This window comes from Amycolatopsis sp. A1MSW2902 (assembly GCF_017312175.1).
GTDB lineage: Bacteria > Actinomycetota > Actinomycetes > Mycobacteriales > Pseudonocardiaceae > Amycolatopsis > Amycolatopsis nivea.
The window spans coordinates 8305698-8360254 of sequence record NZ_QJPO01000001.1 but is presented as its reverse complement, the minus strand read 5'-3'; the positions used below and the strand labels follow the sequence as shown (position 1 = coordinate 8360254).

Genomic DNA, 54557 nt, shown 5'->3' with positions numbered 1-54557 from the left:
GTTCGGCCTGCTCGCGCGGTTCGTCCTGCCGCGCCAGCTCCACCAGGTCGCCGATGAGCTGGGTCAGCTCGTCGAGCTGGCCGCGAATGTCGGCCTCGATGTCGGCGCGGTCCTCGTCCGGCAGCGACGGCGCGCCCGGGCGACTGGCCGACAGCAGCAGTTCCAGGTTGGTGCGCATGGAAGTCAGCGGGGTCCGCAGCTCGTGCCCGGCATCGGCGACCAGCTGCCGCTGCCGTTCCTGCGAGTCCGCGACCGTGCCGAGCATGATGTTGAAGCTGTGCGTGAGCCGGGCGAGTTCGTCATCGCCGCTCACCGGGATCGGACGCAGGTCGCCGGTCGCGGCTACCCGTTCGGCAGCTGAGGTCAGCCGGTCGACGGGGCGCAACCCGGCGCGCGCGACGGCTGTGCCCGCACCCGCGGCCACCACGATCCCGGCACCGCCGACGAGGAACAGCACCACGGACAGCTGGTTCAGCGCGCGCATCGTCGGAGCCATCGACTGGGCCAGCACGATCGCCTGGCCGTGCCCGAGCGGCACCGCGACCACGCGCATGCCGGTGGCCGCGTCGGTGCGCAGCGACTGCGGAAGCACGCCGGTCGCGACGCGCATCTCGGACGGGCCGACCGGCGGCCGCGTGCCCGGCTGCGGATAGATCAGGTCGCCGGTGAGGCCGTTGAGCTGGCCGATCTGCAGGTCAGCGCTCGCCAGCAAGGCTCCCGGGACCTCGCGCAACTGGTCGGTCGGCACCTGCGGCGAGTTCGCCGCGGCTTGTGCGCGGGCCAGCAGGTTGTCGTCGAGCTGAGTGAGGAGGTTGTTGCGCACCACGAGGTACGCGCACAGGGACACGAGCGCCACCGCACCCGCGACGCACGCCGCGGCCAGCAGCGTGACGCGGCCGCGCAGCGAGAACCGCCGGGTGGTCCACCGGGTGCCCCGCGGATCCGGGACCTCCCCCTCCGGCGCGGCGTGCGCACCCGCCGGGTAGTCGGTCACGGCGGGGTCTCGCGCAGGACGTACCCCACTCCACGCACCGTGTGGATCAGCCTCGGTTCGTTGTCCGCTTCCGTCTTGCGGCGCAAATAGCCGACGTAGACCTCCAGCGCGTTGCCCGACGTCGGGAAGTCGTAACCCCATACTTCCTCCAGGATCCTTCCGCGGGTCAGCACGTGCTTGGGGTACGAGAGGAACAGCTCGAGCAGCGCGAACTCGGTGCGGGTGAGACTGATCTCGCGACCGCCGCGGCGGACCTCGCGAGTGCCGGGGTCCAGCGTGAGGTCGGCGAACGACAGCACCTCCGACGTCTCGCCTTGCTGAGCGTCCGGCGCGGCGCGGCGCAGCAGGGCGCGCAACCGGGCGAGCAGCTCCTCAAGGGCGAACGGCTTGGGCAGGTAGTCGTCGGCGCCGGCGTCGAGGCCGGAGACCCGGTCGGAGACGGTGTCGCGGGCGGTCAGCACGAGAATCGGCAGGTCGTCGCCGGTGCTGCGGAGCCGGCGGGCCACTTCGAGCCCGTCGAGGCGCGGCATCATCACGTCGAGAACCATCGCGTCCGGACGGTTGGCGAGGATCGTCTCCAACGCCTGCGCACCATCGCTCGCGAGCTCCACGGTGTAGCCGTTGAACTCCAAAGACCGCCTGAGCGATTCACGGACGGCACGGTCGTCGTCCACTACGAGGATGCGCATGCCGTCAGTCTTACGCAGAGTGCTGAGACCCGCCTAAGAACACACGCAGAACACACAAAGAGCATTTCCGGACGACCGCGGACAGGGCGGCACATTCGCGCTGGCCGCACCGGGGGTCGCGGACGCGGAAATCACAATGAGCGCTCTTCCGGCGGCCGGGCGACCGGGGCGTTCCAGTGTCGCCAGAGAGCGAGCACGCGGATCGCGACCACGACCACCGCCGAGACGGTCGTGACCGCGCCGGCCGGGAGGTTCAGCGCGTGCCCCGCCCAGACGCACACCGCACCGGTCAGCGCGGCCATCGCGTAGATCTCCTTGCGCAGCACGAGCGGGATCTCCCGCAGCAGCAGGTCGCGGACCGCGCCGCCGCCGATGCCGCTGGTCATGCCGATCAGACACGCGGCGTACCCGGTCGCGCCCGCGTTCAGCGCCAGCGTCGTGCCGGCCGTGGCGAAGACTCCGAGCCCGACCGCGTCCGCGAGCAGCACGGCGTGGCGCAGCCGGGCGACCTGCGGGTGGAAGGCGAACACCACCAGCGCCGTCACCGCGCAGACGGCCAGGTACGGCCAGTTGCGCAGGGACGTCGGCGGGTGGATGCCGAGAAGCACGTCGCGGATGATGCCGCCGCCGAGTGCCGTGGTCAGGCCGACCACGACGACCCCGAACACGTCCAGCCGCGCCCGGACCGCGGCCAGCGCCCCGGACGCCGCGAACGCCACCAGCCCGAGGAACTCGAGCGCGGTCAGCAGCATGTGCTGGTTCTACTGGTCGAGAAGCCCGCCGCGGTAGGCCAGGAGCGCGGCCTGCACCCGGTTGGCCGCGCCGATCTTCGACAGCACCGCCGAGACGTACCCCTTCACGGTCGCCTCGGACAGGTGCAGCCGCCCGCCGATCTCGGCGTTCGACAGGCCCTGCCCGATCAGCGCGACGACCTCGCGTTCGCGTTCGGACAGCGAGGCCAGGAGTTTGCGCGCCGGCTGCGCGGCCCGCTGCTCGTCGCGGTGGCTCTGCACCATGCGCACGGCCACCCCCGGATCGAGGACGGCGCCGCCCTTGGCCAGGTCGCGCACGGCCCGCAGCAACGCCGCCGGGTCGATGTCCTTCAGCAGGAAGCCGTTGGCGCCGAGCCGGAGCGCGAGGCTGACGTACTCGTCGATGTCGAAGGTGGTGAGCATGGCGACGGTCGGCGGATCGGGCAGCGCGAGAATGGCCCGGAGCGCGCGAATGCCGTCGTCAGGGGCGCGCATCTTGATGTCGAGCAGCGCGACGTCAGGGTGATAGCGACGGGCGACCTCGACCGCCGATCTGCCGTCGCTCGCCTCGCCCACGATCTCGATGTCCGACGCCCCGGACATCATGGCGCGCAGCCCCGACCGAACTAGTTCCTCGTCGTCGGCGAACATGAGCTTGATCAACGAAGCCCTCCGGCAAACCGTGGGTTGGAGGCGGCTCCCCGCACCCGTTACGGAAGATTACCTACTGTTGTTCACGGTTTCGAAACCAGACACGACCAGGTGACGCGGATGGTCCACCGGAGCGGCCGAGAACAGCAGTCGACCCGGTTGCTGGTCACCCACTTGAGTGACTTCTTCGGATGGGCGCCGCCGAGTTGCGTAACCGATCCAGAAGGAGCGGATGTTCATCGGCTGGTTCGGAAGGCTTGCTGGCTGGAGTCCGCGCGAAAAAGGTGACCGCCGGACGCGCCGCCGCTGCTACGGTCGCGGCGATGTTCCAGTTCATCGTTCTCTTCAGCTGACGGTCCTGCGACCCGCCCCTCGCAGATCCAGCACCGGCCCGGGCGGGTCTCAACGCGCCGTTTTCGGCGCGGGACCCCGTCAGCCGCGCGCCTCGACTCGCGCTGTGCCCTGGAGAACGACGTGTCACCTGAACCCCCTTCCTACTGGACCGCGCTGCGCCAGCCCCACGTGGTGCGCTCCTTCCTGCCGAGCATCCTTGGCCGATCGTCGCTGGCGATGTCCGGTCTCGCGCTCGTGTTCCTCCTCGAATCCGGCAGCGGGTCGTTCGCCGCCGCCGGAGCCGTCACGGCCACGCTGGGAATCGCCAACGTCGTCGCGACACCCTGGCGAGCGCGCGCCGTCGACCGATTCGGCCAGGCAACCGTCTTGTCCACACTGGGCGCGGTCCACACGACGGCGCTCGTGGTGTTCGCCGTGGATCCGGGCGCGCCGTTGCCTTTCTTGCTGGGTCTCGGCGCCGTCGCGGGGTTGTCGCTCCCGCCGTTCGGATCGACGATGCGCGTGGTGTGGTCGGCGGCGCTCGTCAGCGGACCGCTGCGCACTCGAGGACTGAGCCTGGACGCGGTCGCCGAAGAGCTGATTTTCGCGGTCGGGCCGCTGACTTCCGCGATCCTCACCGCGCTCGCGGATCCGGCGCTGGCGCTTTACGTCTCGGCCGGCCTCGTCGCCACGGGCAGCGGCCTTTTCGTGCTCAGCCCGCTGTCCCGGCAACAGCGCGGACACCGCACCAAACGAACCGCGGAAGCGCCGAAACCGTTGCGGTCGCCCGGATTTCTGCCGGTGGTGGTCGCCATCATGGCTCCGGGAATCATCCTCGGCGCGGTCGAGATCGTGGCACCGGCTATGGGCGCGGCCGAGGGTTCCGCGGTTCTGCCCGGCGTCGTCCTGGCCCTGTTCGCTGGGGCCAGCGCGCTCGGCGGCTTGCTGTACGGCCGCCTCAATCCGCGGATGTCGGTCGAACGACAGCTGCTCGTTCTCGGCGCAGCGCTGATCGGCGTCAGCGCGACCGCTGGGCTCATCGGGTCCACGCCAGTGCTGGTCGTCGGCATCGGCATAGCGGGCGGCTTCATCGCACCGCTGCTCATCGTCGGTTATCTGGCGGCCGACGCGCGCACTGATCCCACCGTGCGGACCGAAGCGAGCAGCTGGATCAACACCGCGGTCAACCTCGGTGCCGCTGCCGGCTCGGGTCTCCTCGGCGCGACGACGGAAACCACGGCACCCGGCACCGCCCTCGCGATCTGCACCGCGGCCGCAGCGGTCGTCTTGCTCGTCAGCGCGCCACGACGCCGTCGCGCAGTGCCGTGAACAGCTGATCGAGACGGGCGCGGTGGTTCTTCGCCACCGCGCGGTCCGGCTCGCCCTCGATACGGCGGCGGACGGTTTCCACGAGCACCGCGCTGTAGCCAGCGATAAAGAAGGCCGCGAGCAAAAACCCGTCGCCGTCGAAGGCGGGGTCTTGGGCTAGCTCCTCGGCTAGGACGGACTGGAGTTCGGAACCGATGGCTCGCGCGCGGGCGATCAGCGCGGGGGAACCGGCGACCGTCCGGAAAAACGGTACGGAATTGGCGCTGATCCCGGACAGCGGCGCACGGTCCTCGCACAGGCGGAAGCACAGGCCCTGCAAGGAGGTCAGAATATCGGCGTCCGGCGCGCGGTCTCGGACTGCCGCGCGCAGCAGGTCCACGGCGTCGGCCGCTCGGTCCAGGAAAAGGTCTTCCTTTCGCGCGAAGTGGTTGAAGACCGTCACGCTGGAAACCCCGGCCTCCCGCGCGATCTCGGCAACGGTCACGGCTTCGTACCCGCGCTCCACGAACAGCCGGTTCGCGACCGCCAGGATCCGGGCGCGCGTCTGCGGGCCGCCGCGTTCGCTGGTCCTGGGCATCCGGAACCACTTCCTTGTGTCACTAAATTTAGTTAGTTAAGATGTTACCAGGCAGAGGGGAGCCCAGTCATGAGCGAGCGCGTGTTTCCCGCTCCGTCGACGATCAGCGAGCAAGCACGGTCTTGGCTCGCCCTCGACGCCGGCGAGTTGACCTATCCGGCTGCCGAGGACACGGATGGCTGGCTCGCGATGGCGGCTCGGGCGAATCAGTCGACAGCCCAGCGGTTTCCGGTCACTGGACTGCCGGTGCACGTCGAGGACTTCGAGGTCGACGGAGCCGCCGGGTACGCCGCGCGGCCGCATGGGGTCGATGCCGACGCCGTCTTCCTGTGGATGCATCCCGGCGGCCTCCTGGTCGGCGGCGGGGACGCGTGCCGGGCGACAACGGCCAGGACCGCCTTGTCGACCGGCATGCTCGTGTGGGGTGTGGACTATCGACTGCCGCCGCTCTGTCCGTATCCGGCGGCGCTGAATGATGCGATGTCCGTGTACCAGCACGCCTTGCGGGAGCGTGATCCGTCGCAGGTGTTCGTCGGCGGCGATTCCGCGGGAGGGAACATCGCGGCCGCGCTTTTGTTGTGCGCCAAGGACGCCGGGTTGCCGATGCCGGCCGCGCTGGTGCTCAACACCCCGCAAGTCGACCTGACCGAATCCGGCGACACCTTCCAGACGCTGGACGGCGTCGACAACATCCTCCGCAGTCTGGCTCCCACGAACGCCCTCTACGCAGCGGGTGCCGACCTACGGGATCCGTACCTGTCCCCGATCTTCGGTGACGTTTCCGGCTTCCCGCGCACCTTCCTCCGGAGCGGTACCCGCGATCTGTTCCTGTCGAACACGGTCCGGATGCATCGGAAATTGCGCGCCGCCGGCGTGGCAGCCGAACTGCACGTGTTCGAGGCGATGCCGCACGGCGGGTTCGGCGGCGACAGCCCGGAGGACTTGGACGCGGCGGCTGAGCAGCGGCGGTTTCTCGCTCGGAGTTGAGAGAACTTGTTTGCCGCAAGACTTTCGAGATCCGATGCCGTCAGGTTATCGCCGGATAGCGAACCAGTCTTGGACGCCGGGTCCGCACGCAGGCAAAACTCGAGGCATGACCACCGCTATCCATCGCCCTCTTCCCGGCTCCGATACCCGTCGAGCAGCAGCTTCGTAGTCAGCTCGATGTGGTCCCGCAGGGCCTCGACCGTGCCCGCGACGTCTCGGTCGATCGCGCGTTCGCAGATCAGCCGGTGTTCCGCCGCGACGTCGCGGTGGTTGTCCTCGCTCGAGGCGCGGGCCCAGCACCGGTAGACCTCGGCCGATTCGCGCAGCTGGGTCGCCACCGTGCGCAGGTGCTGGTTCGGGCAGCCCTCCAGCAGGACCTGATGGAACCGGGCGTGCGCGGCCAGCCAGCGCTCGTTGATCGCGTCTGACTCGTCGGCGAACGTGGTGCGGGCGAGATTGTGGTGCGCCGCGAGCAGGTCGGACTCCCATTCGATGCTGCCGTGCGCGAGGGATTCGCGGACCACGTGCGTTTCGACGACCACGCGCGCTTCGGTGAGGTCTTGCAGGGTGTCCGGGGAGACGTCGATGACCCGGAACCCTTGCTGTGGCGCGAAAGTCGCGAGTCCTTGGCCGACCAGCCGGGGCAGCGCTTCGCGCAGGACGCCGCTGCTGGCGTCGTAGTCCCCTTTGAGCGCTTCGACGCGCAGCCGAGTTCCGGGCGCGTGCCGGCCGTTGAGGATGTCGGCGCGAAGACGCAGGTAAACGTCCTCGACGCGGGTCGTGCTGCGAGCGCCAGTCATGTCGCAGATCGTACCTGGTTCCGCATACTCGCCATAATCTCGAGATTTAGTTGACTTATCGAGATTCAGCGGTGTTCACTGGCCGGGAAGCAGCGGAAGGACGCGGAGAATGCAAACGACGACACGGGCCGGCCGGATGTGCCTGGTGCTCAATGACAGGGCGATCGACGTCGAAGGGGCGAGCGGCGGGCGGTTCCCGGCCGATCCGCTCGCGGTTTTCGAGCGCTGGAGCGAGTTCGCGGAGTGGGGGCGGACGACGACCGACGGACCGGCCGCGCCCGAGGGTCTCGCGGGGAGCCCTTCGCCGAAGCCTCGGCAGATCTTCGCCATCGGGCTGAATTACCGCGAGCACGCGCAGGAAGCCGGGCTCGAGCTTCCGGAGTCGCCGGCCACTTTCACGAAGTTCGCCACGTCCCTCACCGGGCCGGACACGGAGCTGAAGCTGCCGAGCGAGTTCGTCGACTGGGAAGCGGAACTCGTGGTCGTGATCGGCCGCCGGGCGGAGAAAACCGCGGCCGAGGACGCCTGGCTGCACGTGGCGGGATTGACGGTGGGGCAGGACTTTTCCGAGCGAGTCGTCCAGGCGGCGGGCCCGGTTCCGCAGTTCTCGCTCGGCAAGTCGTTCCCGGGGTTCGCTCCCACCGGGCCGGTGCTGGTGACCGCGGACGAGTTCGCCGACCCCGACGACCTCGCGATCGAGTGCCTGGTCAACGGCGAGAGCGTGCAGAAGGCGCGCACGTCGTCAATGGTCTTCTCGGTCGCCGAACTGATCGCGCGGCTCTCGGCGGTGTGCCCGCTCCTTCCCGGCGACCTGATCTTCACCGGCACGCCCTCGGGGGTCGGGCATTCGCGGTCCCCGCGGCGCTACCTGCGGCCGGGCGACGAGGTCGTCACCCAGATCGAGGGCATCGGACAGCTCCGGCAGACCTGCGTCGCCGGGTGAAGGGAGCGATTCCATGGCACTGCACAGATTGAAGTCGCTGACCGTCGGAGTGCCCGACGTCGCGGGCACCTCCGGCTACTACGCCGACTTCGGGCTCACGCAGCTCGCGCCCGGCAGGTTCGCCACGGTCGAGGGCGGCGAGCAGTTCGTGCTCGCGCACTCGCGGGTCCGCCGCCTGCTGGGTTTGACCGTCGCGGTCGACGACGCCGACGACCTCGGCCGGATCGCCGCGAACCTCGACCGGCTGGGCGTTCCGGTGCGGCGCGAGGCCGACACGCTGCACGCCCGGGAGCCGATCGCGGACATCGCCGTCGAAGCGGTCGTCGCGCCGCGGCTGGTCCGCACACCGGTGCCGGCGACTCCGTACAACGGGCCTGGCCGGTTGGACCGCGCCAATACTCGCGCACCCGTGTTGTCGCGGACCGGGCCGGTGCGGCCGCTCGCGCTGGGGCACGTCGTGATCGGGACGGTCGAGCAGGAATCGACCCAGCGGTTCTTCACCGACGGCATCGGATTCAAGGTCAGCGACGTGGTTCCGGGCCGGGCGGCGTTCCTGCGGTGTTCCACCGATCACCACAATCTCCTGGTGCAGCAGGCTCCGCTCAATTTCCTGCACCACACGTCCTGGCAGGTGTCCGATGTGGACGAAGTCGGCCGCGGAGCGATGGGCATGCTCGCCGAGCATCCGGAACGGCACGTCTGGGGACTGGGACGCCACCACATCGGGTCGAATTTCTTCTGGTATCTCAAGGATCCCGCCGGGAACTTCGCCGAGTACTACTCCGACATGGACGCCATCGTCGACGACCAGCTCTGGACGCCGCGGTCGTTCGAGGGCATGCGGTCGCTCTACGAATGGGGCCCGCCGCCCCCGCCGTCGTTCATCAATCCGGAGGACCTGGCGGCGCACATGACCGGCGCGCACGCCGAAGGCAGCTGAGCGGAAAGGCCATCATCTTGCGTTACATCGCCATGGAAGAAGCGTTCGCGCTTCCCGAACTGCAGGCCGGATACCCAGTGCCCAAGACGGAAACCGCCGCGCGGTGGGTCGAGGACTGGGGGAAACGGTTGTGCGACTACACGACATACCGGCTGCCGGAAATGGACGCGCACGGCATCGACGTCCAGGTGCTTTCCCTGACCGCACCCGGTATTCAAGGGCTGACCGACGCCGACCAGGCGGTCAAGGATGCCCGGATCGCCAATGACCATTTAGCCGAAGTGATCGCCGCGCATCCGGATCGGTTCCGTGGCCTGGCCGCGTTGCCGATCCAGAATCCGGAGGCGGCGGTGACGGAACTTCACCGCGCCGTCGGCGAACTCGGGCTCAGCGGGGCTCTCGTCAACGACCACACCAACGGCACCTACCTCGACGACCCGCGCTACGAACCGGTGTGGTCCGCCCTCGAAGAACTGGACGTGCCGCTTTACCTTCACCCGGGCGCTCCCCCAGCCGAACCCTGGAACGTACTCGACGGACGTCCCGAACTGGGCGGTCCATTGTGGAGCTGGGCGGCCGAGACGAGCGGACACGCGCTACGACTGGTTTTCGGCGGCGTCTTCGACCGGCATCCGGGGGCCACTCTCATCCTCGGTCACCTGGGCGAGTTCCTGCCGTTTCAGCTCGCGCGGCTCGATTCGCGCTACGACCGGCAGGAACTCCGGACTCTCGCGCGAAAACCGTCGGAATACTTCGGCGACAACATCCTGATCACCACCAGCGGGGTTTGTTCCCCGGCCGCGCTCGCCGGTGCGGTGATGGCCGTCGGAGCGGACGCGATCATGTTCGCCGTCGACTATCCCTTCGAAGACACCGCCGAGGCCGTCCAGTTCCTCGAGCAGGCACCGATCAGCAACCGCGACCGGGAGAAGATCAGCCACGGCAACGCCGAACGGGTGCTACGGCTTTCCACGGACAAGGCGAGCACATGAAGATGCCGTGGCGAGCCATCGCGATCGGGCTGGCCGTCATGACGCTGGAAGGATACGACCTCGTCGCTTTCGGCGCGACGACGCCGCTGTTGCTCCGCCACCAGCCGTGGCAGCTTTCCCTTCCCGAACTAGGCACATTGGGCAGCCTCACGCCGGTGGGCATGCTTTTCGGCGCACTGCTGGTCGGGCCGCTCACCGATCGACACGGGCGTCGCCGGACGACCCTGCTCAGCATCGCGATCGTCTCGCTGGGCATGTTCGCTTGTGCGTTCGCGCCCAATCCGGAATTGTTCGGCGCCAGCAGGCTTCTCGTCGGACTGGGAGTCGGCGCGGTCTACCCCGCGATGGGCCCGCTGATCTTCGAACTCGCGCCGCCGAAACGGAAGAACCTCAGTTCGGCAATCGTCCAATGTGGAGTTACCATCGGCGGTTCGCTGGCCGCTGTTGTAGCCGCGGCGTTCCTGAGCGGAGACAACTTCCGGCCCGAGTACCTCGTCGGCGGCGCGGTCGGGTTGCTGCTGGTGCCGATGACTTACCGCTGGCTTCCCGAATCACCGGTCTACCGGCGAGAGCCGACCGGAGCACGCGGTCTGCGCGTCGTGTTGCGCCCGCCGTATACCGGAACGACTACGTTGTTCTGCGCCATGGTGATCTGTTCGTTCTTGCTCATTTTCGGGATCAACACCTGGTTGCCGCAATTGATGCAGGCCGCGCGGTATCCGCTGGATTCCTCGCTGATGTTCCTGACCCTGGTCAATGTAGGCGCGACGGTCGGCGGTCTCGCGATCGCGGCGCTCGCCGACCGGGCGGGATCGCGAATCCCGATCATCGCCTGTTTTGTCGTTGCCGCAGGAGCTATGGCTGCCTTGAGCGTTCGGTCGCCATTGCCGGTGCTGTCGGTGATCGTGTTGATCGGCGGCGCGGGCGCGTTCGGCGTGCAGGGGCTGATCAACGTGTACGTCGCCCGCACTTATCCAGCGCACGCCCGGGCCAGCGCGATCGGCGTCGCGCTGGGAATCGGCCGGATCGGCGCGATCGCCGGGCCGGTGCTCGGCGGATGGGTCCTTGCCGCCGGGTTCGCTCCACAGTGGAATTTCCTGCTTTTCGCGGTACCGGCGATCCTCGGGGCGATCCTCACTGTCGTCCTCGGAAGTTTCCGCCGCACCGCCGAAACCCCCGCGTCGCAACCGGTCGAAGAACCGGCTTGAACGAAGGAACAGTCATGGACACGTACGACATCGCCGTCGTGGGCTGCGGTCCGGTCGGCCTGACCCTCGCGCAGCTGCTCAGCGCTAAAGGACTACGGGTCGCCGCGATCGATCCGAACCGGATCGTCTGCCACCATCCGCGGGCGACTCATCTCGACGACGAATCGATGCGCACGCTGCAAACGCTGGGCGCGGCCGATCTGGAGGAGCGGTTCCTGCGGCAGGCCGGATGGACGCTGCAACTGCCGGACGGCACGCCATTCCTCGAATTCGCCCACGCCCGGGAAGAATCCGGACAGGGCTGGCGCACGGATTACCAGTTCCACCAACCGGATTTCGAATCCCGGCTGCGCGGTCTGCTCGCGAACGACCCGAACGTCAACCTGTGGTTCGGCTGGTCCGTCACCGAAATCACCCAGGACGCCGACGCCGTCCGCCTCACCGTGAGCGGCCGGGACCAGGTCAGGACACTGACCGCGGCCTACGCCGTCGGCTCGGACGGGGCGAATTCGTTCGTCCGGCGACTGATGGACGCCGAGGTCGAAGATCTTGAGGGAACGCAACGTTCGCTCATCGTCGACATCCATCCGTTCCAGCACCCGTCGGCGCTGCCCCAGGAATCCGGATTCATTCTGTGCCAGGGACAACGGCCGATCACCTACGTGCCGATCTTTCCCCCGATGCTGCGGTTCGAATTCATGCTCCTCGACGGAGACGACGCCGCCGCGCTCGAACGTCCGCAGGCGGTGTACGACGCGCTCAGCCGCTGGATCGAACCGGGCAGCTACCGCATCATGCGCGCCGACACTTACGAATGGCACGCGCGGCTCGTGCACGGCTGGCGTTCCGGCAGGCTGCTCCTCGCCGGTGACGCCGCGCACGAAATGCCGCCGATGCTCGGGCAGGGCATGTGTTCCGGGCTCCGCGACGCGGCGAACCTCGCCTGGAAACTTGCCGCCGTCGTCCAGGGCGGCAGTCCCGACAGCCTGCTCGACACCTACGAGAGCGAGCGCGCCCCGCACGTTCGCCCTTACATCGCCGAGTCCGCCCGGCAGGCCAACCTCATCGAGTCCTTCGGCATCGGCGACACCCATCCGGAACTGACGGAGCCGCAGACCCTCGAACCGCTCCGGCCGCCGCTCGGCCCCGGCCTGAGCACCTCGATCAGCCGGCTCAGCCCGCAGCCCCGGGCCGCGGACGGCGCGCGGCTCGACGAGGTCACCGGATACAACTTCGTCGTCGTCGGCAAACAGGCCGTATCGGCGGAGATCGCGGAACTGTGGCGGCACCTCGACGTCGCGGTGGTCGCTGATGGCGGCCCGGCGATCGAGGAATGGTTGGCCGCGAATTCGGCCGCCGCGGCCATTATCCGCCCGGACCGGTACGTGTTCGCCTTCGCGGCCGACACTGCGGAACTGGAGACGGCGACGAAGGAACTCGCGCGACGCTTGGAGGTGCGCGCGTGAAGCCTTACGGCACCGGGATGATCTGGGGCGAAGGACCCCGCTGGCATCAGGGCGCGCTGTGGCTGTCGGACACCCAAGGCAGTCGATTGTGGACGGATCACGGCGGGACCTGGAGCGCCACCAAGCTGGACTCACCGGCGAACGGACTGTGGTTCATGCCCGACGGCAGGCTGGTCGCGGCCATGATGCACGAGAAGCGCATCGGCGTCTGGGCGGACGGACAGTTCACCACTTACGCGGATCTCAGCGCCGTGGCTGGTCCGCTCGGCGATCTCGTCGGTGACGAGCAGGGCAATCTGTACGTCGACGACGTCGGGTTCGTCCCTGGCGAACCGCCGCGACCAGGCCGTTTGGTGCGGGTCGGCGTCGATGGCTCAGCCACTGTCGCTGCCGAGAACCTCGACTTCCCGAACGGTCTCGCCTTCATCGACGGCGGGCGCACCCTGGTCGTCGCCGAGACCGCGGCGCAACGGCTGACGGCCTTCACTGTCGACCAGGACGGCACGCTGACCGACCGGCGGCTTTACGCGGACGTCGCCCGCTTGGTCGGCCCCGACGCTCGTCCCGACGGAATCTGGCCTGTGCCGGACGGGATCTGGGTGGCGACCACGACTGGGCACGCCGTCGTGCTGGTCCGGGACAACACGGTGCGCGAGACGATCAAGACCGGTGCCGCGTTCCCCATCGCGTGCTGCACCGATGGCGGAAACCGGCTGTTCGTCACCCTCGCCGACACCGGCGGTCGGCCGCTGTTCGAGGCCCTCGCCGCCAAGGACGTGCGGACCACGGTCGCGGAATGGAAGCTCGAATGACCGCGCGGATCACCGATTTCGCCCGGTACGCGTCGGCCCGCACCGGACGCGACCTGACCGGCGGATACCGGACGTTGTGGGAGTGGTCGGTGCAGGATCTCGACGGGTTCTGGTCCGCGGTGTGGGACTACTTCGGGCTGCCAGCGCGCCCGGAGGGACAACCGGCGCTGGCGACCGAGGCGATGCCGGGCAGCGTCTGGTTCCCGGGGAGCACGTTGAACTACGCGGCCGAGATCTTCCGGGATCGCGACGAGGACGCCACTGCGGTGATCGCGGTGGCCGAGGACGCGGTGCCGGTCGAACTGAGCTGGGGTGAGCTGCGCCGGCAAGTCGGCTCGGTCGCGGCGGCGCTGGCTGAATGGGGAGTATCGCCGGGCGACCGGGTGGTGGGTTATCTGCCCAATTCGGCCGAGGCGATCGTGGCGTTCCTGGCGACCGCGAGCCTCGGGGCGATCTGGGCCGGATGCGGGTTGGACTACGTCGGATCGGCCGCGCTCGCGCGGTTCGCGCAGCTCTCGCCGACCGTGTTGATCACCGCGACCCAATCCCGGCACGGTGGCCGCGTCGTCGAACGCAGCGCCGACGTGGCGGCTTTGCGTGCCGGACTGTCCACATTGGTCGCGACGGTGGTGATCGACGACGCGGTGCCCGGCGCGATCCCCTGGTCGTCAATCGTCAATGGCGACGCTGTCTTTGCACCCGTGCCCGTTCCGTTCGAGCACCCGCTGTGGGTTCTCTTTTCCTCCGGGACCACCGGCCGTCCTAAAGGGATAGTGCACGGACACGGCGGCGTAGTCCTCGAGCAGCTGAAACATTCCGCGTTCCACCAGAACCTGCGCCCTGGCGACCGGATCCTCTGGTACACGACGCCGAGCTGGATGCTGTGGAACTCACTCGTCGGCGCTCTCCTCACCGGAGCGACCGCGGTCTGCTACGACGGCAGCCCGACGTTCGGCCGCCCGGACGCGTTGTGGCAGCTGGCCGCTCGCCTGCAGGTCACCACGCTCGGCACCAGTCCCGGTTACCTCGCGTCGTGCCGCAAGGCCGGGGTCCGGCTCGGTGACCATGACCTGCACGCGCTGGTACGACTCGGCGTCACTGGCTCGACGTTCCCGGCTGACCTGCACCGCTGGGTCGAGGGCGAGCTCGGGCCGTGGGTGCAGGTGGTTTCCAGCAGCGGCGGGACGGACGTCGTCACCGCCTTCGCGAGCGCGGCGCCCACCACGCCGGTGTGGGCGGGCGAGTTGTCCGCCCCCTGCCTCGGCGTCGCGCTCGATTCGCTGGGGCACAACGGGGAATCCGTGCGCAACACGGTCGGCGAGCTGGTCGTGCGGCGGCCGATGCCGTCCATGCCGGTGGGGTTCTGGGACGACCCCGATGGCAGCCGGTACCGAGCCGCGTATTTCGACACGTTTCCGGGTCTGTGGCGGCACGGCGATTGGACGACCATCACCGATCGCGGCTCGGTGATCATTCACGGCCGTTCGGACGCGACGCTGAATCGGCACGGCGTGCGCATGGGCAGCAGCGATATTTACGGGCCGGTCGAGGAACTTCCGGAGGTCGCGGAGGCGCTGGTCGTCGGCGTTGAGCTGGACGATGGCGGGTACTGGATGCCGTTGTTCGTCACGCTGACCGACGGGGTCCGTCTCGATGAGGCGCTGCGGCACCGGATCCTCGCGGCTATCCGCCGAGGTGCTTCCGCGCGGCATGTTCCTGACGAGATCCTTGCTGCGCCGGGGATTCCGCATACCCGCACGGGGAAGAAGCTCGAGGTTCCGGTGAAGCGGCTGTTGCGCGGAGAAGAGCCGGACAGCGTGGTTGATCCTGGGAGCGTTGATCAGCCGGAGCTCCTTGACTGGTATCGGCAGGTCGGCATGACTAAGCGGGAAGGCTAAACGGGACCGGGGTGTGCTGCTCCCAAATCTTCCGTGAAGCTTCTTCCGGATAGGGAACGGTCTTCGACTCGGCGTCCAGCACGCGGGTCAGCCGTTGACCGGGACGATAAGCGGCCCACCCCGGATCGCCGGTGGCTGCGAAGCTGACCCAAGCACTCCGAAGCTCCTCGGACACCTGAAGCGTGGTGGCACCAGGCATCTCGCCGAAGACCTGGCGGCCGACCGGACTGTCCAGAGTTCCGAAGACGAGACACACGTCGAGGCTGTGACACGCACCCAGACCGGGCGCGGACAGACACAGCTCGAACAGGTACGACCGGCCGCCAGCCAAAGCGTTGACTTCGGCCAACTGCTGGCTCGGCATCCGGAAAAGCGCGTCCGAGTAGACGGTCTCCATCAACTCCTCCGGGCTGGCTTCCGGATAGCCGACGCGGTAGCCGTCTGGCGACGGGGCGAAGAGATCGAGCGCCCGTTGCGCGTCGTCGGCAGTGAACGTGCCGACTCGACCGGCCATGACGGAGAACAGCCGGAACTCGTCGCGGGTGTGGCCGACGAGGAGGTCGACGCCGTCCGAGAGAGCTGACCACGGCGTCTGCGGCAGGGAATTCTCGTCCAGCACAGGACAAACTCCGGCCCCGATTTGCGCCATCGGCCCCCAGCGGTCGCGTTGGCCGGACAGGCTGGCGTTGAACGCGGTGAGCCTCTCGGCCAGCTGCCACGGGTCGACGTTTCGGAGGTCTTCCCCGTTCGCCAGCGCCGCGGTGACCTGCTTGGCGAGCGACGGGAGGACGAAGGCACCGGGTACGGAATGGGCGATGGCGCGTTGGAACAAGCCTTGCGCCGTCACGAGCAAGGACGCGACCGATCCCGCTCCCGCGGACTGACCGGCGACGCACACTCGCGCGGGGTCGCCGCCGAAGCGGGAGATGTTGCGCTGCACCCATTCCAGAGCTGCGATCTGGTCGAGGAAGCCGCGGTTGGCCGGAGCGCCGTCGATGAGCGCGAACCCTTCGACGCCGACCCGGTAGTTCACGCTCACCACGACCAACCCGGCCGCGCACAGCAGCGTCGGGTCGTAGCTCGGGTCGCTGCTTACCGAGATGACGTATCCGCCGCCTGGCAACCAGACCAGCACGGGCAGAGCCGCCCCTGGGTCGGGCGTTGCGACGTTGAGGGTGAGCCAGTCCGTTTCGTGCGCCGACTCCACCTGGACCGGTCCGGATTGCGGAGGCAGCGGACCAAACTCGGTCGCCTGTCGCGTGCCCTCCCAGGGCGAGACCGGGACCGGCGCAGCGAACCGAAGATCGCCCACCGGCGGCTGGGCGTACGGAATCCCGCGGAACTCCGCCATCCCCGCTCGCCAGCGGCCCGCCACGGCCCCCTCGACCGTCCGGACCACTGGCTGCGTCTTGTCGTCCATTCTCGTTCCCCTCCGGTTTCAAGTCAAGTGTATTATGTCACTTGTATTGGAACGAGGGAAAGGGCTGCCGTGCCGAAGAAGGTCGACCACCGCGAGCGCCGGGAAGCGATCGCGCGCGCGTTGTGGCGGGTCGTGGCGCAGCAAGGCTGGAACCGCGCGACCATGCGCGAGGTCGCCCGGGAGGCGGACGCGTCGCTCGGGCAGGTTCAGCACTACTTCTCGACGCGGACGGCGATGCTCACGTTCGCGATGGAGTTCGCCGCGGAGCAGACGTCGCACCGGGTCGCCGAGGGGCTCGTCGACGTCACGCACCCCCGAGAGGTGCTGCGGGTGACGCTCACCGAGATGCTGCCGCTGCACGCCGACGCCCGCGCGACCAGCCGGATGAGCGCCGCGTACGTCCTCGAAGCCCTACACGACCCCGAGTTGCACGCGAAGCTGCGCGACGACCTGCGCGAGAAACGAGCGCTCGTCGAACAGATGATCCGGCAAGCCATCGCAGACGGACACATCGCCGAGGATCGGGACCCGGCCGTCGAGACGAACCTTGTCCTTGCACTGACTGGATTGACGCCGCTGCTTGAGCTGGACGTGATCGATCCTCGCGCCGCGCGCGTGGCGATCGATCGGTATCTGGATCAGCTATTCGTTTAGCCCGCGCCGGTCAAGCAGTGCTGCACGAGCGGGCTACTCGAACGCGGCCGGCTACGGCCGAATCGTTTGCAGCGCTTCCCCGTTCTCGGCGATGAACCAGAACGACCATCCGTTGCGGTTGTTGTGCACATTGGGGTTGAGTGCTTGGACAACCCCCATCGCGGCACCGCTCGGGCTCTTGTACGAGCACCCGGCGAGCACGCCGCTCGTAATGTCGACTCGCTTAGTAGCTTTGTGGTAGAGCGCCTCGATGCGCTCGCCTCCGTAGTCGGCGTAGATGGACACGCCGTCATCAGCAGGTTCCTGCCCAGCGGCGGCGGGCGTTCCGACCTCACGGACGAAATGATCGAGCAGACGTCGCACCGCCTCACCGCCTGAGACCTGCCACGCACGTGCGAGCAGCATGACTCGGTCGTAGTCGCTGTCCACAAGATCCAGTTTTTTCAATTCTCAGTCCTCTCTGGTTGCTGAGAAGATAGTAATCTGCTCTACTGGGTTGCGCAAGCGGTGACAGTCCGAAGCCGCTGTCCGATGAGTGAAGGGCTCCTACCCCATGACCAAGCCTCGTGCGACGTCGTCCCGCCAGCGGACTCTGCTTGTCCTGGTCGCAGTGCTCACTGGAGTGATCGCCTGCCTGGTGGCCGGAATCGTGGCGGCCGCAGTGGGCACCCGAACGGAAGTCGTGCTGACCGCTGGGGCAGGCGCTTTTGTGGTGACCGTCAAGCTCGTGCTCCACATCCTGAAGGAGCTCCGGCAGCTGTGAGCAATCATTGATGCGCACCGCGAAGAGAATGGACCTCACAGCAGAGAAGCGGCCGCTCTTGTCCAACTGAAAGGAAGGGCTTGTCGCGAGCCAGAGGGCATGCCGATCACCATGTTTTGCGGCCCCGGGAGGATTCGAACCTGCGACACCGGCTGTCGCAGAATCACGCCCATGTTAGCTCCATTTGTGTTTTGTCGTAACGGAATCTGTCCCGCAGAGTCTCAGTCGGACATCGTTGTATCGAGTTGAATTCTGATGGTTTACTGACACTAATGGCCCCTCGACTCGCCGATCTTCGGCTCGGCGTCGAGCAACGTCTCCAGCAGAGCCGCGGCCCGCTCGTTCGTCACCTGCATGCGCCAGTAGCGCTTCTCGGCCATCTCCTTGGTGTTGCCCAGCTGGCTGGCCGCCTCCTCGACCCGGCCGCCCTGATCGGCCATGTGCGTACCGACGGTGGATGCGCCCGGCGAACTCGGCCAGCAAACCCGAGTGGGTCGCCTGCGCGCAGGCGCGCGCGGGCCAGTCGTGGCAGGTCGACGGCCTCGACTTCCAGCCCGCGTGGTCGATGAGCGGCAACGCCGCCGGTGACGCAGACGCGCTCAACGCGGAGTCACCGCGCTGCCCGGCTTGGAATACGGCTGGCTCAAGAGGGCCGATGGCGCGCGTCTACAGCAAGAAAGCCGACGGCCGGGTTTGAACTGCGGACGCGCACGCCGCGTTGTTCCGCCGTCTCGGCATCCCGTTCGGCGGCTACGTCTACGCCCAGCCCAGCGACGGTGCCGCCGAAGCCCGCGTGCTGTGGGCGGAGTGCAAGCGGCTCGGCGGGACCGGGGTCGCGCCCGGCTGCGACATCGAGAGCGTCCCGAAGATTCACATCTGGTCGAACGCTGAGGCCAAGGACCACGGCCGCGCGTACTGCTCGCAGATGCGCCAGCTCGGCGTCCGGCCGGCGGTCTACATGAACGCGTCGCTGGAGCAGGCGACCCGGCCGGATCTCTGGCCGGAAGACCCGGTCGTCTGGGTCGCCCGATACGGGCTCAAACCGGAGACCCCAAGGAACGGCGTGCAATACACCGGCCACTAAGACATCCATCAGTACCGCGACGGCGGCGCACTCCCCGGCTCGGCCGGAGCCGTCGGCTGGAACCAGTCCTACGCCAACGCTCAACTCATCAGCACGGAGGCTCCCGACATGGACGCTACCCGAGCCCGGCAGCTGGCCGAGCTGCATTCCTGGCTTAGCCCGCTTTCGCTTGAGATCGGGCCGAACAACGCGGACGGCATCGCCCCGCGCTCAAACGCCAAGCCGCTCAACGACATGCTCGCCAACGTGTACGGATGCTCTTCTTCGCGTCGAACTACATCGCGGCGCCGGACGGCAACCCGATGCCGTCGATCCTGTCCATGGTCGCCAAAGGCCGTCGGCGCGGGCCTCGACGATTTCCGCGCGCAGCTGCGCGCCGACGTCGTGGCAGTGCTCGGCGAGGACAACGCCGAGCAGGCCGACGAGATCGTGGACAAGCCCGCCGCTCGGCTCGGCACGAAACCGGCGGTCGCGCAGTGACCGCCCCGGATCAGCCGAGCCGCGCCGGCACCGAGCCCGCGAGCATCGCCGAGGCCGTGCGCCTGGTCCTCGTCGCCGTCGTCGCCATCGGGTGGTGGGTGATCCCGGACCAGACCATCAACGTGATCGTGTCCGCGGTCGGCACGATCCTGTCCGTCGTGAGCAACGTGCTCGTCCGCCGCCCTGTCGTGCCGGTCGCCAAGCTCGACCAGGACTAACCGGGCATGGAACCGCCTCGCCGCGCAACCGAGGGGGAAGCGCGGCGGGGCGGAACTGAGCAGATGGCGGGTCGGTGCGCCCGGCTAGGGCGTGGCCGACGGGGTGCCACGTTGCTTGGCCGCAGAGAAGAGGCGACAGCCAAGGTCGAGGCCAAGGCTGGTGTTGAGCGCGGTGCCGAAGGAGATCGCTCCTTCATCGGTCCGGTTATGGAAGACGGCGTCGTGTGATCCGGGCGCGTCGTGCAGACGCTGGGGACGCGGGTCGAATCCGTAGCGCTGGGCGATGGTCCCGATGATGGTGAGGGCTTTCTCCTAGTCCGCGTCCGGCAGGTTCCCGGTCACCCCGTGGTCGCCCAGGCTTGCCTGTTCGCCGTCGTTGCCGACGCCGGGGAATCGTGCGCCGCACGCTGCTCGCGAGCCGTGCCGAGCGGCGTCCAGGGCGTCAATTTGGGGATGGCGGCGGTGAGGGCTTGGCGGAGTTCGGTGTCGAGTTGCTGGTATTGCTGGCGGGCTTGGTCGGTGTCGGGCAGGCGCATCAGTGCGGCCCAGACTTCTGCGGGGTCTCGGTCCACGTTGTCTCCTGGGAAGGGCGATTTCTCGACACTGCACGCAGTCAGGACTGCAGCGAACAGCCCAGCAATGAGCAGGACTGCTGACCTTGGCTGATCCAGTCGACGGCTCATCCGGGCCTCAGGACTTGGGCTCGGGCGTCCCGTTGGGCCAGACGCACGGCGAACTAGCTCCGATGCTCAGGCGCCCCAGGACCGTTCCCGTCACCGTGCCAGTCAGGCTCATGACGTAGCCGTCACCGTTATGGGCGTTGGCGAATTGGTCGCCCTGCCAGGTGTCGGTTTCGATTGTCCAGCCGTTGTCCGTCCACCACTTTTTTAGCTTTTCGTAGTAGGAACTATTTTGCGCGCGGTCCGGGCCGTCTACCCAGTAGGTGACGCCGACCCTGACTTGACCGGTTTCTTTGTCCGACGAGTCAGTGCAGGACTCTGCGGGAAATACGATTTCGGTCAGCTTGTACCCGGCAGGGAAGGAGATCGACGCGGCAGCGTGAACGGCGTCCGCCGCCGCCTGCTTGGCCTGTTCGGACGTGAGGGTTGGCTGCATGGGGGCACCTCCGCAGGCGGTCATTGCGATCAAGACGGCGGCAAGCGTTGCGAGCCTCATCGGCTGCACAGGTTTTTTTTGATAGTTACGAGTCATGGTTTGCTTCCGGCAATTACCTTGCCTATCGACTTGAGTGAGGAAGAGTCTTTGTTCCAGTAGTCGCTGTGGGAGGTGGCGGGGTTTCCGGTGTCAGAATCGAAGGTCTGCCCGCCGAACCAGGGGGTGGTGGGGGCGGGTCCGAGGGGGTCGATTCCGTCGAGCGGGGAGAAGTCGAGGTTGGTGAGTGCGGGGATGGGGTCGGTAGTGGAGGCGGTGGAGTAGATGTGCTGGCCGACTTGGTTTTGAGGAGTTCCGTCGAGGTGGAGCTGGTTGGCGTGGTCGACGCCGACTCCGGGGCTGGCGACCATGACGAGGTTGTTGGCGGGCAGGCCGAGGTCTCGGGCGGTTTGGCCGACGACGGTGGTGCCGTAGCTGTGTCCGATGACGGTGGTGTTCACCGGCCCGTGGTGCGCGGCCCCGAGCCCGTCCTGAAAACCGCGCAGCGCGGGTTCGGCTTTGTCGGCGAAGCTCGTGCTGGCCGCGTCCGGGAGGACGCTTTGCGGCGCGTCGTACCCCACCCACGTGATCACCGACGTGGACGGGGAACCCAACTGCGTGGCTTTGGCTGCCATGGCGTCGGAGCGTTCGATGTCGGTGTGCATGCCATCGTTGAGCCCGGCAGTGGTGCCGGGGACGTAGGTGGCGACGTTGGCGGCGTGGTCGGGATCGCCGATGGCGACGATCGCCTGCCCGGAGTTCGCGGGGTTGATGCCAAGCAGGTAGGCGGGCGGCTGACCGGGCAGGGCCTGGTCGAGCCGGTGTTTGATCTGGTCCATTCCGGCGATCTTGCCGTTGAGCTCGTCGAGTTGCTTTTCCAGCGCGTAGTACTCCTTCTGTTGCTGCGGATCGCTGCGTTTCACCCCGTCGAGCCGGTGGCGGATGTCGTCGCGCTGCCGTTGCAGATCGGCGTAGTCGCGGTCGAGCACGGCCCGGTTCGCGCGGTCGCGGTCGACGGCGGGCAGTCCGTCTATCGCGCCGATCTGGCCGGGGCGGTCGCGGATCAGGATGTCCCGCTCGGCCGGGGAGAGGGTGGCCCACCACGCCGAGGCTTGCGATGGCGTCGCGTTGGGCGGAGGTTCGGGCGCGGTGAGGCCAGGAGCGTTTAATCCGTCGGCGGCCGCGGCGGCGACGGTGGACTCGTTCCCGGTGCCGAACTGGCCGGCGGCTGCTTTGTCCAGGACGGCGGCGAGGTCGCTGTCGATGTCTTCGGCGGTGCGCAGGATCTGCGCGACGTCGTCGGCCAGTTGCTGTTGTGCTCGTGCCCGGTCCTGCGGGTGCAGTTCCGGTGGCGGGTCACCTGCGTAGACGCAGACGATCGCGCCGTCGGCGGTGATCGCGAACCCGTATTTGCGGGCCAGCTCGTCGGCGTTCTTGATCGCGGCCTGCAGCGCGAGGATCGCGTCGGCGGCCTGCCCGACGGCTTTGCCGATCGCGGCGACTCCGGCGGCGTAGGTGTCCAGGCCCTGCATGTGGGTCTTGTGCTGGGCGGCCGCGCCCTCGGCGGCGGGGCCGCTCCAGCCGTCCACCGGGAGCAGTTTGCCGTAGTCGTCGCCCTCGCTGACCAGAACCTGCACCTTCGCCCGCACGGCCGCGCAGACCTCGTCCAGCACGTTCGGGTTCCAGGCGCGCACATCGGCCAGTGACACCATCAGCGCGGCCCCCGCATCGTCGGAGCGACGGGGAACACCCCGGCCGCGCTGTGGTCGCCCTTCTCGTACCGGTCGGCTGCTGCACTAAGATTCTCGCCGAACCGCTGCGCCTGTGCACACCACTGCGCGAAGGTCGACGACCACGCTTCTTCGCAGCCCCCGGCCGCCGCCGCGGCCTTCCCGCCCCGCACCGCAGCCGAGACCCGCCCGACCAGACCGGCGCAATCCGCGCCGCGCAGACCGGCCGTTTTCTCCCCTGCGGACCGCCCCGCCGCTCTCAACGCAGCGGGCACACTCGTGAACCCCATCGGCCTCCCCTTCCCGTAACCGAGAGTCACGTTACGGGCACCGGGGCTCGGAGATCAACGGTGTCTCCCCCTCAAACGGGGGGCTCGCCAGCGAACACGCGAAGGCCTACCTAGGCGCAGCTAGATAGAACTACTCAGGAGGAGGAGCGACGCGTGGCACGACCTGATGTGCAGCGCCCAAGGACTCGTGAACGCTAGATCGCCGCCATGCGCGTCGCTCGACCGGCACATTTCACCGGACAACGGAACCGCCCCGCCACGCGCCTGCGAGAGGGAAGCATGCGGACGTGCGGCATGGGGTCGTGGTTATGTGCGGGATCGAAGGGTTAGCAGGGGCGAGAGCTCGATGGCGTTCTGGCCGCCGTGCGGGCGAATCGTCTCCTTGTGTTTCTTCAGGAGCCGACGGATCGTGGCATAGCACGTACTGTGTGCGTCGGTGACTGCCTGTATGGATGCGCCGCCTTCGTAGTCGAGAATGTTCTGTTCGATGTCGAGGTCGGTGCGCTTCACACCCTGTCGGATGGGCGGCAGCACGGCCCCTTCCTGCCGCAGCAATCGCCCGGTCCAGCTCAGCGACAGCCCGTGCTCCCGAGCGATCTCGGTGACCGACTCACCGGCTCGCCAGGATTCGATCATCCGGCGGTTTCGCTTGATCCGTTTCGCGCGCGCCTCGTCCGGCGTTTCCATCCGGTGTTCCTGTCATCGCAGTCTGTTGGATGGGGGCGGTGGTCTTCGGGACAGACCACCGTCCCCCGCACCCCGTCCGGTGGGGGCGCACCCGGTGCCGCAGCGTGTCGAGGGATCACCGCCGCGGTGCCGGGCTGTCTAGATGTCCAAACGGAAGCTTTCGCCGCACTCGCCGCATCGGTGGTCCGTGTGCTTGGCGGTCGCGCCGCAGGCTTTGCAGGCGAGTCGTATCCGGATTGGACGGCGCGGCGGACCAATGCGAGCGAAGCCCGGCGCTCGGCGCAGCCAGTCGGAGAAGAGGAACAGGGGATTGATCCCACATTCGTCGTCGGCGTGGTGGTCGCCGCGATCCACGACGAGTCGAACGGCACCTACGGAACGCCCCGGCTGCACGCCGAACTGCGCCACCGCGGGCGGCGGCACTCCCGCAAGCGCATCGCCCGGCTCCTGCGCGCCGCCGGCCGCGCCGGACGAGCTCCGAAACCGTGGCGCACCACCACCGTCCCCGACCCGGGCGCGCACACTCCGGCCGATCTGATCAAGCGGGACTTCTCCTGCAGCACAAGCGATATCAACACTCGCTGGTGCGGCGATATCACCTACATCCGCACCTGGGAAGGCTGGCTGTATCTGGCCACGGTGATCGACCTCGGTTCCCGCCGCGTTGTCGGCTGGGCCACCGCCGATCACCTGCGCACCGACCTGATCGCCGACGCGCTCAACAACGCCGTTGCCCAGCGCCGACCGGAACCCGGGGTGATCTTCCACTTCGATCGCGGCTGTCAATACACGCCTGCCCAGTTCGGTGCCCTCGCCGACGAGCACGGCGCGCGTTTGTCGGTGGGGCGCAAGGGACAGTGCTGGCCCAACGCCGTCGCCGAATCGTTTTTCGCTACCATCAAAGCGGAATTGCTCGACCGGCGCGGCTGGCCTACCCGGGTTGCCGCGCACAAAGCGATCTTCGGCTACATCGAAGGCTGGTACAACACCCGCCGACTGCACTCCAGCCTCGGCTACCTCAGCCCCAACACCTACGAACCCACCCACCGGATAGCCTGACCACCTCAACGACCCTGTCCGTCAAAACGGGTCAGCCCCAGTCGGTCAGTGGCAATCCAACTGGACCTGCGCTCAGCGATCCTCGCCGCTCGTGCCGGCGACCCGGTCGAGGCCGACGACTATCTGGGCGAGGTACGCGCGTTCGCGGACGAGTTCCAGCCGCCCGCGGTCCCGTACTACGGCGTCGACGCCAGCACGACGAACATCGTCGTTCACTGGTGCGCGAAGCCGGTCGAGAACTACAACGGCACCGAAGCCGTCCGGCGTGCCTCCGCCGTCGAAGTTACGGACCCGCGTCGACCGGAACGGGTCGGGCACCACCACATCGACATGGCGCGCGCATGGATGCTCCATGGTGACCGAGAGCGCACTCTCGCAGAGTTGAACGCGGCCAGGGAAGTCGCACCGAACGCGACCCGTCACCACCCATCGGTCACCGAGACGGTGCGGGCGCTCGCCGCTTCCGAGCGGCGCACCACCGCGACTCTGGCTGGGTTCGCGCGATGGGCAGGCGTTCGGCTCTGACCAGAGCTAACCCGGTCGGTTGGCGGCGAGCAGTGACCGCGCGGACGCCACCTCGTACTCGGTGCAGCCAGTCCCCCCGCTGGTCGAGGTACGGCGTGTACGCCGAGCCGAGCAGTCGCGAGCCGCAGTCGGCGACCGGTTCCAGCACGTCGCCGTAGGCTTGCATGGTGCGGTCGCCGTACTTGGCGTATTGCCGCGTATGAACCCACTCGTGGTTGATCACGTCGATCATGTGCGAGCACGGAACCCGCGGGGAAATGCGCACCTGCATCGTGCCGTGCAGGTCGACCACGCCCCACAGATTGTCGGGCGGCTCGGCGATCGTCCAGGTGAAGCCGCCGCGACCGAGCTCGTCGAGCCGCCGGTTCATCACCGTGGCCTGGTCGCACGTCGGCGCTTTGCGATCGGTCGGCCTCAACCCGGCCGACCGTGCGACCGGGTCGACCGGTGGCGCGAAGCTGGTCAGACCGAATGCAACGACCAGGGTTGCCAGCAGCGCCCCGATCGATCGCGAGGTGAAGCATCTCGGTCTGTCGGAGTCGTCCCCCACGGTGTCCCCCTCGTCATGGTCCGGCAAAGGGGATCGCAGAGCGAAGCGGACCTGTTACGCGGGAAGCCGCGGGAGGTGCGGACCGTGTGCGGAGAGGTACAGTCGGGGGCCGAACCGTCACGCACTGAATTCAGACAGTTTTCTGACTCTTGAGGCTTCCCGGTTCGAACCTTCTTGATCGAAATAGGATCTGACCTGCGGATGTGTGCCCCCGGCAGGATTCGAACCTGCGACACCGGCTTTAGGAGAGCCGTGCTCTATCCCCTGAGCTACGAGGGCCGTCGCGTGCTGCTGGCTACATCCTAGCGGGGCCCGTGGGCGGTGAAGTCAGGTACGCCAGTGCCATCTCCGCCGCTTCCTCTGCCCACGTCTCCCACGGGCGGTCGTCTGGCCAGAATCTGCTGGTCGCGGCGCGGTGGACGCATGCGCCGATGATCGTTCTGGCGGCCATTTTCAGGTTCTCGACCTCGGCCGAGGAGAGCGGCAGGGCTTCCAGCAGGGCGTCTTGGATCGCGGACAGGGCGGCCAGGCCGCGGTCTCGGCCGTCGGAGCGCTGGGCGTCCAGTAGTTCCGGGAAGATCCCGTCGTGTTCCTCGAAGGTCTGCGCCAGGGCTGCCACGAAGGCGGTGAAGATCGAGCGCAGGTCCGGGGGCGCTGAGCGGAGGGCGTCTCGGACGCTGGTTTCCAGCTGGGTCAACAAGCGGTCCTTCACGGCGTGCAGCAGCTGTTCCTTGCCGTCGAAGCGGCGGTAGATCGTGCCGACCGACATGCCTGCCTGCGAGGCCACCGCGGCGACAGTAAACGACTCCAGGCCCTGCTCGGCCAGGACTTGTTCGGCTGCGGTCAGGAGTTTCTGCAGCGCGGCGCGGCTGCGGGCTTGTTGCGGCGGGCGGAAGCCCTCGCTCGTCTCGCTCACTCGCGGCACGTTACTGGTAGCGTCGCGGATATGCGAATGATAATTCCCGTTCGCATCTAGGAGGGGAGCCATGGTCAGCATCGAGGTGCGCAACGCCTACGTCGACTTTCCGATCTTCGACGCCAAGACCCGGTCTTTGAAGAAGCGGGTGCTCGGGAAGGTCGGCGGGACCATCGCCGGCGGGGCCAGGGTGCCGGTGATCGAGGCGTTGCGGGACGTGTCGTTCCGGCTTGGCGAGGGTGATCGGGTCGGGCTGGTGGGGCACAACGGGGCCGGCAAATCCACGTTGTTGCGGTTGCTGTCCGGGATTTACGAGCCGACGCGCGGCTCCCTGAAGGTCGTGGGGCGGGTCGCGCCGGTGTTCGATCTGGGGGTCGGGCTGGATCCGGAGGTGTCCGGGCGCGAGAACATCCTGATACAGGGGCTCTTTCTGGGAATGAGCCGGCGGCAGATGGCGAAGCGGGTCGAGGACATCGCCGAGTTCACTGAGCTGGGCGACTATCTCGAGCTGCCGTTGCGCACCTACTCGGCCGGGATGCGGGTGCGGCTCGCGCTCGGGGTGGTGACCACGATCGATCCGGAGATCCTGCTCCTCGACGAAGGGCTCGGAGCGGTCGACGCAGCGTTCCTCGCCAAGGCGCGCGATCGGCTCAAGGACCTGGTGCGGCGGTCCGGGATCCTGGTGTTCGCGAATCATTCCGACGAGCTGCTCGCGGAGTTTTGCGATACCGCACTGTGGATGGACGAGGGGCACGTGAAACAGCACGGTTCGTTGTCCGAGGTGCTGAACGCTTACAGCGGGAAGGCTGCCGTTTAGAGCGGCAGCAACGATCCACTGCGCTTCACCGTGCGGACCACGGGGGCGGTTTCCATTTGCTGGATCCCGTCGAGCGATCCGACGCGTTCGGTGAGGTATTCGTACAAGTGCGTCGCGTTGCGGCAGGCGATCGCGGCGACCAGGTTCGCCGGGCCGGTGGTGACTGCGGCGAATTGCACCTCTTCGTGTTCCGCCAAGGCACTTGCCACCGAGGCGACGGCTGACGGGCGGACGATCATCCACAGTCGCGCTTCTGCCTGAAAACCCAAGGCGCGCAGGGAAATATCCAGCTGATACGACAGCACCCCTGCTCGGCGGAGGGTTTCGATCCGGCGCTTCACGGTCGACTCGGACAGGCCCGACGCGGCGGCCAGTTCGCCGTAGCTGGCGCGGCCGTCGTCGGCCAGGACTTGCACTAACTGCCGGTCGGCGTCGTCGAAGGTGACCTCCTCGGCGGGGTCGACCGGGACTTGCAGCGCGGCGATCTGCTCGTCGGACAAGGCAGACCACCGGCCAAGGCGCGTGAACCCGTGCAGCATCTGATGCGCGGACACGGACGTGATCCGGCTGCTCCGCGGGAGTTTGTCCAGCAGCAGCACGTCGGGTTCCTCCACAATGGACGACTGCGTCGTGCACGCGATTTCCGTGCCGCCGGACAGCAAATGGACCCAAAACGTATCCGGGCGCTTGGCGAGCTCCGTCGCGATCGGGACGCCGGACGCGGGCGCGCAGGCGAATCGGACCGTCCACAGTGCGTACCCGAGTCTCGCGCTCGCGACCGCGCCTACTACCCGGAGCACCCCGGCCTGTCGCAACCGCCGGTAGCGCCTGCCGATGGTGTTCTCCGAAACGCCGAGCACGTCGGCGATCCGCGTAAAAGGGGCGCGGCCGTCGAGATCCAGCGCGTGGATCAGCTGGCGGTCCACGGGATCCAGCGTGACGGGTTTCATCACTCCACGGTAGTTGATGACGGGATCCGCCACCAAAGGCCAGTTTGCTTGAGGCGCGCCGACAGCCTGATCACTCTTCGGGGAGAGAGAAAGGGAGCTGTGATGCGCAAATGGGGGCCGTTGGCGGCGATCTGCCTCGGGTCGTTCATGTTGATCCTCGACACCACCGTGGTGACGGTTGCGTTGCCGGAGATGGCGCGCGGGCTGGGAGCGTCGCTGGCCAGCCTGCAATGGGTGGTCAACAGCTACACCTTGGTGCTCGCCGTTCTCGCGTTGAGCGCGGGCGCGATCGGCGACATCGTAGGGCAGCGCCGGGTGTTCGTCGGTTCGGTTGCGTTGTTCGCGGTGGCGTCGCTGGGATGTGCGCTCTCGCCGAATGTCGGCGTGCTGATTGGCGCGCGGGCGGTGCAAGGGATCGGCGGCGCGGCGATGATGGTGGCTGCGATGTCGTTGCTGGGAGCCAATTACGCGGGCAAAGAGCGAGGTGCCGCGTTCGGGATGTGGACGGCGGTGCTCGGTGGCGCTGGTGCGGCGGGGCCGTTTCTCGGTGGCGTTTTGACGCAGTGGGCGGGGTGGCAGGCGATCTTCTTCCTCAATTTGCCGTTGAGCGTGCTGACTCTGCTGCTGACCCGGAAGTATCTGGCCGAGGCACCGAAACGACCGGCTGGCACCCGGATCGACTTCGGTGGCATGCTGGCTTTCGGAGTCGGTTCGGGTGCGGTGATCTACGCGTTGATCCAGCATGCGTGGCCGGTGTTCGCCCTCGCGGCCGTGGCGTTGACCGGCTTCGTTGTGGTCGAGCGACGAGTGAAGCACCCGATGCTCGATCTCGCGCTGTTCCGCCGGGCATCATTCGGGACGGTGTTGGTCGTGGTTGTCGCGAGTTCTTTCGTATTCGCCTGCCTGGTTTACGTGTCGATCTGGCTGCAAACCGCAATACGCCTCAGCCCGACCGCGGCTGGGCTTGCGCTGATTCCGTTGGCGGCAACGTCTTTTCTCGCCTCGATACTGATCGGCAAGCGGCTGCACGCGGTTTCGCCGGGCATCGTGCTCGGGCTCGGGGCCCTGCTGGCGGCTGCGGGCTGCGGGCTGGAGTGGGTGCTGCTCGACCGCGATTCGACGTGGCTCAGTCTGCTGCCCGGGCTGATCGTGACCGGCGCTGGGATGGGGATCGCCGGGCCTGCGGGCAGCACCGCGATTCTCAGCGCGGTTCCCGGGGACCGCGCGGGGATGGCGTCGGGTGCCATGGCTACGTTCCGGCAGCTCGGCCAAACGCTCGGCGTCGCCGTGCTCGGGCTGGTTTACGCCGGGGACCTCGGCGACGTCTTCCTGGTCACCGCCGGGCTCAGTCTCGTGGCCGCCGTGCTCAGCTGCCTTGTGCTGCCTCGAAACAATGCCGGTGCGCCGTCGCGAACTCGCGGAAGTTCCGCGGTCGCTGGCCGGTGACGTCCTCGACTGTGGACGTCACGGTTTCCGCGCCGCCGTCCAGGTACGTATTGCACACCTCGACCAGCGCCTTCGCATGGAACGACGACATTCCGGCTTCAGCCAGCGCGGAAAATGCTTGCTCGTTCGACATTCCGCGATACGCGATCGGACGGCCGAGCACTTCCGACAGCACTGCCGCGGCCTCGTCGTACGTCAGTGCTTCGGGACCGCTGAGCGCGTACGCCTTGCCTGCGTGGCCGTCCTCGGTCAGTGCCCGAAACGCCACGCGGGCAATGTCTTCGGCGTCCACGAAGGCGATCGGACCGCGGATCAGCGGGCTGGCGAAGAAATTTCCGGACCGGATGGTTCCGGCCCAGTTTCCCGAGAACGCTTGAAGATAGAAGTTCGCCCGGAGAAAGGTCCAGGACAGCGGCGAGGTTTCCAGCATCCGCTCGACCGGACGATGCAGCCGGGCGATGGGGGTGAGTTCCTCGTCCGCCCGCCACAGCGACTGTTTCACCACGTGCGAGACCCCGGCGGACACGGCGGCTTCGACCACATTGGACTCGTTGCCGGTCTGTCCGGGGCTCATCGCGCCGAGCAAGAAAACCTTCGACACCCCGGTCAGCGCCGGTTGCACGCTGGCCGGATCGGACATTTCGACGGTGACCGCGTCGATGCCGTCCGCGGCGGCTTTCTGTGCTTTCTCCGCGGAATGGTACGCGGCCCGGAACGGCACCTCGGCCACGCGCAACTGCTTGACCAGCGCCGATCCCACGTTGCAACTGCTTGACCAGCGCCGATCCCACGTTGCCGCTCGCACCCGTCACCAGGATCATGCGCTCCGCCTTCGCGCGTCGGGGGCGTGTAGGCGATTCAGTGTAGTGGATCAGCGGACGGCTATCCGGCGTTCGCTTCCGCTCGCCGCTGCACCAGTTCCTCGACCGCGGACGGCAGCGTGGTGTCGAAGTCGATGAGCTTCGCCCAAGTCGGCGTGACGACGATGCGGACCATGCCGTCCGCGTACAGGGAGCGGACTTCGGCTTCCCATTCGACGCGCTGTTCCGCCGTCATCTCGTAGGTGCCGTTGATCTGGAGGAACTCGTCGGGGATGTGGTCGACGTAGTCGAGTTCGGCGCGGCCGCGGACGAGCAGGATCTTCGGCGGGTGCGACTCGGTGTCGATGGTCAGCGCGACCATCGGGTTCGCCCGCAGCGCAGGCAGTTTCGGCGCGTTCTTGGTGGTGCACAGGACGACCTCGGTGCCGTTCCAGGTGAACGAGATCGGGACGCTGCGCGGGGTGCCGTCCTTCGCCACGTAGGCGAGCCGGGTGATGTCGCGGGCGAGCAGTTCACGGCTGAGCGGGCGGTTCAGGACTTCGGCGACTTCTTGCGGTTCCATCGTGGTCTCCTTCTCGGCTTCGGTCAGGTGCTGCGGGGACGGAGCCCGGACGGCGTTCTCGACATTACTTCGACTGTGACCTGGATCACTTTGATAACTACAACACTTGTACAACTGCTTGACAGTTATCCGGCGGAGGGCGTTGAGTGCTCCGCGAGCCTGGAAACGCGATCGGCCCGTGAAGCGGGGCCGGAGGGAGTGCTTGCCATGACCACCGCCGCCCCTGAGTTAACTCTGCGTGAGCTTCGTTCTCAGCATGTACACAGCGTGTGTGCAGAACAGTGGTTAACCATGACGCCCCGGCACCGGAAGGCCTGATGACCGACCCTCACGACAGACGTGCCGCCGCGTCCCGAAGCACTGCGGCGCGTGGTGTCGCCGCCCGTGCCGCGGCCCGGCGGCGGCGGGTCACCGGCCGGGTCGCGCTGGCGCTCGCAGCCGCGTTGACGCTCTCGCTGACGGGCTACGGCTGGGCTGCCTACCGCGGCGTCGTGTCGGGGCTGCAGGTTTCCGACGTGCTCGACGGGCAGTCGACCTCCAGCGGCGGCGACACCAACATTCTCATCATGGGCCTCGATTCGCGGCTCGACGAGAACGGCAACCCGCTGCCGAAGGACATCTACAACTCGCTGCACGCCGGGGATCAGCAGGACGGCGGCTACAACGCGAATGTGCTGATGCTGCTGCACGTTCCCGGCGACGGCGGCAGGGCGACGTCGATCTCGATCCCGCGCGACGATTACGTGCCGCTGGCGGGCTGTCCGGACAACGTGTGCCAGGGCAAGATCAAACAGGCCTACGGGCTGGCGTTCGACGAAAAGGCCAAACAGCTCGTCTCGCAGAATGTCACCGACAAATCCCAGCGCGAGCAGCAAGCACGGGACGCGGGCCGCCGGGCGGAAATCGACACCGTGCGGAAATTCCTCGGCGGTGTCCCGATCGACCATTTCGTCGAGGTCACCCTCGTGGCGTTCTTCGAGATCGCCCAGGTAGTCCAGCCGATCACGGTGTGCCTCAACGAGGACACCCAGGACAGCTATTCGGGCGCGAATTTCCACGCCGGCCAGCAGGAGATCAGCGCCGAACAAGCCGTCGAATTCGTCCGGCAGCGTCGCGACAACGTGCATCCGGCGCTCAATTTCACCGATCTCGACCGCGAACGCAGACAACAGGCTTTCATCTCTTCGCTGGCCTATCAGCTCAAACAGGGCGGTACCTTCACGAATCCGGCGAAACTCCAGGGGATCCTGGATGTCGCGAAGCAGAACACCGCGGTCGACAGCGGGCTGGACCTGCTCGCGCTCGCGAAACAAGCGTCCAGCCTGACCGGCGGGAATGTCAGTTTCGTAACCCTTCCGGTCGACCATTTCGGCAAGAGCCCGTCCGGCGAAGACGTCAACTTCGTGAATACCGGGCAAATCCAGTCCCTGGTCGCGCAACTGCTCAGCGGCGCTCCGGTGCCGACACCGGCCGCGTATGTGCTCCCGATGACGCACAGCAGCAGCGTTCCCGCTCCCCCGCCGGCGTTGAGCGGGGGCGGAATCCCTTGCGTGAAATAGCTTCAGCGCCGAATGCCCGCGCGCCGCACTATCCGATGCGGACGGTTAGGGCATAATCGGCCCGGCGCGTTCCTTCCGCGCGCCGGAAAATCGGCGGACGGCGGTGCGCGAGTGGCTACGACACGGAACAGACGAACCCGGGTTCCGGTCGCGATCGTCGGCTGGCTCTCCAGGCCGCTGGCGTCGTTCCACCTCGTCCTCGCGCTGTGCGGCCTGCTCACGCTGCTCGGCGTCATCATGGTGCTGTCGGCGTCCTCCGCGCAGCCGGGCGGCGTGTACAGCACGTTCCAGAAGCACGTCATCTTCGTCCTCATCGGCCTGGTCGCGCTGTGGGCCGGACTGCGGATTCCGTTGCGGCGGATCAGATCCCTCTCGCCGATGCTGATGCTCGTGACGCTGGCGATGCTCACGCTCGTGCTCACCCCGCTCGGTGCGAAGGTGAACGGGGCGCAGCGGTGGTTCGCGCTGGGACCGCTGACGCTGCAACCGGTCGAGGTCGCGAAGGTCGCGCTGACCCTGTGGGGCGCGCACATTCTCGTCGTCAAAGCCCGGTTGCTGCACCACTGGCGGCATCTGCTGGTGCCGCTGGTGCCGGTCGCGCTGCTGATGTTCGCGCTGGTGATGGCGCAGCCGAACCTCAGCGGGACGATCTCGCTCGGCATCGTGCTGCTTGCGCTGCTGTGGTTCTCCGGCGCGCCAGGACGGCTCTTCGCCGCGCTCCTGGCCGGCGGCGTCGGCGGGTTCGTGGTGCTCGCGCTTGTCGCGGACTACCGGCTCGCGCGCGTGCTGTCGTTCCTCTCCCCCGACGCGGACACCTCCGGCGCCGGATACCAAGCGGTGCAGGCGCAGTACGCCCTCGCCGAGGGCGGGTTGTTCGGGGTCGGGCTCGGACAGGGCGCGTCGAAGTGGAAGTACCTGCCGAACGTGCAGAACGACTTCATTTTCGCGCTGATCGGCGAGGAACTCGGTTTCCTCGGCTGCGCGGTGGTGCTGCTGCTGTTCGGCGGGCTCGCGCTGGTCGGCCTGCGGATCGCGACGCGCAACCTCGACCCGTGGATCCGCATCGTCGCCGCGACGATCACCGTGCTGCTGGTGGCGCAGGCGGCGGTCAACATCGGGTACGTGGTGAACGCGCTGCCGGTCACCGGGGTGACGCTGCCGCTGGTGTCGTACGGCGGGACGTCGCTGATCGTGACGATGTTCCTGTTCGGCGTGCTCGCCAGTTGCGCCCGGCACGAACCCGCGGCGGTGGCGGACTTGAACCATCTCGGGCCGGGCAAGATCGGACGGATCCTGCGGCTGCCGGTGCCGGAGCCGTACCGGCCGGTCCGGACGCCTGGGAAGACGACTCGCGCACGGCGGCCGGCCGCGGCGCCCCAACGGCGGAGGCCGCCGGAGCTGGCGGACGGGCAGCGGGCGAAACGTTAGGGCAGCGCCTGGAGGTGCTGGACCTCCGGTGCGGGGATCGATCGGGACAGGTACCTCTCGTCCAACGGCCGGACCCGCGCGGGAAGCGTTGCGCGGCAACCGATGCAACGCCTGGCCTAACCGGGCCCGCGCGGACACTGGATCAGTCGCCGGACCGTACTCGCCGTAGTACGGAACGTGGTCTTCCGGCGGGTGCCGGTCCAGCTGCCGGTACGAGGCATGGACAAACCGCGGGCCAGGCTGAGGGTAGGGCGACTCGCGGACCCGGAGCTGCGACGGGCGCCTACTCGGCATGGCCCTTTCTGATCGGCATACCGGCCTTCCTGCCAGGCTTTACCGTTTCGGCCAATGCCAAGCCGGTTGGTCCAGCCGCCCCTGCCCGGCGACCACCGTCGCGCCGAAGTCCTTCTCCAGTTCCAGCACCGAGGCGTCCTCGAGAAACCGGACCAGCAGCTGGGAGTGCGACACCACCAGCAACTGCGTCTTCTTGGCCGCCGCGGTGATCAACGCAGCCAGTGCCGGCAGCAGGTCCGGGTGCAGGCTGGTTTCCGGTTCGTTCAGGACGAGCAGCTCCGGCGGGCGCGGGCTGAGCAGCGCCGCGGCCCACAGCAGGTAGCGCAGGGTGCCGTCGGAGAGTTCGGCGGCGCTGAGCGGGCGCAGCAGGCCGTGCTGGTGGAAGCGGAGGTCGAAGCGGCCGTCGGCGGTGGCTACTTCGACGGACGAGCCGGGGAAGGCGTCGTCGATCGCGGTGGTCAGGGCGTCGGCGTCGGTGGATTCCTGGATGGTGCGCAGGGCCGCGGCCAGGTCGCCGCCGTCGTGGTCCAACGCCCAGGTGCGGGTGCCAATGCGGCTTTGCCTACCCGGGGCGTCGGCGTCGGTGCGGAAGTGGTCGTAGAACCGCCACGCGCGGACTCGGTCGCGGACGATCAGGAGTTCCGGGCACCGGCGCGGGTCGGCGAATTCGCTCAACATGCTGTCGGTGAGGGCGATCGAGTGGCCGCCTTCGACCCAGGAGCCGGACTCGTCGCGGATGCGGACCCGGGTGCCGGAGCGGTCGGCCAGCAGGGCGGACGGGCGCAGTACCGGGCCGTGCCAGACGCATTCGCGTTTGTATTCCGGGTCCAGGTTGAAGGCCGTCGGACGGCGTTCGCGACTGGGCACGGGCAGGCCGAAGTCGAGGGCGTAGCCGAATTCGTCGCCGGAGAAGCCGAGCCGCAAACCGACCGCGGTGGTGCGCTGCACGGGCTGCACCGGTGACCGGCCCTCGCGGACGGCTCGGCCGATCTTCTCCGGACCGGCCCACAGCGTCGACGGCAGACCGCCTTCTCCGGCGAGAGCGGCGACCGCACCGTTGCGTCCCGCGTCGGCCAGCAGCCGCAGCGCGCGGTACAGGCTGGACTTGCCGGTGCCGTTCGCGCCGACGATCACGGTCAGCTGCGACAACGGCAGCACCAGGTCTCGCAGCGAGCGGTAGTTCTGGATCGCCAGGGTGGTCAGCACACCTTCACCTCCGCGGGCAGGCCGAAGCGCGGGAACAACTCGGGTTCGAGGAACCAGGTGACGGTGCGGATTCGGTCGCCCCACAGGGCAAGAACGAGGATTCCCGCGGGATGCCCCACCGTTCCGTCGGGTTCCGTGAGGTAGCAGGCGAAGGCGGGATGGGTGTTGGCGCGCGTCGGGAGCAGACGGAACCGTCGGGTGCCACGCCACTGCCCGAACATCGCGAGGAACGCCGCGACGGCTTCGCGGCCGACGTATTCGTGCGGCGCGGGCGGCATGGCGAGCCAGCCGTCGTCGGTCAGGAGGGCGACTACGCCGTCGACGTCTCCCTCGCTGAACGCCTCCGCGAATCGTTGCGCGATCTCCCGTTCCCGCGGTGCCGGCGGGGCGGGTTCGACGGTCTGCCGCAGCTGGGCTCGCGCGCGTTGCAGAGCGCCTTTGACCGCGGTGGAGCTGGTCTCCAGCATGTCCGCGACCTCGGCGGTCGAGTAGTCGAGCACATCCCGGAGCAGGAGGACGGCGGCCTGTCGCGGCGGAAGTTTCTGCAGCGCCGCGACGAACGCCAGCTCGAACGTTTCCTTGGCGCTGTACTGCGCAGCGGGGTCGTCGGGCGCGGGCTGCAGCCAGGTCACCTCGGTGCGGCGCGTGGGCTCGATCGGAGTGAACGGCGGCGACGGTTCGGCCGGGACGCGACGACCGGCGTCGCGGAGGGCGTTGAGGCAGCGGTTGGTGGCGATCCGGTACAGCCAGGAGCGCACCGAGGCGCGACCGGCGTAGCCGTCCAGCCCGCGCCAGGCGGCGAGGAGGGTCTCTTGCAGGAGGTCTTCGGCGTCGGCGAGGGAGCCGAGGATGCGGTAACAGTGCACTTGCAACTCGTGCCGATAGGGCTCGACCAGCTCGCGGAAGGCGCGCGCGTCTCCGGCGCGTGCGCGATCGAGGATGTCCTGGCCCACCTTTCGCATCCTGCCATCGTTCCGTTTCCGGGGCGGGCGGTGTCTGTACTGGTGACCCCTGAGAAAGGCGAAACGATGAATCCTGTCGACGATCTGTCCGCGGTCCTCGATTCCACCGGCGCGCTGGTCGCCGGCGTGTCTCGCTGGGACGCGCCGACGCCGTGCCCGGAGTGGACGGTCCGCGAACTGGTGAACCATCTGGTCCTCGGGCACCGGCTGTTCACCGCCGCCCTGAGCGGTGCGAAGGGCGCGTCGTTGGACCCTCGCAGCTCGGACGCGCTCGGCGACGACCCCGTAGCGTCCTATCGGGACGCGGTTGCTGGTCTGCTCGCGGCGTTCCAGCAGCCGGGGGCGCTGGAGCAGATGGTCGAGGTCCCGGCCGGGACAGTTCCGGGGGTTGTCGCGGTGCATCTGCGGATCGTCGAGGAACTCGTCCACGGCTGGGACCTCGCTCGCGCCACCGGGCAGGAGGCGAAGTTCGAGGACGCCTTGGTGGAGCGGGAAATCGCGTTCAGCGCGGCGAAACTCGCTGACCTGCCGCCGGAACGGAGCCCCTTCGCGCCACCGGTGCCGGTTGCCGAGGACGCGCCACCGCTGGATCGGCTGGTCGCGTTGCTCGGACGGTCACCGAGTTAAGCGACACGGAATTCCAGGAGGCCTCGCTGGTCGGTCAACGGGGCCGCCGATTCCAAGACCAAACCCGCGGAATCGGCGAGTGCGCGGAATTCTTCCACCCGTCGTTCACGGCCGCCGAAATGGACCAGCATGACCAAGTCCATTTCGGTGCGCGCGTGAATTCCGCTGACCGCTTCGATGGCGAGAATCCGACCGGACCGGCCTGCCGCTTCCGCGCATCGCTTCAGGATGCGGCGGGCGTTTTCGTCGTCCCAGTTGTGCAGGATGTCCACCAGGACATAGGCATCCGCGCCCGCCGGGAGCGGATCGAAGAAGCTCCCGCCGCGCACCTCGACCCGGTCGGCCAGGCCGCGTGCGGCGAAAGCAGCGCGGGCCTCGCTCGCGGTCGGTTCGAGGTCGACCAGGTGGGCGCGCAATTTCGGATTGGCTTCGAGGATCGCGGCGAGCAAATCTCCTCGACCGCCGCCGACGTCGACTACCGTAGCGAAAGAAGACCAGCCGATTCCGTCGACCACTTGCGGGATCTCCGTACGGAACCGGTTGATCATCTGCTGGTCGAAAGACTTCCGCAGGTGCGGCTGCTCAGCGAGATCAGCCCAAAAATCCTTGCCGTAACGCCGAGAGTAAGCCGCTTCGCCGGTCCGGACGCTGTGTGCCAGCTCGACGAACGCGAGTTCGGCGCGGCCGGCGGCGCGGTCCAGGTGCAGCAGGTTGGCTACTCCGTTTTCCTTGTCCTGGCAGAGATTCGCGCCGTACGCGGTGGTCAGGTAGCCCTCGTCGGTGCGTTCGACCACGCCGAGCGTGACCAGGTGGCCGAGCAGGACGTCGAGCGCGATCGGCGAGAGATCCAGTTCTGCGGCGACGTCGTCGACCGTGCCAGGGGCGCGCAGCCGGTCGGGCAAGCCGAGCGTCACCGCGACGCGCAATGCCATGGGGGTCGCCAGGCTGGCGGCACGGAGAAGGTGGGTCGCGTCATCACTCACGTGACTCCACTTTGCCAGCGTGGTCAACCGGCTTTCCGGGCCATGGTTGACAAGCTCGCCTCGAGGTCCGCGCGTATACGCTGGCCGGGTGGACACAGTAGCGGAATTGCTCGCGAACGTACGGGCTCGCGCCAGTCGCCCGAGATCGGGGTAAGGAGAACCGATGTCCCGCCCGCGCAAGGTCCGCAAGGACGCGGCGGCCAACCGTGAACGGCTGCTCTCCGCGGCTGCCTCGGCGATGCTTCGCGAAGGACGGCATGTGCCGCTGGCCGCCATCGCCGCCGAGGCCGGTCTCGGGATCGGCACGCTCTATCGCAGCTACGCCGACCGCGACGCGTTGCTCCAAGCCCTGGAGCACCGTGCGTACGGCCTGCTCAACAGCCTGCTCGACCAGATCGACGACAACAGCACCGGCCTCGACCAGGTCCGCCGCTATCTCGAAGGCACCGTCGACATCGCCGACCAGCTCGTCCTTCCGCTGCACGGCGCGCCCCCGCTCGTCACCCCGGAAGCGGTCGCGGCCCGGAAGTCGATCTACGGGCGGCTCGAGTTCTTCCTCGCGACCGGCCGCGAGGACGGCAGCATCCGCGGCCCGGTCAACGCCACCGATCTGCTCGCGTTCAGCACCCTGCTCACGCAGCCGAAGGCGTCCGTCCTCGACTGGACCCACCTGGCGAGGCGGCAGATCGCGCATTTCCTCAACGGCCTCGCGGCCGGGGGCCCGATCGAAGTGCCTGGTCCCGCTGTCGAGCGCGACGACGTCGAGCGAGCCTTCGAGGACCGGACGAACAGTTAGAAGGTCTTCCGAACGATCGGCCGTGTTACCGTCGGGCGTCGTCAAGGAGGTGGGGATGCCCGCAGCAGGCACCCGCAAACCGATGCGCGAACGGTTCCGCGAGCAGGTGCGCGAGGAGGTCAAATCCGCCGCGCTCGACCAGCTCGCGGCCGGGGGCGCGCAGGCGATCTCCATCAACGCCATCGCGAAGCAGCTCGGCGTCTCCGGACCGGCGTTGTACCGCTACTTCTCCAGCCGCGACGAACTGCTGAATATCCTGGTCATCGACGCGTACCACGACCTCCGCGACGCCATGGTGCGAGCGCTCGGTGCCGACGCACCCGACACGGAGGCGCGGATCCGGCTGCTGGCCGCCGCCTACCGGAGCTGGGCGCGGGAAGAGCCGCACCGGTACGAATTGCTGTTCAAGGCACCGTTCCCCGGCTACGACGCGCACGCCAAGCCGCTCGCCGACGCGGCCCGCGCGCTGATGGGCGTGGTGCTGGGGGTGTTGCACGACCCCGACACCGCGGGAAAGCCGTACGACAACGAGGAAGTCCTCGACGCCCGGCGCGCGAACACCGAGAACCACCAGCTGGCGGTCGCGTTGTGGTCGCGGCTGCATGGCTTTGTCAGCCTCGAAATCGGCGGCGGCTTCACCGCGATGGGCCTCGACGCCGACGCGTTGTTCGAGACCGAAGTACAGGTGCTGACGGACCGGGTGCGCCGCGCCGGCTAATCACCGGCGAGACGCGCGCGGCTTCGCCCCCAACGCCACTGCCAGCACCGCTCCGGCGACCATGCACGCGCCGACCACCCACAATCCGGTCCGCTGCGTACCGGTCAGGTCGCGCAGCCAGCCCGTCAGGTACGGGGCGACGAACCCGCTCAGGTTGCCCAGTGCGTTGATCAACGCGATCCCGCCGGCGGCCGCCGCGCCGGACAGGAAGTTCGAGGGCAGCGCCCAGAATGTCGGCAGCGCCGCACACACGCCCATCGCGCAGATGGTCACCGCGGTCATGGTGGCATAAGGGTTTCCGAGGTACAGCGCGACCGGGATCGCCGCGCCGCCGACGAGCATCGGCAGCGCGACGTGCCACGTCCGTTCCCCGGTCCGGTCGCCGTGGCGCGCCCACGGGACCATCACCAGCGCACCCGCGACGTACGGGATCGCGTTCACCAGACCCGCTTGCAACACGGTGAGTTTGGTGCCGAATTCCTCGCCGAACCCGGCGATGATCGTCGGCAGGAAGAAACCCAGCGCGTACAGGCCGTAGACCACCGCGAAGTACACGAACGCCAGCCCGAGGATCCGCGGGTGCGTGAGCGCTTTCCGCAGCGGCCAGTGGTGTTCGGCTTCGGTGGCGCGGCGTTCGGCGTCGAGTTCGCTGGTGAGCCAGTCGCGTTCCTCGGCCGTCAGCCACTTCGCGGATTCCGGCCGGTCGCTCAGGCAGAACCACGTGACGACCGCCAGCAGGATCGCCGGAACGCCTTCCACGAGGAACATGAACCGCCAGCCGGACAGGCCGAACACGCCGTGCCCGCCGCTGATCAGCAGGCTGGAAACGGTCGAGCCGATCGCGCTCGACACCGGCACCGCGCACATGAACAGCGCGACCGCCTTCGCCCGCTGCGCCGCCGGGAACCAGTACGTCAGATACAAAATGATGCCGGGGAAGAACCCCGCCTCGGCGACGCCGAGCACGAACCGCAGCACCACCAGCGTCGTCGTGTTCGGCACGAACGCCATCGCGACGGCCACCGCGCCCCAGGTGATCATGATCCGCGCGATCCAGCGGCGCGCGCCGAACCGGTGCAGCGCGAGATTGCTCGGCACCTCGAGGATCAGGTAGCCGATGAAGAAGATCCCGGACGCGAGCCCGAACGCGGTCGCGGTGAGGCCGAGTTCTTTGTTCATCCCGTTCGGACCGGCGAACCCGATGTTGACCCGGTCCAGGTAATTGACGAAGTACAGCAGCATCAGCAGCGGCATGATCCGCACCGCCGCCTTGGCCATGACCCGGTTGCCCAGCGCGCTCGTCTTCGTCGGCATGTCCGGATCTCACCCGCCCGGACCCCGCTGAGTCAAGGTTTCGCGTAATGCTCGGCGACCGCGGCGAACGCCTCCTTCGGTTCCCAGTTCAGCCCCGGGTACGCCGTGCCCGACCGTCCTTCCAGGACTTTCACCAGGCCGAAGCTGGCCAGGTCAAGATCGTCCGGGTAGTTGTAGAGCGCGAAAAGGAACACGAACGCGCTGTCCACTCCCTCCGCGTCGAAGATTTCCAGCAGCTCGCGCAGATATGCGGCCTGTCCGGCCTCGTCCCGCTCGTACTCGCCGTCGATGCGTAGCGGATCGCCGGTCTCCTTGTCGTACTCGACGATCTCCATGCTCCGCGGCGCGACGTCGCCGGACCCGCGCCAGGTCGCCGTGCCGAAGCCGGTGATCGCGACCGGTTTCCCTTGCGCCACCAGGGTTCGCACGCCGGCCTGGAAGAGGTCGGCGACCTCGGCGGAGCGGATGAGCTCCACCGTGACGAAGTCGAACCGGCTCCAGTCCACCTGCTCGAACTGGACGCACGCGTAGGTGACCGGGCCGTGGAACCGTTCCCGCACGATCTTGACCGCGGTGTCGAGGAACGGGTCGAGCAGCTTGCCCACCTCGGCCAGCCGCTCGGCGCGGCCCTCGGGTTCGGCGAGCAGCAGACCGACTCGTTCGGCGGTGTCCTTGCCGGGCAGGAAGCCTTCGTTCATCACGCTCAACTCGACGCCGGACACGAACACGACGTTCGCCCCGGTGGCGCGCAGCCGTTCGGCGCGGGTGGCGCAGTCGGCGAAGAGGGCGAGCATCTCGTCCTGGGTCTGCTCCAGCGGATACGGCGAGAACCAGACCTCCAGCCCCAGTTCGGCCGCCCACCGCGAGGCCTGCTCCAGCCGATCCGGATCGCCGCCCACGACGTGCACCGCGGTGCAGTGCAGGTCGTCGCGGATGATCGCCAGTTCGCGCTTCACCACCTCCGGTTCGAAGCTCTCCCGCGACGACCGTCCATTGCGGACGAATCCGGTGTCGTACGTCATTCCCTTGCCGCGCATGGCGGTTTCCTCTCGCTCGGGGACGCCGCCCACCTTACGCACGAAACTTGCGTACACGCACGTTTGCGTAGACGCAGGAACCCTGCGAGACTGGCCGGGTGACCGGATTGCGCGAACGGAAGAAGCAGGCCACTCGCGTCGCCTTGCGTGAAGCGGCCCTGCGGCTGGCGATCGAGCACGGGCCGGCGAACGTGCGCGTCGACGACATCGCCGAAGCGGCCGGAGTGTCCCCGCGGACGTACAACAACTACTTCTCCAGCCGCGAGGAAGCGATCGTCGCGGCGGTCACCGCGGACCGCGAGAACCGGATCGCCGCCGCTGTCGCCGAGCGTTCGCCGGACACCCGGCTGGCCGAGGCGATCCTCGACGCGATCGCGGAGCAGTACACCGATCCCGGCGAACAGAGCCGCGACGCCCTCCTGCTGATCACCACGAATCCCGGGCTGCGCACGGCTTTTCTCGACGCTCCGGCCGCCCTCGCGGACCCGCTGCAGGAGGTGATCGCGACCCGGGTCGGCGACTCGCAAACCGCGCGCGTGCTGGCCGCGTCGGTCGCCGCGGCAGTCCGGGTCGCACTGGAGCAGTGGACGCAACCGGCGGGCAACGGACTGGTCGTGGTGTCCGGCTCACTGCCAGATCTGTTGCGGCGAACGCTGGAACCACTCGTTCCGGCGCTCGACGCGGCAGAGGCGGACTAGGCCGCGATCTCCTCGAAGATGTGCGGGTAGGACACGACGTCGTCGGGGAACTCCGCCGCCACGCGCTGGAACTCCGGATTACTCAAAGCCGCGGCGAGCGCCTCGGTCGACTCCCAGACCGCGACGTTCAGCAGCAGCTGACTGCCCGCCGTTCCCTGGTGCATGCGCAGTGAGACGAATCCGGGCTGAGCCTTCATGAACTCGGCCTGCTTCCGGAAGAGAGCCAGGAACGCGTCGGTCCGCTCCTTCGGGACGACGAAGGTGTTGACGAGAACGATCTGCCCGGTTTTCTCCTTGAACTGAGCGAACATCGACGTGTGCGGGTCGAGGCTCTGCAACTGGGCCATTTCGGAACTTCCCTTGCTGTCGACTGAATCTAGCATCGCTAGCTACTGGTTCGACGCTAGCACTGCTGTCGCTCGGTTGTCTAGCAGCGCTAGCTCTAGGCCGAGCCGGTGATTCTCCGCCCGCTCGGCGTTCAGCTCCGACATTCACTTCACAACTTTGTGAAAGCTGTGTACCTTCTGAACTATTCAGAGGGGAAGGAGCGACGATGACCCGTCAGGCAGGACTCCCGCTCGAAAGGGGCGCGTGTCCGTTCGATCCGGTGCCGGCCCAGCGCACGCAGGCTCCGGTCGAGCCGATGACGTATCCCGACGGCTCGCAGGGCTGGCTCGTCACGGGATACCAGGAGGTGCGGGCAGTCCTCGCGGACAAGCGGATGTCCGCGCGCGCCGAACTCGCGAAGGTTCCGCTCGACTTCGGTCCGCTGCCGCCGCCGAAGCCGGCCGACCCGGGGGTGTTCACCGGGATGGACGACCCGGACCACCACCGTTACCGCAAGCTGCTGACCGGGGCGTTCACCGTGCACCGGATGCGCACACTGGAGGACCGCGTCGCCGAGATCGTCGACGCCCACCTCGACGCGATGGCCGCCGCGGACGGTCCGGTCGACCTGGTGGAAACGTTTGCGCGGCCGGTGCCGTCGCTGGTGATCTGCGAACTGCTCGGCGCGCCCTACGAACGCCGCGCCGAGTTCGACGGCTACGCCAGGACCATGTTCGCCAAGGACATCCCGGTCGCCGAGCGGATCGACGCGACACAGGGCGTCGTCGCGTTCATCGCCGGGCAGATCAAGGAGAAGCGGGCGAACCCGGGCGACGACCTGCTGTCCGATCTCGTCCGCGGCGACGAGCTGACCGACGAGGAACTCGCCAACATCGGCATGATGCTGCTGGTCGCCGGATTCGAGACGACCCGCAACATGATCGCGCTCGGCACGCTGGCGCTGCTGGAAAACCCGGAGCAGCTGGCGAAGTTCAAGGCCGACCCGGAGCTCACCGCGGGCACGGTCGAGGAACTGATGCGCTACCTCAGCGTGATCCACATCGGCCCGATCCGCACCGCGCTCGAGGACGTCGAACTCGGCGGCGTGCGGATCAAGGCGGGCGATCCGGTCGTCATGTCGCTTCCGGTCGCCAACCGGGATCCGGAGAAGTTCCCGGACCCGGACCGCCTCGACGTCACGCGCAAGGCCGCCGGGCAGCTCGGCTTCGGCCACGGCGTGCACCAATGCCTCGGGCAGCAGCTGGCGCGGGTGGAGATGCGGATCGCGTTGTTCCGGCTGTTCGCGCGGTTCCCGGACCTGCGGCTCGCGGTGCCGTTCGCCGAGGTGGACCTGCCGCACGACGCGTCGATCTACGGTCCGGTGCGGCTGCCGGTGACCTGGCGGCGGGAGTAGCCTGACGGCGGCGGATCGAACACCGGAATCGAGGTTTTCCGCGCTGTGCACGCGATTGCTCTGATTGGCGCCTTCACGTTCGTCTGGTTCGGGATGGTGCTCGCCATCTCGTTCCTGGAAGCCCCGCTGAAGTTCCGCGCACCAGGGGTCACCATCCCGATCGGCCTCGGCATCGGCCGGATCGTGTTCCGGGCCTTGAACATCGCCGAGATACTGCTCGCGGCGGGGATCGTGGTCACGGTCGCGGTGGGGCAGCCGGGCACCGCGGTGACGGTGCTGGCGGCGGTGGCGGTCGTGGTGCTGATCGGGCAGCTGGGGGCGGTCCGTCCGGCGTTGAACCGGCGGACGGACCGCGTCCTCGCCGCTCCGGAAGGCGTGGAGCTGCCGCGCTCCCGGGCGCATTTCGTTTACATCGCCACGGAAACCGTGAAGGTGCTCGTGCTGCTGGCGCTCGGGATACTGACCGTGGCGGGCTAACGGCTCACGCGAACCCTTCCAGTTCCGCGATGCGGCGGAACACCTCGCGGGTGTCCACGCGCTCCATCTCCGGGTCGAGTTCGTAGTACACCGCGAGCACGTTCTGTGCGAGGCGGCCATGTTCGTCGAGGTCGGCGAACCGGCCGAGCGAGATGTCCCGCATCGCCTCCTCCGCCGTCATCCCCCGGCGGTGACGGTCGGCGGCCTCGGCTCGCACCCACTCCAGGTAGTCGCGGACCGAACGGATGCCGTCGGCGTCGGTGACCGGTCCGTGGCCGGGGACGACGAACTCGGCGTCCATCGCGAGCATCGCGTCGCAGGCGGCGATCCAGTTCGTCACCGGTCCCGCCCAGGTGATCGGGGTGCCGCCGATGAACAACAGGTCACCCGCGTACAGCACGCCCTCGTCGGGGACCAGCACGACGCTGTCGCCCTCGGTGTGCGCCGGTCCGAGACAGCGGATTTCCACGGTGACGCCGCTGATGTCGAGCTTCAACTGCCCGGCGAAGGTCCGGGTCGCCGGGGTCGCGGTGATGGAGTCGAAGTCGAACGGGTGGAGGATGTGCTGGGCGAAGCGACCCAGCGGGCCTTCCTGATTCACCAGGCCACGCATGAGATCGGGGCCGTTGGTGCGCATCTCCTCCGCGGTGGCTTCGGACGCGATGATGGACGCGTCGGCGACCAGTTCATTGCCGAACCAGTGGTCTCCGTTCGCGTGCGTGTTCACGACTGTCTTGATTGGACTGTCTACTGTGGTGTCTTGAAGCCCGTCGAGCATTTCCCGGGTCATCGGCACGTCGAAAAGCGTGTCGACGAGGAGGGATTCTTCTTTCCCGGCGATCAGCCCGGCGTTGCTCCAGCCCCAGGTGCCGTCCGGGACCAGCCAGGCCGAGCAGTGTTCGGTGAGCCGGTGATGTCCTTTGGTGTAGGGAATGTCCTTGCGCATTGCCTGCCTCCTAGTGGACGTGCACTTCAGGTGCGCCTTGATACGAAGCCAGCCCCGCACCGTCCGGCGCGGTCTGCCGTTGCCCCACCGGGTTTCGCAGCACCCCGACGCCGGCCGCGGCGAGTTCCACCACGTCGCCCGGCTGGATCCAGCGGTCCAGCTCCAGTCCGCACCCGCCGCCGACGGTGCCGAGCCCGAAGAATTCGCCTGGATAAACGTCTTCGTCCAGCGATGCCCACGCGAGCACCTCCGCAAACGAGAACTGTCGGTCCTTTGTAGACCCTGATGCCCAGACTTCACCGTTCACTGTGGCCGTCATCTGCACCGCCCATTCGTCGACCTCGTCCATGGTCAGCACACACGGACCCATCGCGGTGCAGAAGTGTTTTCCTTTGGACGGACCGATGGTCATGCTCATCTCGAACATCTGGATGTCGCGGGCGCTGACGTCGTTGAAGATCGTGACCCCGGCGATGCGCCCGGCGGCCTCGGCTGGCGTGAGGTTCTTGCCGCCGCCGGACGTGAAGAAGCCCAGTTCAAGCTCGAAGTCGAGCTGCGCGGTGTAGGACGGCCACAGCAACGGTTCGTCCGGCCCGATCACTGTTTCGACGTTGCACTGGTAGCAGATCGGCATCGCGGCGAAGGCGGGCGGAACGGCGAGTCCAGAGCCCTTGGCGTGCTGGGTGTAGGTCAGATAGTCGCGAATCCGGCGCGGCCTCGGCACCGGCGCGAGCAGGCGAACGTCTGCTTGCGGAAGCACTGCCGGATGGCCGTCGTCGACCAGGACGTCGCCCTTTTCGACCGCGGCGTCCGCCAACTGAAGCGCCTGTTCCGCCCTAGCCCGCGCCTCGGCCCCGCCCTCGAAGAAGGCGACCATCTCCGTCGGGACTTCGGTTTCCCCTGCTCGCGACGCTCGCAAGACCCGGGCCGGATCCACCACAGTGTCGCCGTGCAGTACTCCGAGCCGGGCCGTGCCCGCGGATTCATAGGTGACCAGACGCACCGCCGCCTCCTTGAACTGGAGTTCAATTTTAGACTTGCGTCCAATCAAGCTAAGCCGCGGCGGAGGCAGCGTCAAGAGCGCCGTTCAGCAGGCGCCGCGAAGAAATGATGGTTGACTGCGAGGCATGACGGCAGAGGCGACGACCGACCGGCGGACCAGGCAGCGGCACGAACGCCGGGACCGGCTGTTCCAGGCGGCCGTGGAGCTGTTCGTGGAACGCGGCTACGAGAACACCACGATGGAGGACATCGCCGAACGCGCCGACACCGCCCGCGCCACCGTGTTCAACCACTTCCAGCGCAAGACGGCGTTCCTCGACGAGTGGAGCCTGCGCCGCCGCGAACGCGCGATGACCGCGGTGCGCGCCGAGAACCTGGAGGACCGGCCGCTGCGCGAGGTGCTCAGCCGGTACCTGATCGAACTGGCGCGCAACAGCCTCGACTCCCGCGCGGAAACCGTCGCCTGCATGGGCGCGGCGATCCACTCCACCAACGTGTTCGGCAATCCGGAACTGGCGCGCGAGTTCGCCGCGTTCGTCGCGCGGGCGCAGGAGACCGGGGAGATCCGCGCGGACGTCGATCCGGCGCAGGCGGGTTTGCTGCTCGCCACCGGGTATTTCGGGACGCTCAGCTCATGGATCGAGAGCGAGGCCGCGCCGTTCGATCTGCAGGAGCATTTGCTGAAGCTGGTGGAGATGATCCTGCGCGGGATCGCGGTGAGCTAGCCGCGCACGACCCCGGCGATGCCGGACAGCAGCTCGCCCATGTCCACCACTACCCGCGATTCGCCGCCGTTCAACGGCACCGCGGTGATCCGCCCGCCGAGATCGGAGACGTAGGCGACCTCGTCGTCCACCGCCAGGCCGATCGCCTCAGTGAAGCCGCTCGCCAGGATCTCCGGCTCCGCGCCCTTCTCCCCCGGGCCGGGAATCGGCGCGCGGTTCAGCGTGTTGCCCTGCGGGGCCGCACCACGGTCGGTCCAATACAGGTACCCGCCATGGATTTCCAGGTCGATCGGTTCCGGCAGGTGATCCCACAGGGTCTCCACATCGGACCGGTCGCGCGCGGTCTCGCCCGCAGGGATCTCCAGCCCAGCACGAAAAATCCGGCCGACGCCGCCCTTCGCCGGACCCTTCTGCGTCCAGTAGAGATGCGTGGCGTCCACAGTTACGCCGACGCATTCCTGCATGCCGCTGTCGTCCGGCTCGTTCACGATCAGGTCCGTGAGGCCCGTGCCGTCCGGACGTACCCGGGTGATCCGGTAGCCTTCCCGGTCGCCCCAATACAGGGAACCGTTGTACGCCAACTGTTTCCCGGTCGTCAGAGTTCCATTCGGGACAACGTCGCGGGCACCGGTGCCGTCGAAGGAAACCGCGTGCAGGCCGCCATTGCGTGCCGAATAGTCGAGACCCGCTTCGCCCGGTACCGACGGGTCACGCGAAGGCATGCCCATGGTGGTCCAATAAACAGTGCCATCGGCGATGACAACGCCATCCGGCGAGACGCCAGCGTCTTTGTACAACGGGGTAACCTGCCCGTCGGGAAGCCCGACGCGGTAAATCGTCCCGGTGCGAATGCCCAGCACCACTAGCTCGCTGAACATGTCACCTCCACTCTGGACGGTGCGACCCCATGGGGATCAGCGGATTCGTGTAGTAGCCCGGAGTCTCGGACATCCGGATCTGTTCGGTGACGCCGCGGTAGCGGCCCAGCGGGGTGTCCGCGGTGAACGTCTCGGGGTCGAAGTATTCGTGCCCGGGCGCGACACCGGCGACCTCCGCGGCGTAGCCCTTGTCGAAGATTCCCAGGCTCAGCAACCACAAGGCGACGCGCGTCAGCGAAACCTGCACTCGATAAGAACCGCCCCATTCGGCGCGGAGCATGAGTGCGCGCAGGATTCCCAGTTGCAGGAACCAGGAAGTGATGTAGTCGTTCACCACCGGCACCGCGGGCAGTGACGGGACCCCGCCCTCCCCTTCCAGCAGCATGACGCCGGACAGGCAGCCAGCCGTCTGGTCGAAGCCGACTCGGCCGGACCACGGGCCGGTGCCGCCATTGAGCGTCACCTCGGCGTGAATGATTCCGGGCCGGATCTCGGCGGCGGTTTCCGCGTCGAGACCGTGCCGCGCAAGGTATCCAGGGCGGCGATTGGCGTAGAAGATGTCCGCGCCGGTCAGCAGCCAGTGCATCCGCTCCTGGTCGGCGGGGCGGCGGAAGTCGGGCCGAGTGGAGCGAACGCCCACATTGGACGTCGCGTACAGCACCGGCAGTTCGTACTCGCCTGGATCCCACACGTTCAGCACGTCCGCGCCGTGCAACGCCAGCGCCCGGCCGCAGCCAGCGCCCGCGATGATGTGCGCCCGACCGAGTGCGCGGATTCCTTCGAGCGGCGTGGAAGGGTTGGGGTGCAACGGTTCCGGAGCACTGTCGCCAATTCGCTCGACAATCACCGGCGGCATCGTCGACAGCACCGACTGGTATTGCTCGGTCGCCATCAGCTCTTCGGTCGTGCGCACCACCGGCATGATGACGCCCGCGGCTTCGGCGGCGTCTTCCAGCTCAAACGAATTCCACTGCGCGATCGCTTGCTGCACCACGGCATCCCGCTCGGGAACGCCCAGCAGCGCGGCAGCGTCGTTGCGCAGCTTGGGATACGGGCTGATCGGGTGCACCCAGCGGCCGTCCGCGGTGGAGTAAAACCGATCGGTGCCGAAGGCGGGATCGACGCGCGCCGGGTCGCCCTGCGGGTAACCGTCGAGCAGTTCCCATTTCTTGTCGTAGAACGGGCACAGCCGGTGCGGCGCGGTCCGCAGGTCCATCGAAATGTCCTGCCCGCGTCCGCCGCGCAGCTGCCAGATCTTCGCCACCGCAACGGATTTCGCCGCCAGCGCGATCGACGTCGCCCCGGCCAGCCGCAGCGCGCCCGGCAGTACCGGGTCGGCTCCGGTGAACTCGATCCGGCCGCCTGCGTCGGATTCCTGCAGGCCGACCGAGCCGAGGAGATCGGCGAGCGGCTGGTGCAGATCGTATTCGTCGGTGGTGGCTGGTTTGGCGAGCGCGGCCTCGAGTTGCTCGGTGAGGCTCATGCCTTCTCCAGCGCGTCCACCACCGCGCGAGTACGGCTGTCGCGCGCTTCGACCCGCTCGGCGTAGGTGTCCGCGGTCCCGTAGGTCTGCTCGACCTCGTCGATCACCGCGTCGAGGTGTTCCCGGTCCGGACGGCCGATCTCGAACTTCATCTGCGAGCCGACATGGCTCACCAGGTGCCGGATCCCGTCCGGCCCGCCCCCGAGGTGCATGCTTTCGAACGGCCCGATGGTCGCCCACCGCGGCCCGAGCGAAGCCTTGACCAGCTCGTCCAGGTCCGCCGCGGACACGACGCCCTGCTGCACGAGGTACATCGCCTGGTCGTTGAAGACCTTCTGCAGCCGGTTCCCGACGAAGCCGGGCACTTCCTTCTTCAGCGTGATCGGCTTCTTGCCCAGCCCGCGGTAGACCTCGACGGCCTTCGCCACGGTCTCCTCAGCGGTCGAAACTCCAGGCACCACCTCGACCAGCGGCATCAGTTCGGGCGGGTTGAACGGATGCCCGATGACGATCCGCGAGGCCGCCGCGTTGCCCTCGGCGATCACCGAGGGCAACAGCGACGACGAGGAGGACGCCAGTACTACGTCGTCGCGCGTGGCGGCGGCGAGCGTCGCGAACATTTCCCGCTTCAGCTCGATCCGCTCCGGGCCCGACTCCTGGACGAAGTCGGCTCCGGCAGCGGCTTCCGCGAGGTCCGCGACTGCCGTGGCGGGCAGCCCGGCGAGGTCGCGAGAGACGATTTCCCGCAGGTCCGGGCGAGGATCGGTGACTCGCACCGTCCAGCCCGCCTCGGCGAACAGCCGAGCCCACGACACTCCGATGACCCCAGCGCCGACGATCGCGACGACCGGCATGGCGCGCTCCTTTCTCAGGCGGTGACCGCGTCCGCGTTGTTGAGCAGCGCGCTCGGCGGCGTCAGCAACGCGTCCGACGCTAGCGCGCGGCGACGGGCCGCGCTCACTCCGCCGTAACTCTCCGTAATGGCAATGAGGCGCGCCGCGTGGTGCGCGACCTCTGATTCGTAAGTCATTCCGATGCCGCCGTGCAGCTGGACGATCTCCTCGGCGGTCGCGGTCGCCGCGTCGCACACGAACACGAACGCGTCGTCGGCCGTGGCGTCGAGGTCCACTGTGGACGCGCCGCTGTCGTACGCCTCGACCGTCGCGGTGGCCCACAGCGCCAGCGAACGAGCCAGCTCGACCTTCGCGTACAGGTCAGCCGCACGATGCACGAGCGCCTGGAACGCCGCCAGCGGAACACCGAACTGCTTGCGGGTCTTGAGGTATTCGACGGTCATCGCGAGCCCGGTCTCCATCAGACCGATCGCCTCGCCGGTCACCGCGACCCGCGCCCGTGAGAACGCGCGACGCAACCCGGCCGGCGTGTCGGAGTCCGAGGTGCCGAGCAGAACCGCCGGCGTACCAGCGAATTCGACCTGCGACGTGTGTCCCCAGTCCGCGGCCCGGCCGTCGACGCGAGTGATGCCTTCGGCAGTCGCCTCGACCAGGTACACCCCGGTGCGGCCGTTCTCGTCGACCGCGGTCACCAGGAACTTGTCGGCCTGGTCGGCGTTGCGCACCGGCGACTTCACGCCGGTCAGCGCGGAACCGGCCGCCGACACCGACGGCGCGACGCCCCACGGACGTCCCGGCTCGGCGTGCGCGACCGCGATCGTGGTGCCACCGCTGGCGAGCAGCGGAAGCAGCTCCTTGACCTGATCGTCGGTGCCCAGCTCGGCGATAATCCACGACGGCAGGAACACGCCGTCGAGCAGCGGTTCGGCCGCCGCGTGCTTGCCCATCGCTTCCAGCGTCGCGTAGACCTCGACCGGGCCCGCGCCCGCGCCGTCGTGGTCCGCGGAGATCGGGAGACCGGCGAGACCCAGCTCGCCGAGGGTGCTCCAGACCTGGTCGTTCCAGCCGAGTTCGCTGCTCGTCGCTGCCGCGCGGCCGCCTGCCGGGTAACCGCGGCCGACCGCCGTGTCGACGGTCTCGAACAGCAGCTTCTGGTCTTCGTTGAATTCGAGGTTCATGAGTCGCCGTCCCTTACAGACCGAGGATCGTCTTCGCGATGACGCCGCGCTGGATTTCGTTGGAGCCGCCGAAAATCGACAGCTTCCGCTGGTTCAGGTACTGCGCCGCGGCCACGACCGCGGCCTCGTCGGCGCGCACCGGCGATTCGGTGTCCAGCAGCATGCCGTCGGAACCGGCCGCGCGCATGCGCAGCTTCGTCAGCGCCTGCAGGGCCTGCGTGCCCTCCATCTTGAGCAGCGACGACACCGGGCTCGGCTGTCCGTTTTCGGAAGCGGCGGTGACCCGCATCTGGGTCGCCTCCAGCGCGAGCAGCGTGGTCTTCGCGGTGTGCATCGCGGCGCGGAACTCGGCGTCCTGCGCGAGCGGACCGTCCTCAGTGGGCAGATCCGCGGCCACGGCGGCGAGGTCGGCGAAGATCCGCTGACCGGTGCCGACCTGGGCGATGCCGTTGCGCTCGTTGCCGAGCAGGAACTTCGCGTACGTCCAGCCCTTGTTCTCCTCGCCGACGAGGTTCTCGGCCGGGATCACCACGTTGTCGAAGAAGAACTCGTTGACTTCGGCGGAACCGTCGACCAGCTTGATCGGACGGCGTTCGATGCCCGGCGTGTTCAGGTCGAGCAGCAGGAAGGACAGCCCCTGCTGCTTGCGCGGCGCGTCCGGGTTGGTCCGCGCGAGCACGAACATCCAGTCGCCGTACTGGCCGAGCGTGGTCCAGGTCTTCTGTCCATTGAGGACGTAGTGGTCGCCGTCGCGCTTCGCGGTGGTGCGCAGCCCGGCGAGGTCGGAACCGGCCTCCGGCTCGGAGAAGCCCTGCGACCACCAGATGTCGAGATTCGCGGTGGCGGGAAGGAACTTCTGCTTCTGCTCCTCGCTGCCGAACTCGGCGATGATCGGGCCGACCATGCTCGCGTTGAAGGCGAGCGGCTGCGGCACCGCGTTGCGCTGCAGTTCGGAGGCGTAGATGTGGGACTGGGTCGGAGTCCAATCGCGACCGCCCCATTCGACCGGCCAGTGCGGCACGGCCAGACCGTGCTCGTTCAGGATCCGCTGGCTCGTGACGATGTCGTCACGCGTGATCAGGCCGAGTGCGCTGCGCTTGCGGACTTCCTCCGGAATGGCACCGAGGAACACCTCCCGCAATTCGTCCCGGAACGCGAGGTCCTCTTGAGACAGTTCGAGATCCATCGATCAAACCCCTTCAGTGGTGCGTACGGCTCCGACGACTTCGGCGGTGCTCGCGCCAGCGCGTTCGGCGTGCCTGCGGAACCCGGCCGGGGTCCGCGAGAAATGCAGCGGGCTCTCCACGACGCGGATAGTGCCCTCGGTCGGGTGTTCCCGCTCGGTGATCAGCCCGACTTCCTGAACGTACGGGTCGGTCGGCAGGTCGGCGATGTCGACGACGACCGCGTACGGAACGTCGTGGGCGGTCAGGTACTCCTCCCACTCCGCGGTGGTGCGGCTGGCGGAGTTGGCCAGTACCTTCTCCACCCCCGCGGTGAAAATCTCCCGGTCGATCACCGGGGAGTCCCAGGCCGGATCGGCCGCGGCGTCCTCGATGCCGGAGCCGATCAGCAGCGTCCGCACGGCGTCGTTGGTGTAGGGCACCGCGGCGATCGCGCCGCCGTCGGCCGTGCGCATGGCCGCGTGCGTGTCGCTGAGCGAAAGCGGGTTGCCGACGTCGCCGGCGGCCGGGACGAAAACGTCGCCCGCCAGGTGCTCGACGAGGTTGACCGCGATCATCGCGTCGGCCATCGCGAGTTCGACCTGCTGGCCCTTGCCGGTGCGCTGCTGGTCGAAGAGCGCGGCGAGCACGCCGTTGAGCAGGTACAGCGCGGCGGTCTTGTCGGCGATGAAGGTCGGGACGAACTGCAGCGTGCCGCCTGCCCGGTCCTGGAGGCTGACCAGGCCGGACGTGGCCTGGATGACCTCGTCGTAGGCGGGCCGGTTGGCGCGCGACGAGCCGGGCGCGAAGCCCTGCGCGTGGGCGTAGACCAGGCGGGGGAAGCGTTCGCGCAGCTGCTCGTAGCCGAGGCCGAGCCGGTCGAGCGCGGCGGCGCGCATGTTGGTGACGAGGACGTCGGCGTCGGCGAGCAGGGCGAAGAGGTCTTCGCGGCCGGCCGGGTCCTTGAGGTCGAGTTCGATACTGCGCTTGTTC

General features: G+C 68.0%; 62 protein-coding genes and 1 tRNA gene (2 of these 63 cut by a window edge). 27 read left to right on the top strand and 36 right to left on the bottom strand.

Annotated elements, in window-relative coordinates:
* The 4 genes from DMP23_RS39245 to DMP23_RS39230 all read right to left on the bottom strand — a co-directional run.
* Window positions 1-994: the 5' portion of a sensor histidine kinase gene (locus DMP23_RS39245; RefSeq protein WP_134665169.1), read on the bottom strand. It extends 446 nt beyond the left edge of the window; only the first 994 of its 1440 coding nucleotides appear in the window; it begins with the start codon at window positions 992-994; its stop codon lies beyond the left edge, outside the window.
* Complete coding sequence (locus DMP23_RS39240) at window positions 991-1683, bottom strand: response regulator transcription factor (RefSeq protein WP_037811118.1); 693 nt, start codon at window positions 1681-1683, stop codon at window positions 991-993. Before DMP23_RS39240 ends, DMP23_RS39245 begins: the two co-directional genes overlap by 4 nt.
* 131 nt (window positions 1684-1814) lie before the next feature.
* On the bottom strand, window positions 1815-2435 hold the full coding sequence (locus DMP23_RS39235; protein WP_037811116.1) for a TRIC cation channel family protein: 621 nt from the start codon (window positions 2433-2435) through the stop codon (window positions 1815-1817).
* Window positions 2436-2444: 9 nt separating this feature from the next.
* Window positions 2445-3098 (bottom strand): response regulator, encoded by a 654-nt coding sequence (locus DMP23_RS39230; RefSeq protein WP_009083595.1) that lies wholly within the window; start codon window positions 3096-3098, stop codon window positions 2445-2447.
* Window positions 3099-3560: 462 nt separating this feature from the next.
* Here DMP23_RS39230 and DMP23_RS39225 point away from each other — a divergent pair, with 462 nt between their 5' ends.
* Window positions 3561-4748 (top strand): MFS transporter, encoded by a 1188-nt coding sequence (locus tag DMP23_RS39225; RefSeq protein ID WP_337824005.1) that lies wholly within the window; start codon window positions 3561-3563, stop codon window positions 4746-4748.
* Here DMP23_RS39225 and DMP23_RS39220 read toward each other — a convergent pair.
* A complete protein-coding gene (locus DMP23_RS39220) occupies window positions 4714-5325 on the bottom strand; it encodes a TetR/AcrR family transcriptional regulator (protein WP_337824004.1) in 612 nt (203 codons plus the stop codon). The two genes, DMP23_RS39225 and DMP23_RS39220, sit on opposite strands and share 35 nt — an antisense overlap.
* Window positions 5326-5394: 69 nt before the next feature.
* Between DMP23_RS39220 and DMP23_RS39215 the strand changes: the two genes are divergently transcribed.
* The gene (locus DMP23_RS39215) at window positions 5395-6312 is read left to right on the top strand and encodes an alpha/beta hydrolase (RefSeq protein ID WP_337824003.1); all 918 of its coding nucleotides are present in this window, start codon (window positions 5395-5397) and stop codon (window positions 6310-6312) included.
* 116 nt (window positions 6313-6428) lie between these two features.
* Here DMP23_RS39215 and DMP23_RS39210 read toward each other — a convergent pair whose 3' ends face one another.
* Window positions 6429-7112: a GntR family transcriptional regulator gene (locus DMP23_RS39210; protein WP_337824002.1), complete on the bottom strand. Its 684-nt coding sequence runs from the start codon at window positions 7110-7112 to the stop codon at window positions 6429-6431.
* A gap of 109 nt (window positions 7113-7221) precedes the next feature.
* Between DMP23_RS39210 and DMP23_RS39205 the strand changes: the two genes are divergently transcribed.
* The 7 genes from DMP23_RS39205 to DMP23_RS39175 are packed head-to-tail and all read left to right on the top strand — an operon-like array spanning window position 7222 to window position 15371.
* Window positions 7222-8055: a fumarylacetoacetate hydrolase family protein gene (locus DMP23_RS39205; protein WP_134729278.1), complete on the top strand. Its 834-nt coding sequence runs from the start codon at window positions 7222-7224 to the stop codon at window positions 8053-8055.
* Between the two features lie 13 nt (window positions 8056-8068).
* Window positions 8069-8995, top strand: coding sequence for a VOC family protein (locus DMP23_RS39200; RefSeq protein WP_337824001.1), 927 nt, complete (start codon window positions 8069-8071; stop codon window positions 8993-8995).
* A gap of 17 nt (window positions 8996-9012) precedes the next feature.
* Window positions 9013-9987 (top strand): amidohydrolase family protein, encoded by a 975-nt coding sequence (locus tag DMP23_RS39195; protein WP_337824000.1) that lies wholly within the window; start codon window positions 9013-9015, stop codon window positions 9985-9987.
* Window positions 9984-11195, top strand: coding sequence for an MFS transporter (locus DMP23_RS39190; protein WP_337823999.1), 1212 nt, complete (start codon window positions 9984-9986; stop codon window positions 11193-11195). The genes DMP23_RS39195 and DMP23_RS39190 overlap by 4 nt, the downstream gene beginning before the upstream one ends.
* Window positions 11196-11209: 14 nt before the next feature.
* Complete coding sequence (locus DMP23_RS39185) at window positions 11210-12661, top strand: bifunctional 3-(3-hydroxy-phenyl)propionate/3-hydroxycinnamic acid hydroxylase (RefSeq protein WP_337823998.1); 1452 nt, start codon at window positions 11210-11212, stop codon at window positions 12659-12661.
* Window positions 12658-13473, top strand: coding sequence for an SMP-30/gluconolactonase/LRE family protein (locus tag DMP23_RS39180; RefSeq protein ID WP_337823997.1), 816 nt, complete (start codon window positions 12658-12660; stop codon window positions 13471-13473). Before DMP23_RS39185 ends, DMP23_RS39180 begins: the two co-directional genes overlap by 4 nt.
* A complete protein-coding gene (locus DMP23_RS39175; RefSeq protein WP_337823996.1) occupies window positions 13470-15371 on the top strand; it encodes an acetoacetate--CoA ligase in 1902 nt (633 codons plus the stop codon). Before DMP23_RS39180 ends, DMP23_RS39175 begins: the two co-directional genes overlap by 4 nt.
* Here the strand turns inward: DMP23_RS39175 and DMP23_RS39170 are convergent.
* Window positions 15355-16791, bottom strand: a complete 1437-nt coding sequence (locus tag DMP23_RS39170) for a carboxylesterase/lipase family protein (protein WP_337823995.1) — start codon at window positions 16789-16791, stop codon at window positions 15355-15357. The genes DMP23_RS39175 and DMP23_RS39170 overlap by 17 nt on opposite strands.
* A 69-nt stretch (window positions 16792-16860) precedes the next feature.
* On the opposite strand from DMP23_RS39170, the gene DMP23_RS39165 reads away from it, so the two are divergent.
* Window positions 16861-17445, top strand: coding sequence for a TetR/AcrR family transcriptional regulator (locus tag DMP23_RS39165; protein WP_337823994.1), 585 nt, complete (start codon window positions 16861-16863; stop codon window positions 17443-17445).
* 51 nt (window positions 17446-17496) lie between these two features.
* Here the strand turns inward: DMP23_RS39165 and DMP23_RS39160 are convergent, their stop codons facing one another.
* Window positions 17497-17892 carry a hypothetical protein gene (locus DMP23_RS39160; RefSeq protein ID WP_051171969.1) on the bottom strand — a complete coding sequence of 132 codons (396 nt, stop codon included), beginning with the start codon at window positions 17890-17892 and terminating at the stop codon, window positions 17497-17499.
* Between the two features lie 106 nt (window positions 17893-17998).
* Here DMP23_RS39160 and DMP23_RS39155 point away from each other — a divergent pair, with 106 nt between their 5' ends.
* Window positions 17999-18208, top strand: a complete 210-nt coding sequence (locus DMP23_RS39155; protein ID WP_134729292.1) for a hypothetical protein — start codon at window positions 17999-18001, stop codon at window positions 18206-18208.
* Between the two features lie 269 nt (window positions 18209-18477).
* On the opposite strand, the gene DMP23_RS39150 is transcribed toward DMP23_RS39155, so the two are convergent.
* Entirely contained in the window at window positions 18478-18648 is a 171-nt protein-coding gene (locus tag DMP23_RS39150) for a hypothetical protein (protein ID WP_337823993.1), read from the bottom strand.
* A 17-nt stretch (window positions 18649-18665) separates the two neighbouring features.
* On the opposite strand from DMP23_RS39150, the gene DMP23_RS39145 reads away from it, so the two are divergent.
* The 4 genes from DMP23_RS39145 to DMP23_RS39130 all read left to right on the top strand — a co-directional run bounded on the left by DMP23_RS39145 (window position 18666) and on the right by DMP23_RS39130 (window position 19990).
* The gene (locus DMP23_RS39145) at window positions 18666-18905 is read left to right on the top strand and encodes a hypothetical protein (RefSeq protein ID WP_337823992.1); all 240 of its coding nucleotides are present in this window, start codon (window positions 18666-18668) and stop codon (window positions 18903-18905) included.
* Window positions 18906-18926: 21 nt separating this feature from the next.
* Window positions 18927-19292 carry a hypothetical protein gene (locus tag DMP23_RS39140; protein WP_337823991.1) on the top strand — a complete coding sequence of 122 codons (366 nt, stop codon included), beginning with the start codon at window positions 18927-18929 and terminating at the stop codon, window positions 19290-19292.
* A 108-nt stretch (window positions 19293-19400) separates the two neighbouring features.
* Complete coding sequence (locus DMP23_RS39135; RefSeq protein ID WP_337823990.1) at window positions 19401-19772, top strand: hypothetical protein; 372 nt, start codon at window positions 19401-19403, stop codon at window positions 19770-19772.
* Window positions 19769-19990 carry a hypothetical protein gene (locus tag DMP23_RS39130; RefSeq protein WP_337823989.1) on the top strand — a complete coding sequence of 74 codons (222 nt, stop codon included), beginning with the start codon at window positions 19769-19771 and terminating at the stop codon, window positions 19988-19990. Before DMP23_RS39135 ends, DMP23_RS39130 begins: the two co-directional genes overlap by 4 nt.
* A gap of 84 nt (window positions 19991-20074) precedes the next feature.
* Here DMP23_RS39130 and DMP23_RS39125 read toward each other — a convergent pair whose 3' ends face one another.
* The 6 genes from DMP23_RS39125 to DMP23_RS39100 form a co-directional block, all read right to left on the bottom strand.
* Window positions 20075-20287, bottom strand: a complete 213-nt coding sequence (locus DMP23_RS39125) for a hypothetical protein (protein WP_338081072.1) — start codon at window positions 20285-20287, stop codon at window positions 20075-20077.
* A 41-nt stretch (window positions 20288-20328) separates the two neighbouring features.
* Complete coding sequence (locus DMP23_RS39120) at window positions 20329-20562, bottom strand: LppA family lipoprotein (protein ID WP_276323727.1); 234 nt, start codon at window positions 20560-20562, stop codon at window positions 20329-20331.
* Window positions 20563-20680: 118 nt separating this feature from the next.
* Window positions 20681-21202, bottom strand: coding sequence for a hypothetical protein (locus tag DMP23_RS39115; RefSeq protein WP_337823988.1), 522 nt, complete (start codon window positions 21200-21202; stop codon window positions 20681-20683).
* Window positions 21199-22854 (bottom strand): alpha/beta hydrolase, encoded by a 1656-nt coding sequence (locus DMP23_RS39110; protein WP_337823987.1) that lies wholly within the window; start codon window positions 22852-22854, stop codon window positions 21199-21201. The genes DMP23_RS39115 and DMP23_RS39110 overlap by 4 nt, the downstream gene beginning before the upstream one ends.
* Complete coding sequence (locus DMP23_RS39105) at window positions 22854-23162, bottom strand: hypothetical protein (protein ID WP_337823986.1); 309 nt, start codon at window positions 23160-23162, stop codon at window positions 22854-22856. Before DMP23_RS39105 ends, DMP23_RS39110 begins: the two co-directional genes overlap by 1 nt.
* Window positions 23163-23468: 306 nt before the next feature.
* Window positions 23469-23849: a hypothetical protein gene (locus DMP23_RS39100; RefSeq protein ID WP_037811083.1), complete on the bottom strand. Its 381-nt coding sequence runs from the start codon at window positions 23847-23849 to the stop codon at window positions 23469-23471.
* Between the two features lie 189 nt (window positions 23850-24038).
* Between DMP23_RS39100 and DMP23_RS39095 the strand changes: the two genes are divergently transcribed.
* Window positions 24039-24908 (top strand): IS3 family transposase, encoded by an 870-nt coding sequence (locus tag DMP23_RS39095; protein WP_081684799.1) that lies wholly within the window; start codon window positions 24039-24041, stop codon window positions 24906-24908.
* A gap of 72 nt (window positions 24909-24980) precedes the next feature.
* On the opposite strand, the gene DMP23_RS39090 is transcribed toward DMP23_RS39095, so the two are convergent.
* The 4 genes from DMP23_RS39090 to DMP23_RS39075 form a co-directional block, all read right to left on the bottom strand.
* Window positions 24981-25226: a hypothetical protein gene (locus DMP23_RS39090; RefSeq protein WP_167754140.1), complete on the bottom strand. Its 246-nt coding sequence runs from the start codon at window positions 25224-25226 to the stop codon at window positions 24981-24983.
* A gap of 115 nt (window positions 25227-25341) precedes the next feature.
* Entirely contained in the window at window positions 25342-25851 is a 510-nt protein-coding gene (locus DMP23_RS39085; protein ID WP_134665210.1) for a hypothetical protein, read from the bottom strand.
* Window positions 25852-26189: 338 nt separating this feature from the next.
* Window positions 26190-26262, bottom strand: a tRNA-Arg gene (locus tag DMP23_RS39080).
* A gap of 16 nt (window positions 26263-26278) precedes the next feature.
* The gene (locus DMP23_RS39075) at window positions 26279-26899 is read right to left on the bottom strand and encodes a TetR/AcrR family transcriptional regulator (protein ID WP_043830740.1); all 621 of its coding nucleotides are present in this window, start codon (window positions 26897-26899) and stop codon (window positions 26279-26281) included.
* A gap of 70 nt (window positions 26900-26969) precedes the next feature.
* On the opposite strand from DMP23_RS39075, the gene wzt reads away from it, so the two are divergent.
* Window positions 26970-27716 (top strand): galactan export ABC transporter ATP-binding subunit Wzt/RfbE, encoded by a 747-nt coding sequence (wzt, locus tag DMP23_RS39070; RefSeq protein WP_337823985.1) that lies wholly within the window; start codon window positions 26970-26972, stop codon window positions 27714-27716.
* On the opposite strand, the gene DMP23_RS39065 is transcribed toward wzt, so the two are convergent.
* Entirely contained in the window at window positions 27713-28666 is a 954-nt protein-coding gene (locus DMP23_RS39065) for an Lrp/AsnC family transcriptional regulator (protein ID WP_337823984.1), read from the bottom strand. The two genes, wzt and DMP23_RS39065, sit on opposite strands and share 4 nt — an antisense overlap.
* A gap of 102 nt (window positions 28667-28768) precedes the next feature.
* Between DMP23_RS39065 and DMP23_RS39060 the strand changes: the two genes are divergently transcribed.
* A complete protein-coding gene (locus DMP23_RS39060) occupies window positions 28769-30112 on the top strand; it encodes an MFS transporter (RefSeq protein WP_337823983.1) in 1344 nt (447 codons plus the stop codon).
* On the opposite strand, the gene DMP23_RS39055 is transcribed toward DMP23_RS39060, so the two are convergent.
* Together DMP23_RS39055 and DMP23_RS39050 are read right to left on the bottom strand one after the other, a co-directional pair.
* Window positions 30033-30872, bottom strand: coding sequence for an NmrA family NAD(P)-binding protein (locus tag DMP23_RS39055; RefSeq protein WP_337823982.1), 840 nt, complete (start codon window positions 30870-30872; stop codon window positions 30033-30035). The genes DMP23_RS39060 and DMP23_RS39055 overlap by 80 nt on opposite strands.
* A 122-nt stretch (window positions 30873-30994) precedes the next feature.
* Complete coding sequence (locus tag DMP23_RS39050) at window positions 30995-31495, bottom strand: pyridoxamine 5'-phosphate oxidase family protein (RefSeq protein ID WP_043830726.1); 501 nt, start codon at window positions 31493-31495, stop codon at window positions 30995-30997.
* 317 nt (window positions 31496-31812) lie between these two features.
* On the opposite strand from DMP23_RS39050, the gene DMP23_RS39045 reads away from it, so the two are divergent.
* The gene (locus tag DMP23_RS39045) at window positions 31813-33054 is read left to right on the top strand and encodes an LCP family protein (RefSeq protein ID WP_337823981.1); all 1242 of its coding nucleotides are present in this window, start codon (window positions 31813-31815) and stop codon (window positions 33052-33054) included.
* Window positions 33055-33165: 111 nt separating this feature from the next.
* Window positions 33166-34482 carry a putative lipid II flippase FtsW gene (gene ftsW / locus DMP23_RS39040; RefSeq protein ID WP_275290719.1) on the top strand — a complete coding sequence of 439 codons (1317 nt, stop codon included), beginning with the start codon at window positions 33166-33168 and terminating at the stop codon, window positions 34480-34482.
* A gap of 333 nt (window positions 34483-34815) precedes the next feature.
* Here ftsW and DMP23_RS39035 read toward each other — a convergent pair whose 3' ends face one another.
* Both DMP23_RS39035 and DMP23_RS39030 read right to left on the bottom strand, forming a co-directional pair.
* Entirely contained in the window at window positions 34816-35982 is a 1167-nt protein-coding gene (locus DMP23_RS39035) for an AAA family ATPase (RefSeq protein WP_238604146.1), read from the bottom strand.
* Complete coding sequence (locus DMP23_RS39030) at window positions 35976-36944, bottom strand: RNA polymerase subunit sigma-70 (protein WP_337823980.1); 969 nt, start codon at window positions 36942-36944, stop codon at window positions 35976-35978. Before DMP23_RS39030 ends, DMP23_RS39035 begins: the two co-directional genes overlap by 7 nt.
* A 66-nt stretch (window positions 36945-37010) precedes the next feature.
* Between DMP23_RS39030 and DMP23_RS39025 the strand changes: the two genes are divergently transcribed.
* Window positions 37011-37571 (top strand): TIGR03086 family metal-binding protein, encoded by a 561-nt coding sequence (locus DMP23_RS39025; RefSeq protein WP_337823979.1) that lies wholly within the window; start codon window positions 37011-37013, stop codon window positions 37569-37571.
* Here DMP23_RS39025 and DMP23_RS39020 read toward each other — a convergent pair.
* Complete coding sequence (locus DMP23_RS39020; protein WP_443111316.1) at window positions 37568-38554, bottom strand: methyltransferase; 987 nt, start codon at window positions 38552-38554, stop codon at window positions 37568-37570. The genes DMP23_RS39025 and DMP23_RS39020 overlap by 4 nt on opposite strands.
* Before the next feature lie 163 nt (window positions 38555-38717).
* Between DMP23_RS39020 and DMP23_RS39015 the strand changes: the two genes are divergently transcribed.
* Together DMP23_RS39015 and DMP23_RS39010 are read left to right on the top strand one after the other, a co-directional pair.
* Window positions 38718-39350: a TetR/AcrR family transcriptional regulator gene (locus tag DMP23_RS39015; protein WP_167754142.1), complete on the top strand. Its 633-nt coding sequence runs from the start codon at window positions 38718-38720 to the stop codon at window positions 39348-39350.
* A 55-nt stretch (window positions 39351-39405) separates the two neighbouring features.
* A complete protein-coding gene (locus tag DMP23_RS39010) occupies window positions 39406-40068 on the top strand; it encodes a TetR/AcrR family transcriptional regulator (RefSeq protein ID WP_337823978.1) in 663 nt (220 codons plus the stop codon).
* Here the strand turns inward: DMP23_RS39010 and DMP23_RS39005 are convergent, their stop codons facing one another.
* Window positions 40069-41382: an MFS transporter gene (locus DMP23_RS39005; RefSeq protein ID WP_037811062.1), complete on the bottom strand. Its 1314-nt coding sequence runs from the start codon at window positions 41380-41382 to the stop codon at window positions 40069-40071.
* A gap of 32 nt (window positions 41383-41414) precedes the next feature.
* Window positions 41415-42419: a hypothetical protein gene (locus DMP23_RS39000; protein WP_337824490.1), complete on the bottom strand. Its 1005-nt coding sequence runs from the start codon at window positions 42417-42419 to the stop codon at window positions 41415-41417.
* A gap of 98 nt (window positions 42420-42517) precedes the next feature.
* Between DMP23_RS39000 and DMP23_RS38995 the strand changes: the two genes are divergently transcribed.
* The gene (locus DMP23_RS38995; protein ID WP_337823977.1) at window positions 42518-43117 is read left to right on the top strand and encodes a TetR/AcrR family transcriptional regulator; all 600 of its coding nucleotides are present in this window, start codon (window positions 42518-42520) and stop codon (window positions 43115-43117) included.
* On the opposite strand, the gene DMP23_RS38990 is transcribed toward DMP23_RS38995, so the two are convergent.
* Window positions 43114-43464 (bottom strand): antibiotic biosynthesis monooxygenase family protein, encoded by a 351-nt coding sequence (locus tag DMP23_RS38990; RefSeq protein ID WP_337823976.1) that lies wholly within the window; start codon window positions 43462-43464, stop codon window positions 43114-43116. The genes DMP23_RS38995 and DMP23_RS38990 overlap by 4 nt on opposite strands.
* Before the next feature lie 206 nt (window positions 43465-43670).
* On the opposite strand from DMP23_RS38990, the gene DMP23_RS38985 reads away from it, so the two are divergent.
* Both DMP23_RS38985 and DMP23_RS38980 read left to right on the top strand, forming a co-directional pair.
* The gene (locus DMP23_RS38985) at window positions 43671-44858 is read left to right on the top strand and encodes a cytochrome P450 (RefSeq protein ID WP_037811058.1); all 1188 of its coding nucleotides are present in this window, start codon (window positions 43671-43673) and stop codon (window positions 44856-44858) included.
* A gap of 93 nt (window positions 44859-44951) precedes the next feature.
* A complete protein-coding gene (locus DMP23_RS38980; RefSeq protein ID WP_337824489.1) occupies window positions 44952-45335 on the top strand; it encodes a hypothetical protein in 384 nt (127 codons plus the stop codon).
* 4 nt (window positions 45336-45339) lie between these two features.
* On the opposite strand, the gene DMP23_RS38975 is transcribed toward DMP23_RS38980, so the two are convergent.
* A complete protein-coding gene (locus tag DMP23_RS38975) occupies window positions 45340-46281 on the bottom strand; it encodes an MBL fold metallo-hydrolase (protein ID WP_337823975.1) in 942 nt (313 codons plus the stop codon).
* 10 nt (window positions 46282-46291) lie between these two features.
* The gene (locus DMP23_RS38970; RefSeq protein WP_337823974.1) at window positions 46292-47284 is read right to left on the bottom strand and encodes a fumarylacetoacetate hydrolase family protein; all 993 of its coding nucleotides are present in this window, start codon (window positions 47282-47284) and stop codon (window positions 46292-46294) included.
* 124 nt (window positions 47285-47408) lie between these two features.
* On the opposite strand from DMP23_RS38970, the gene DMP23_RS38965 reads away from it, so the two are divergent.
* On the top strand, window positions 47409-48008 hold the full coding sequence (locus DMP23_RS38965) for a TetR/AcrR family transcriptional regulator (protein ID WP_275290708.1): 600 nt from the start codon (window positions 47409-47411) through the stop codon (window positions 48006-48008).
* Here DMP23_RS38965 and DMP23_RS38960 read toward each other — a convergent pair.
* The 6 genes in view from DMP23_RS38960 to DMP23_RS38935 are tightly spaced (at most 14 nt apart) and all read right to left on the bottom strand, a layout consistent with a single transcriptional unit that may run on beyond the window.
* Window positions 48005-48886, bottom strand: a complete 882-nt coding sequence (locus DMP23_RS38960; RefSeq protein WP_337823973.1) for a hypothetical protein — start codon at window positions 48884-48886, stop codon at window positions 48005-48007. The two genes, DMP23_RS38965 and DMP23_RS38960, sit on opposite strands and share 4 nt — an antisense overlap.
* 1 nt (window position 48887) lies before the next feature.
* Window positions 48888-50369 (bottom strand): CoA transferase, encoded by a 1482-nt coding sequence (locus DMP23_RS38955; RefSeq protein WP_337823972.1) that lies wholly within the window; start codon window positions 50367-50369, stop codon window positions 48888-48890.
* Complete coding sequence (locus tag DMP23_RS38950) at window positions 50366-51223, bottom strand: 3-hydroxyacyl-CoA dehydrogenase NAD-binding domain-containing protein (protein ID WP_037811049.1); 858 nt, start codon at window positions 51221-51223, stop codon at window positions 50366-50368. Before DMP23_RS38950 ends, DMP23_RS38955 begins: the two co-directional genes overlap by 4 nt.
* Window positions 51224-51237: 14 nt before the next feature.
* Window positions 51238-52401 carry an acyl-CoA dehydrogenase family protein gene (locus DMP23_RS38945; RefSeq protein WP_337823971.1) on the bottom strand — a complete coding sequence of 388 codons (1164 nt, stop codon included), beginning with the start codon at window positions 52399-52401 and terminating at the stop codon, window positions 51238-51240.
* 13 nt (window positions 52402-52414) lie between these two features.
* On the bottom strand, window positions 52415-53587 hold the full coding sequence (locus DMP23_RS38940; RefSeq protein ID WP_337823970.1) for an acyl-CoA dehydrogenase family protein: 1173 nt from the start codon (window positions 53585-53587) through the stop codon (window positions 52415-52417).
* A gap of 3 nt (window positions 53588-53590) precedes the next feature.
* Window positions 53591-54557, bottom strand: partial view of a CaiB/BaiF CoA transferase family protein gene (locus DMP23_RS38935; protein ID WP_337823969.1) — the 3' portion only. The gene runs 200 nt beyond the window's last position; only the last 967 of its 1167 coding nucleotides appear in the window; its start codon lies off the right edge, out of view; it ends in the stop codon at window positions 53591-53593.

Bases quoted from the DNA above. Each gene is read 5' to 3' on its own strand.
- DMP23_RS39240 (WP_037811118.1), bottom strand. From the start codon at position 1,683: ATGCGCATCCTCGTAGTGGACGACGACCGTGCCGTCCGTGAATCGCTC.
- DMP23_RS39235 (WP_037811116.1), bottom strand. From the start codon at position 2,435: ATGCTGCTGACCGCGCTCGAGTTCCTCGGGCTGGTGGCGTTCGCGGCG.
- DMP23_RS39220 (WP_337824004.1), bottom strand. From the start codon at position 5,325: ATGCCCAGGACCAGCGAACGCGGCGGCCCGCAGACGCGCGCCCGGATC.
- DMP23_RS39215 (WP_337824003.1), top strand. From the start codon at position 5,395: ATGAGCGAGCGCGTGTTTCCCGCTCCGTCGACGATCAGCGAGCAAGCA.
- DMP23_RS39210 (WP_337824002.1), bottom strand. From the start codon at position 7,112: ATGACTGGCGCTCGCAGCACGACCCGCGTCGAGGACGTTTACCTGCGT.
- DMP23_RS39205 (WP_134729278.1), top strand. From the start codon at position 7,222: ATGCAAACGACGACACGGGCCGGCCGGATGTGCCTGGTGCTCAATGAC.
- DMP23_RS39200 (WP_337824001.1), top strand. From the start codon at position 8,069: ATGGCACTGCACAGATTGAAGTCGCTGACCGTCGGAGTGCCCGACGTC.
- DMP23_RS39190 (WP_337823999.1), top strand. From the start codon at position 9,984: ATGAAGATGCCGTGGCGAGCCATCGCGATCGGGCTGGCCGTCATGACG.
- DMP23_RS39185 (WP_337823998.1), top strand. From the start codon at position 11,210: ATGGACACGTACGACATCGCCGTCGTGGGCTGCGGTCCGGTCGGCCTG.
- DMP23_RS39175 (WP_337823996.1), top strand. From the start codon at position 13,470: ATGACCGCGCGGATCACCGATTTCGCCCGGTACGCGTCGGCCCGCACC.
- DMP23_RS39170 (WP_337823995.1), bottom strand. From the start codon at position 16,791: ATGGACGACAAGACGCAGCCAGTGGTCCGGACGGTCGAGGGGGCCGTG.
- DMP23_RS39155 (WP_134729292.1), top strand. From the start codon at position 17,999: ATGACCAAGCCTCGTGCGACGTCGTCCCGCCAGCGGACTCTGCTTGTC.
- DMP23_RS39150 (WP_337823993.1), bottom strand. From the start codon at position 18,648: ATGGCCGATCAGGGCGGCCGGGTCGAGGAGGCGGCCAGCCAGCTGGGC.
- DMP23_RS39145 (WP_337823992.1), top strand. From the start codon at position 18,666: ATGCGCCCGGCGAACTCGGCCAGCAAACCCGAGTGGGTCGCCTGCGCG.
- DMP23_RS39135 (WP_337823990.1), top strand. From the start codon at position 19,401: ATGGACGCTACCCGAGCCCGGCAGCTGGCCGAGCTGCATTCCTGGCTT.
- DMP23_RS39115 (WP_337823988.1), bottom strand. From the start codon at position 21,202: ATGACTCGTAACTATCAAAAAAAACCTGTGCAGCCGATGAGGCTCGCA.
- DMP23_RS39110 (WP_337823987.1), bottom strand. From the start codon at position 22,854: ATGGTGTCACTGGCCGATGTGCGCGCCTGGAACCCGAACGTGCTGGAC.
- DMP23_RS39105 (WP_337823986.1), bottom strand. From the start codon at position 23,162: ATGGGGTTCACGAGTGTGCCCGCTGCGTTGAGAGCGGCGGGGCGGTCC.
- DMP23_RS39100 (WP_037811083.1), bottom strand. From the start codon at position 23,849: ATGGAAACGCCGGACGAGGCGCGCGCGAAACGGATCAAGCGAAACCGC.
- wzt (WP_337823985.1), top strand. From the start codon at position 26,970: ATGGTCAGCATCGAGGTGCGCAACGCCTACGTCGACTTTCCGATCTTC.
- DMP23_RS39065 (WP_337823984.1), bottom strand. From the start codon at position 28,666: ATGAAACCCGTCACGCTGGATCCCGTGGACCGCCAGCTGATCCACGCG.
- DMP23_RS39060 (WP_337823983.1), top strand. From the start codon at position 28,769: ATGCGCAAATGGGGGCCGTTGGCGGCGATCTGCCTCGGGTCGTTCATG.
- DMP23_RS39050 (WP_043830726.1), bottom strand. From the start codon at position 31,495: ATGGAACCGCAAGAAGTCGCCGAAGTCCTGAACCGCCCGCTCAGCCGT.
- DMP23_RS39045 (WP_337823981.1), top strand. From the start codon at position 31,813: ATGACCGACCCTCACGACAGACGTGCCGCCGCGTCCCGAAGCACTGCG.
- DMP23_RS39030 (WP_337823980.1), bottom strand. From the start codon at position 36,944: ATGCGAAAGGTGGGCCAGGACATCCTCGATCGCGCACGCGCCGGAGAC.
- DMP23_RS39025 (WP_337823979.1), top strand. From the start codon at position 37,011: ATGAATCCTGTCGACGATCTGTCCGCGGTCCTCGATTCCACCGGCGCG.
- DMP23_RS39015 (WP_167754142.1), top strand. From the start codon at position 38,718: ATGTCCCGCCCGCGCAAGGTCCGCAAGGACGCGGCGGCCAACCGTGAA.
- DMP23_RS39010 (WP_337823978.1), top strand. From the start codon at position 39,406: ATGCCCGCAGCAGGCACCCGCAAACCGATGCGCGAACGGTTCCGCGAG.
- DMP23_RS39005 (WP_037811062.1), bottom strand. From the start codon at position 41,382: ATGCCGACGAAGACGAGCGCGCTGGGCAACCGGGTCATGGCCAAGGCG.
- DMP23_RS39000 (WP_337824490.1), bottom strand. From the start codon at position 42,419: ATGCGCGGCAAGGGAATGACGTACGACACCGGATTCGTCCGCAATGGA.
- DMP23_RS38990 (WP_337823976.1), bottom strand. From the start codon at position 43,464: ATGGCCCAGTTGCAGAGCCTCGACCCGCACACGTCGATGTTCGCTCAG.
- DMP23_RS38985 (WP_037811058.1), top strand. From the start codon at position 43,671: ATGACCCGTCAGGCAGGACTCCCGCTCGAAAGGGGCGCGTGTCCGTTC.
- DMP23_RS38980 (WP_337824489.1), top strand. From the start codon at position 44,952: ATGGTGCTCGCCATCTCGTTCCTGGAAGCCCCGCTGAAGTTCCGCGCA.
- DMP23_RS38975 (WP_337823975.1), bottom strand. From the start codon at position 46,281: ATGCGCAAGGACATTCCCTACACCAAAGGACATCACCGGCTCACCGAA.
- DMP23_RS38965 (WP_275290708.1), top strand. From the start codon at position 47,409: ATGACGGCAGAGGCGACGACCGACCGGCGGACCAGGCAGCGGCACGAA.
- DMP23_RS38960 (WP_337823973.1), bottom strand. From the start codon at position 48,886: ATGTTCAGCGAGCTAGTGGTGCTGGGCATTCGCACCGGGACGATTTAC.
- DMP23_RS38955 (WP_337823972.1), bottom strand. From the start codon at position 50,369: ATGAGCCTCACCGAGCAACTCGAGGCCGCGCTCGCCAAACCAGCCACC.
- DMP23_RS38950 (WP_037811049.1), bottom strand. From the start codon at position 51,223: ATGCCGGTCGTCGCGATCGTCGGCGCTGGGGTCATCGGAGTGTCGTGG.
- DMP23_RS38945 (WP_337823971.1), bottom strand. From the start codon at position 52,401: ATGAACCTCGAATTCAACGAAGACCAGAAGCTGCTGTTCGAGACCGTC.
- DMP23_RS38940 (WP_337823970.1), bottom strand. From the start codon at position 53,587: ATGGATCTCGAACTGTCTCAAGAGGACCTCGCGTTCCGGGACGAATTG.